This window comes from Enterobacter cloacae complex sp. IR5450, assembly GCF_049238665.1.
Classification (GTDB): domain Bacteria; phylum Pseudomonadota; class Gammaproteobacteria; order Enterobacterales; family Enterobacteriaceae; genus Enterobacter; species Enterobacter hormaechei_C.
This window is the reverse complement of record NZ_JBMKIC010000008.1, coordinates 113,604-156,256: the sequence shown is the minus strand read 5'-3', so window position 1 is coordinate 156,256 and position 42,653 is coordinate 113,604. Positions and strand designations below refer to the sequence as shown.

The window sequence follows — 42,653 nt, the reverse complement described above, 5'->3', positions numbered from 1 at the left end:
TACTGGGGATCCCTCAGCCCTTGAGGGAGAGGGATGGGGTGAGGGAGAACTGCGCGCATGAACCCCTATACACATATTTTACATCTCAGGCGCATCCTCCGCGCCTGCCTTATGCTATGATTCGCAACTTTGGAGCACCTGCCAACGGCGGGAATGCAATTCACCCGCTGTCCACTTTCAGCGGAATAACAACATCTTGTGGTGACAGATGAACAGTGGTTATCTGCATTTTCCGGAATTCGATCCGGTTATTTTCTCAATAGGACCTGTAGCGCTGCACTGGTACGGTCTGATGTACCTGGTGGGCTTCGTTTTTGCCATGTGGCTTGCTGGCCGTCGCGCCAGTCGTCCGGGCAGTGGATGGACGAAGAACGAAGTGGAAAACCTGCTTTATGCCGGCTTCCTCGGCGTATTCCTGGGAGGTCGCATCGGTTATGTCCTGTTCTATAATTTCCCGGTATTCCTGAACGACCCGCTCTATCTGTTCCGCGTCTGGGACGGCGGTATGTCCTTCCACGGCGGACTGATTGGTGTGATCCTCGTGATGGTGATCTTCGCCAGACGCACCAAACGCAACTTCTTCCAGGTGGCTGATTTTATTGCGCCGTTAATCCCGTTTGGGTTGGGCGCAGGGCGTCTGGGCAATTTCATCAACGGTGAGCTGTGGGGGCGTGTCGATCCGAGCGTGCCGTTTACCATGCTGTTCCCGGGCTCCCGCGCAGAGGATATCGCGCTGCTGCCTTCGCATACTGAGTGGCAGTCCATTTTCGATACCTACGGCGTCCTGCCGCGCCATATGTCACAGCTCTATGAGCTGGCGCTGGAAGGCGTGGTGCTGTTCATCATCCTGAATCTTTATATCCGCAAACCGCGTCCAATGGGGGCTGTCTCCGGTCTGTTCCTGATTGGCTACGGCGCGTTTCGTATCATCGTCGAGTTCTTCCGCCAGCCGGATGCGCAGTTTACCGGTGAATGGGTACAGTACATCAGCATGGGGCAGATCCTCTCCATCCCGATGATTGTCGCGGGTGCCATTATGATGATTTGGGCGTATCGTCGTCGTCCACAGCAACAACTTTCCTGAGGAATCATGAAACAGTATCTTGAATTGATGAAAAACGTGCTCGACGAGGGCACGCCGAAAAACGACCGCACCGGCACCGGTACGCTCTCCATTTTTGGCCACCAGATGCGCTTCAATCTGCGAGAAGGCTTTCCTCTGGTGACAACGAAGCGCTGCCATTTGCGCTCGATCATTCATGAACTGCTCTGGTTCCTGCAAGGCGATACCAACGTTGCTTATCTACATGAAAACAATGTCTCCATCTGGGACGAGTGGGCAGATGAGAACGGCGACCTGGGTCCGGTCTACGGCAAGCAATGGCGCGCGTGGCCTACCCCGGACGGCCGCCATATCGACCAGATCACGACCGTCATAAACCAGCTGAAAAATGATCCGGACTCGCGCCGTATCATTGTCTCTGCCTGGAACGTGGGTGAACTGGATAAAATGGCGCTGGCGCCTTGCCACGCGTTTTTCCAGTTTTACGTGGCGGACGGCAAGCTCTCCTGCCAGCTCTATCAACGCTCCTGCGACGTGTTCCTCGGCCTGCCGTTTAACATCGCCAGCTACGCGCTGTTGGTGCATATGATGGCGCAGCAGTGCGATCTTGAAGTGGGCGATTTTGTCTGGACGGGCGGTGATACCCACCTCTACAGCAATCATATGGAACAGACGCATCTCCAGCTGACGCGCGAACCGCGTGCATTGCCGAAGCTGGTGATCAAACGTAAACCGGACTCGATCTTCGATTACCGTTTTGATGATTTCGAGATTGAGGGTTACGACCCGCATCCCGGCATTAAAGCTCCTGTCGCCATCTGATACGGCAAATCCTGACACAACCGGTGCTCTTTAGCGCCGGTTTTTTTTCACGCCCGTTTTGTTTTTCGAACCTGTTTCCAGAGATGATGCAACGCGTTGCAACGGGTGAAAATCTCCTGAAAGCGGCTCGTAAAGTTCTGGTTTGACGCTCGCACCGTTTCTGCTATTCCTCCACACTCCCGCCATGAAAAACGAACAAGGCTTTACGCTTATCGAAACCCTTATCGCCGTTTCGCTGGCAGTGATCCTCAGCGCCACAGGACTCTATGGCTGGGACAGCTGGCAGCAGCGGCAGCGGCTTTGGCAAACCGCCTGCCAGGTGCGGGATTACCTGGTGTTTTTGCGCAATGACGCCAACCGCCACAACAGCGAGCACAGGATCGCGCTGTATAACGACGGTGAAAAGAACTGTCTGACCAGTTCAGCGGTGACCGGTTGTGACAGCGGCGGACCGTTCGTGATGAAGCCGATGTGGCCAGGGGTCACGATAAGCGACATAACACCTGCGCTGGGATTTTACGGTTTAAGAGATACCGCGTGGGCCGGACATATCCGGGTGCAGAGCCGCGCTGGTGGGTGGTGGGTTATTGTCTCAAATGGCGGACGTATCAGGCTGTGTAATGCCGCAGGAGAAGGTGCATGCCAGTAAATCGAAAAGGGTTTTCCCTGCTGGAAGTGCTGATTGCGATGACGATAAGCAGCATTCTGTTACTCAGCACGTCACGTTTTTTACCGGGGCTACAGCGGGGGGTTTTACTGCAATCCGGGCAGCAGGAGCTGGAGGATGAGGTCTGGCAACGTCTGTTCGCGGTCGGTAAACAGTTTCAGAGAGCAGGATACTGTGCAGGGCATTGCCAGGGACAGGGGATGATCATCGGCAGGCAAGGACGATGTGCGATTGTGCAATGGGATGCGAACAGCAACGGCCAGTGGGATAGCACCGCGTCGGAAAACGACAGTACGGGATTCCGGCTTGAGTCCGGATCGCTTGAAACGCTGCGGGGCGCCACATCCTGTGACGGTAAGGGATGGGATAAGCTCACCGACCCGGATCGGGTCCTGATAGAGCAATTTATGGTCACTAAAACCGATCGTGCTGGCTTTGCGCCGGTCATCAGTATCGAGCTGCGTGCCCGCCGTAAAGGTGAACTGACCGCCCCCTTTTCGGCTCGCCATACCGTAACGGGGTTTAATCTGTGAATCGTCAGCGGGGCATGTCATCGCTGGCGCTGGTCCTGCTATTGCTGGTGCTCGGCACGCTGATCCTCACCGGATTAAATCAGCAGTTGCAAACCTTTAGCACGCTGGTAAGTGGCGAGAGTTTGTCTGTTCGCCAGCAGGCTGCCGTGCAATCTGCACTGGAGTGGGGGCGCGTTCAGGAATGGGCTTTACAGCCAGAGGTTCAGTGCAAACAGACACAGCGTTTGCGGGTCTGTGTAAGGTTGTTTGGGGAGCGTGTTTTGCTTATTGCCGGCAATGACGATCTGTTGCTATGGCAAGGCGGGGACATCGCGGAAGGGCAGATACGCTTTTCCGCCCACGGCTGGAGTGATTTCTGCCCCCTTAAGGAAAGTACGCTATGTCAGTTACCCTGAGCAGACAAAAAGGATTTAGCATGGTTGAGGTTTTGCTGGCAATGATGTTGCTGGTTGTGGTTGTGACGGCGTTATCCGGATATCATCGCGCGCTGGCAGCCCGGTATGCGGCGCTTAGCCAGTATCGTCAGCTATGGCATCATGCGTGGAATCAATCGCAGATCTCAACATTAACGCTCCCGCCGGGCTGGCAAGTCAGTCGGGGGCAGACAACACAGTCCGGATGTGTCAGCATCACGGTCACACTTATTTCTCCTATGGGGCGGCAGGGCGCGTTAACGCGTCTGCACTGCCCGGTTAGCCGCTAGTCGGGAGCGTTTATGCTAAGGGTTTACCACTCAAATCGTCTGGATGTGCTGGAAGCACTGATGGAGTATATCGTTGAGCAAGAGCGTCTTGACGATCCGTTTGAGCCAGAAATGGTGCTGGTGCAGAGCACCGGTATGGCGCAGTGGCTGCAAATGTCCCTTTCGCAGAAATTTGGCATTGCGGCGAACATCGATTTTCCGCTGCCCGCGAGCTTTATCTGGGAGATGTTTGTTCGCGTCCTGCCGGACATCCCTGAGCAGAGCGCCTTCAACAAACAAAGCATGGCCTGGAAACTGATGACGCTGCTGCCGGACATGCTGGCGCGTGATGAGTTTGCCATGCTGCGGCACTACCTGAATGACGACACCGACAAGCGTAAACTTTTCCAGCTGGCCTCACGTACTGCCGACCTCTATGACCAGTATCTGGTTTACCGTGCAGACTGGCTGATTCGCTGGGAAGCAGGAGAATTAGTCGATGGGTTACCGGAAGCGCAAATCTGGCAGGCGCCGCTCTGGAAAGCGCTGGTCGAGCATACCGGGAAACTCGGTCAGCCTAAGTGGCACCGTGCTAACCTGTACGATCGCTTTATCTCGATACTTGAGAACAGCGCAGAACGGCCAGCCCGTTTGCCGTCACGCGTGTTCATTTGCGGTATCTCCGCGTTGCCCCCTGTCTACCTGAACGCGCTAAAAGCGCTCGGTAAGCACACTGATATCCATATCCTCTTTACCAACCCGTGTCGGCACTATTGGGGGGATATTCAGGATCCGCGCTGGCTTTCACGGCTGGTCACCCGTCAGAGAAAACGTCTCTTTGAAGAACGCGCGGTGCCGCTGTTTAAAGACAGTGAAAACGCGGCGCAGCTTTTTGATGAAGAGGGGATTCAGAACCTGCCGAACCCGCTGCTTGCCTCGTGGGGCAAGCTCGGACGTGACTATATTTATCTGCTTTCAGATATCACCTCCTCGGGAGAAGGGGATGTGGATGCGTTTGCCGATATTACGCCGGATAGCCTGCTGCACAATATTCAGCTTGATATTCTGGATTTAGAGAACCGTGCCGTTGCCGGGATCACTGCCGAGGAGTTTGCGCGAAGCGATAAGAAGCGAAAACTGGATCCTGACGATCGTAGTATCGCGATCCACGTTTGTCACAGCCCACAGCGTGAAGTTGAAATTCTTCATGACCGCCTGCTGGCCATGTTGCAGGACGACCCAACCCTGACACCGCGCGATATCGTGGTGATGGTGGCGGATATCGACAGCTACAGCCCGTTTATTCAGGCGGTATTTGGCAGCGCAACGGGCGACCGCTATCTGCCCTACGCAATCTCTGACCGTCGCGCTCGTCAGTCACACCCGGCGCTACAGGCCTTTATCAGCCTGCTTTCGCTGCCTGATAGCCGGTTTATCTCTGAGGATGTGCTGGCACTGCTGGATGTGCCAGTTTTGGCCGCACGTTTCAACATTAACGAAGAGGGGTTGCGCTATCTGCGCCAGTGGGTCAACGAATCCGGTGTCCGCTGGGGTATCGACGATGATAACGTCCAGGAGTTCGAACTGCCAGCAACCGGCCAGCATACCTGGCAGTTTGGGCTGACGCGCATGCTGCTGGGGTATGCAATGGAGAGCATCCACGGCGAATGGAATGACGTGCTGCCGTACGATGAATCCAGTGGGTTGATCGCGGAACTGGTTGGTCACTTAGCCTCGCTGCTTATGCAGCTCAACCGCTGGCGCCGTGCATTGATGCAGCCCCGCCCGCTCGAAGAGTGGCTGCCAGTTTGCCGCGAAATGCTGAATGATTTCTTCCTGCCGGACAGCGAAACTGAAGCCGCCATGGCGCTTATCGAGAAGCAGTGGCAGGCCATCGTTGATGAAGGGGTTAATTCGCACTATCACGAGGCGGTTCCCCTTTCGCTTCTGCGTGATGAGCTGACGCAACGTCTCGATCAGGAGCGCATCAGCCAGCGCTTCCTTGCGGGGCCGGTGAATATTTGTACCCTGATGCCAATGCGTTCAATCCCGTTCAAAGTGGTCTGTCTGCTTGGCATGAACGACGGTATTTATCCGCGTGCGCTGCCGCCTCTGGGCTTTGATCTTATGAGCGCACAACCGAAGCGGGGTGACCGCAGCCGCCGCGATGATGACCGTTATCTCTTCCTTGAGGCGCTGATGTCTGCGCAAAGCAGGCTGTATATCAGCTATATCGGACGTTCAATTCAGGATAACAGCGAGCGTTTCCCGTCTGTGCTGGTGCAGGAGCTAGTGGACTACATTGGACAGAGCCACTATCTGCCGGGCGATGAAGCCTGCAACTGCGACGAAAGCGAACGTCGGGTGATAGCGCATATCACTTGCCACCATAGCCGTATGCCGTTCGATCCTGTCAACTACGTTCCTGATGAACTGCAAAGCTATGCCCGCGAGTGGCTTCCCGCCGCGAAGAAAGCGGGGACGCCGCAAACCGATTTTATTCAGGCGCTCGAACCGCGCGCTATAGACACCCTCACGTTTGAGCAGCTACAGCGCTTTTGGGCACACCCGGTTCGGGCGTTTTTCCAGCAACGCTTGCAGGTGAATTTCCGCTCTGAAGAGAGCGAAATCCCCGATGCGGAACCGTTTATTCTTGATGGGCTGGAGCGTTTTAAGCTTAATTCCCAGCTTCTGAATGCGCTGGTTGACGAAGAAGACGCCAGTAAACTGTTTCGACGTTACAGGGCGTCGGGATTACTTCCGTATGGTGCATTCGGCGAAATCGTCTGGGATGCCCAGTGCGAGGAGATGCGAGCGCTAGCTGACCGCGTTATCGCGTGTCGGCAGCCGGCGAGCAGCATTGAAATCGATCTCGATTGTAACGGTATGCACCTTAGCGGCTGGCTCACGCACGTGCAGTCTGACGGGCTGCTGCGTTGGCGCCCATCCATGCTCAGCGTTTCACATGGCCTGCAACTCTGGCTCGAACATCTTGTCTACAGTGCGAGTGGTCACGAAGGTGAAAGCCGGTTGTTTGTACGTAAGGACGGCGAATGGCGCTTCCCGCGGATGGAGCCTGAGCAGGCGTTGACGTACCTGTCGCTTTATATTGAAGGTTACCGTCAGGGCATGAACAAACCCCTGCTTTTGCTGCCTGAAAGTGGGGGGGCATGGATAAAAGCCTGTTATGACGCGCAGAATGATGCCATGTTAACGGATGAGGCTTCGCTCCAGAAAGCGCGCAGCAAGTTTTTGCAGGCCTACGAAGGGAACATGATGGTACGTGGCGAAGGTGACGATGTCTGGTATCAACGTTTATGGCGAACGCTGGAGCCAGAATATTTCGACATTATCACCCAGGAGGCGCAACGCTACCTGTTACCGTTATACAAATTTAATCAGTCCTGAGTGCTGTATAAAAATTGCGCAGTATGAGGTGTTCATTTATGATGCACCTCTTATCACGGACTGATGTACCCAAAGAAAGAGATGCTGGCGTGTCCAGCACGCACGTTGTTAATGATGTAGCCGTGATAAAGAGGTCGTAATGCCAGGCAGCACCTTGTTCAAAGCGTTTGTTTTGTTTATCGCCCTTTGGGCTCCCGTCACACAGGCCGATTCCGGTTGGCAACCTGTCAAGGAAACAATCCGTAAGAGCGATAAGGACACCCGTCAGTATCAGGCGATTCGTCTTGATAACGGGATGACCGTACTGCTGGTTTCCGATCCTCAGGCGGTGAAATCGCTCTCCGCGCTGGTTGTGCCGGTGGGTTCGCTGGAAGATCCTGACGCCCATCCGGGACTGGCGCACTACCTTGAGCACATGACGCTGATGGGATCTAAAAAATACCCACAGCCTGACAGCCTGTCCGAATTTCTGAAAATGCATGGCGGCAGCCACAACGCTAGTACCGCGCCGTATCGCACCGCGTTTTACCTGGAAGTGGAAAATGATGCGCTTGATGGGGCGGTGGATCGTCTGGCGGATGCCATCGCCGCACCGCTGCTGGATAAAAAATACGCTGACCGTGAACGTAATGCCGTGAACGCCGAACTGACGATGGCGCGCACGCGAGACGGTATGCGCATGGCGCAGGTTAGTGCTGAAACCATCAATCCGGCGCACCCGGGTTCGCGCTTCTCAGGCGGCAACCTTGAAACGCTGAGCGACAAGCCAGGTAGCCCGGTGCTCGATGCGCTGCATGCGTTTCGTGAAAAATACTATTCCGCCAATCTGATGAAAGCGGTTATCTACAGCAATAAACCGTTGCCGACGCTGGCAAACATGGCCGCGCAGACCTACGGCAGGGTGCCAAATAAAAATATCGATCTGCCGCAGATTAACGTGCCAGTTGTCACGGACGCGCAAAAAGGCATTGTTATTCACTATGTGCCGGCCTTGCCGCGCAAGGTGTTACGCGTTGAATTCCGTATTGATAACAACACGGCGCAGTTCCGCAGCAAAACCGACGAGCTGGTGACGTATCTTATCGGCAACCGCAGCCCGGGTACGCTCTCCGACTGGCTGCAAAAGCAGGGGCTGGTGGAAGGTATTCGCGCTGACTCCGATCCCGTTGTAAATGGGAATAGCGGCGTGCTGGCCATCTCCGCGACGCTGACCGATAAAGGGCTGGCTCACCGGAACGACGTCGTTGCGGCCATTTTCAGTTATCTCTCTCTGCTGCGCGACAAAGGCGTCGATAAACGCTACTTTGACGAGCTGGCGCATGTGCTGGATCTCGATTTCCGCTATCCCTCTATCACGCGTGATATGGACTACGTTGAGTGGCTGGCAGATACCATGATCCGCGTGCCGGTGGAACATACGCTGGATGCGGTAAATATTGCCGACCAGTTTGACGCCGGAGCGCTCAAAGCGCGTCTGGCGATGATGACTCCGCAGAATGCCCGCGTCTGGTATATCAGCCCGAACGAACCGCATAACAAAATGGCCTACTTCGTTGATGCCCCGTATCAGGTTGAAAAAATCAGCGAACAGACCTTCGCGGGCTGGCAGAAAAAGGCGGGGGAAATTGCGCTGAAGTTACCGGAGCTTAACCCCTACATCCCGGACGATTTCTCGCTGATCAAACCCGCAAAGGCGTATCCGCACCCGGAGCTGATTGTTGATGAGCCGACGCTGCGCGTGGTCTACACCCCAAGCCGCTATTTCGCCGACGAGCCAAAAGCGGATGTCAGCGTGGTGCTGCGTAACCCCAAAGCAATGGACAGCGCCAGAAACCAGGTGCTGTTTGCGCTTAATGATTATCTGGCCGGTATTGCCCTCGATCAGCTCAGCAACCAGGCTGCCGTTGGTGGTATCAGTTTCTCCACCAACGCCAATAACGGCCTGATGGTGAATGCCAACGGCTATACCCAGCGTTTGCCGCAGCTGTTCCAGGCGCTGCTGGACGGTTATTTCAGCTATACGCCTACGGAAGAACAGCTCGAGCAGGCTAAGTCCTGGTATGCCCAGATGATGGATTCTGCCGAGAAGGGTAAAGCCTACGATCAGGCGATTATGCCAGCACAGATGCTGTCGCAAATTCCGTACTTCCAGCGCGAAGATCGCCGCGCGATATTGCCCTCAGTCACCTTAAAAGAGGTGCTGGCTTACCGTGATGCGCTGAAAACCAATACCCGTCCGGAGTTCCTGGTTGTAGGGAATATGAGCGAAGATCAGGCTAAAACGCTGGCGCAAAACGTCCGTGCGCAACTGGGTTCAAAAGGCGATGAGTGGTGCCGTAACCAGGATGTGCTGGTAGAGAAAAAGCAGAACGTGATCTTCGAAAAAGCGGGAAGCAGCACGGATTCCGCGCTGGCCGCGGTGTTTGTCCCTGTCGGTTATGACGAATTTACCAGCTCTGCCCAGAGTGCTGTGCTTGGTCAAATTATTCAGCCGTGGTTTTACAACCAGCTGCGCACCGAAGAGCAGCTGGGCTATGCGGTGTTCGCTTTCTCCATGAATGTGGGCCGTCAGTGGGGGCTGGGCTTCCTTCTGCAAAGCAGTGACAAGCAACCCGCTTACCTGTGGCAGCGTTATCAGGCGTTCTTCCCGCAGGCGGAAGCAAAACTGCGCGCCATGAAGCCGGAAGAGTTTGCCCAAATCCAGCAGGCAGTTATCGCCCAGGTGATGCAGCCGCCGCAGACGCTGGGTGAAGAGGCCTCGCAGCTGAGCAAAGATTTTGATCGCGGTAATATGAAATTTGATTCGCGTGATAAAATAGTGGCCGAAATAAAACAGCTGACGCCACAAAAGGTTGCCGATTTCTTCCATCAGGCGGTAGTAAAACCGCAGGGTATGGCCATCCTGTCTCAGGTTTCTGGCAGCCAGAACGGGAAAACGGACTACGTAAAATCAAAAGAGTGGACCGTCTGGAAGAGCGTCAGCGCGCTGCAACAAACAATGCCCTGGAGTAAGAAAGAATGACCCATACCGCTGAGCCGCTTGATCCCCTAAGTTTACCTCTACAGGGTGAACGACTGATTGAAGCCTCAGCGGGAACGGGAAAAACCTATACCATCGCCGCGCTATATCTGCGTCTGCTGTTGGGGCTCGGCGGCAACGCCGCTTTTTCGCGCCCGTTAAGCGTGGAAGAGCTGCTGGTGGTAACCTTCACCGAAGCGGCCACTGCCGAGCTGCGTGGCCGTATTCGCAGCAACATTCATGAGCTGCGCATTGCCTGTCTGCGTCAGACGACGGATAACCCCCTCTACGCGAGCCTGCTGGACGAGATTGCGGATAAGCAACAGGCTGCGCAATGGCTGCTGCTGGCCGAACGGCAAATGGATGAAGCGTCCGTCTTCACCATTCACGGTTTTTGTCAGCGCATGCTGAGCCTGAATGCGTTTGAATCCGGCATGCTCTTTGAGCAGCAGCTTATTGAAGATGAATCCGAGCTTCGCTATCAGGCCTGTGCGGATTTCTGGCGTCGACACTGTTATCCGTTGCAGCGCGACATTGCCGAAGCGGTTCACGCCCTGTGGAAAGGTCCGGAAGAGCTTCTTCGCGCCATCGACCGTTACCTGCAAGGCGAGGCGCCGGTCATTAAATCTCCTCCGCCTGCCGATGAAACGCTGGCCTCGCGCCATGAAAAGATCGTCGCCAAAATTACCGCGCTTAAGCAGAAGTGGAATGAGTCGGTTGGTGAAATTGATGCAATCATCGAAAACTCAGGCATCGACAGACGCAAGTTCAACCGTGGGAACCAGGGGAAGTGGATCGAAAAGATCAGCGCCTGGGCCCAGGAGGAGACGCGGGGCTACCAGCTTCCGGACGCACTGGAAAAATTTTCGCAGCGCTTTTTGACCGAGCGAACCAAAGCCGACGGTATTGTGCCTGAGCATCCCCTGTTTGTGGCGATTGAAGCGCTGCTTGCGGAGCCATTAACGCTCAATGACCTGATGATCACCCGCGCCATGACGGAGATCCGCCAGGCCGTCGCGCGCGAAAAACGTCGCCGGGGCGAGCTGGGGTTTGATGACATGCTGAGCCGCCTGGACGAAGCCCTGTCCAGCGAGAATGGTGAAGCGCTCGCCAGCGCGATCCGTACCCGTTTTCCGGTGGCGATGATTGACGAATTTCAGGACACCGACCCCCAGCAGTACCGCATTTTTCGCCGCATCTGGCGACAGCAGCCCGACACTGCCCTGTTGTTGATTGGCGACCCTAAACAGGCGATTTACGCCTTCCGTGGGGCAGATATCTTCACCTATATGAAAGCCCGTAGTGAAGTTGTCGCGCATTACACGTTAGACACCAACTGGCGTTCCGCTCCGGGGATGGTTGAGAGCGTCAATGCGCTGTTCAGCCGTATGGAGACGGCGTTCATGTTCAATGAAATCCCTTTCCTGCCGGTGAAATCCGCCCCAAAAAACGCATCCCTGCGCTTCGAAGTCAGTGGCGCGGAGCAGCCCGCCATGACCTTCTGGCTGCTTGAAGGGGAAGGCTATGGCGTTGCTGACTATCAGGCGGCGATGGCCCAGCACTGCGCCGCGCAAATCCGTGACTGGCTGAGCGCAGGCAACCGCGGCGAGGCGCTGCTGTGGAAGGGGGAACAGGCAAATCCTGTTAAAGCCTCTGATATTACCGTGCTGGTGCGCAGTCGTCAGGAAGCGGCGTTAATCCGCGATGCGCTAACGTTGCTGGATATTCCGTCAGTGTATCTCTCTAACCGTGACAGCGTGTTCGACACGCTGGAAGCCCAGGAAATGCTCTGGCTGCTTCAGGCGGTACTGGCGCCGGAGCGCGAAAATACGCTTCGAAGCGCGCTGGCCAGCTCTATGCTGGGTTTGAACGCGCGCGATATTGATGAGCTCAACCATGACGAAAACGCATGGGATGCGGTGGTGGAAGAGTTTGTCCATTACCGTGAACGCTGGCAAAAACGCGGCGTCATGGCGATGCTGCGCGAATTGATGACGCGGCGTCAGATTGCCGAAAATATGCTGGCGTCATCCGGCGGTGAAAGGCGTCTTACCGATATTTTACACATCAGCGAACTGTTGCAGGAAGCCGGCACCCAGCTTGAAAGTGAACATGCCCTCGTGCGCTGGCTGGCGCAGCAAATCGCGGATCCAAACAGTAACGCCTCAAGCCAGCAGATGCGTCTTGAGAGCGATAAGCATCTGGTGCAAATCGTCACCATTCACAAATCGAAAGGTCTCGAGTATCCGCTGGTCTGGCTGCCCTTTATCGCCAACTACCGCGTTCAGGATCAGGCCTATTATCATGACCGCGAGACTTTCGATGCGGTGCTCGATCTCAGCAAGGCGGAAACCAGCGTTGAGCTGGCGGAAGCGGAGCGTCTGGCGGAGGATTTGCGCCTGCTTTACGTGGCGCTGACCCGTTCTGTCTGGCATTGCAGCCTGGGCGTCGCGCCGGTTTTCCGCCGTCGCGGGGAAAAAACAGGGGAGAGCGATTTCCATTTAAGCGCCTTAGGGCGGCTTATTCAGCGTGGTGAGCCAAAAGATGCGGCGGGGTTGCGCCTCTGTATTGAGTCGCTTTGCGGAGACGATATCGCCCTGCATATCCCTTCTCTGCCAGACAACAGCCGCTGGGAAATGGCGCAAGAGCCCGTGACCGATCTTAACGCGCGCCAGATCACACGGGTGCTTGCCGACGACTGGCGCGTCACCAGCTATTCTGGCCTGCAACAGCAAGGGCAAAGTATTGCGCAGGATCTCATGCCGAAGCTGGACGTGGATGCCGCAGGGGTAGGCGATGTTCCGGTTGAACCGACGTTAACTCCGCATCAGTTCCCACGCGGCGCGTCGCCGGGCACCTTTTTGCACAGCCTTTTTGAAGAGCTTGATTTCACCCAGCCTGTCAGTGAGGAGTGGGTGCTGAAGATGTTGCAGAGCGGAGGCTATGACGCGCACTGGCAGCCCGTTCTCACTGACTGGATCAACGCCATTTTGCAAGCGCCGCTGACGGCGCAGGGCTTCTCTCTTCGCCAGTTAACGGCCAAAAATAAGCAGGTTGAGATGGAGTTTTATCTGCCCGTCGCAGGCCCGCTTAAGGCCGACGCGCTCGATGCGCTTATCCGTCAGTACGATCCGCTGTCAGCTGGTTGCCCGCCGCTGAACTTCCGTCAGGTGCAGGGCATGCTGAAAGGGTTTATCGACCTGGTCTTCCGTCACGAAGGACGGTACTACCTGCTGGATTACAAATCAAACTGGCTGGGCGAGAACAGCGCAGCCTATACCCAGCAGGCGATGGCGGCCGCCATGCAAATGCATCGCTACGATCTGCAATATCAGCTCTATACCCTGGCGCTGCACCGCTATTTGCGCCACCGTATTGCGGATTACCGCTACGACGATCATTTTGGCGGCGTCATCTACCTGTTCCTGCGCGGGGTTGACGCTGCCGATCCGCGCTCCGGGATCTTCAGCACTCGTCCGGATGCGGAATTGATTAATAAAATGGATAACCTGTTTGCAGCAAACACGGAGGAGATGGCATGACGATGCAGGACTTATTGCTGGATGCGGTAGAGCAACGCGTGCTGCGTCAGCTGGACGTGCAGTTTGCCATGATGATTGCCGCTGACCAGCCCGCCGTGATGCTTGCCGCTGCCCTGTTGAGTAAAGATGCCGGAGAGGGGCATGTGTGTCTGCCGCTCTCGCGTCTGGTGGTTGACGAGAAAATGCCGCCTGTCCTCCAGTCCTGCTTTGCGCTGCTGGGAGATAAGGTGGACTGGCAGAAAATCTTGCGGGAATCGTCAGCCGTTGGGCCGGGAGACAACCAGGCACCGCTGATCCTGACGGGGGAGCGCTTATACCTGAACCGCCTGTGGCGAAATGAACTGACGGTAGCGCGTTTCTTTAGTGAGACCAATGCGCCGCTTCCCTGCGACGAAGCACAGCTTCGCCAGACGCTGGACAGGCTGTTTGACTCCGGTGAGGACACAGACTGGCAGAAAGTGGCGGCGGCCGTCGCCCTGACGCGGCGGATCTCGGTGATATCCGGCGGCCCGGGAACGGGGAAAACAACGACCGTCGCAAAGCTGCTGGCAGCCCTGATACAGCTTTCAGGAGAGCAGCGATGCCGTATTCGTCTGGCGGCGCCCACCGGGAAGGCTGCGGCGCGTCTGACCGAATCACTGGGCGGCGCGATGCAACAGCTGCCGCTCACTCAGGAGCAGCTTGCGCTTTTCCCGGGTGAAGCAAGTACTCTGCACCGTCTGCTCGGCGCGCAGCCGGGTAGCCAGCGGCTGCGCTACCATGCGGGTAATCCGCTGCATCTGGACGTGCTGGTGGTGGATGAAGCCTCCATGATCGACCTGACCATGATGTCGCGCCTGATTGATGCTCTGCCACCCCATGCGCGGGTGGTTTTCCTGGGCGATCGCGACCAGCTCGCCTCTGTAGAAGCCGGGGCGGTGCTGGGAGATATCTGTACCTACGCCAGTTACGGTTATACCGCCGCGCGGGCGCAGGAGCTCGCCCGTCTGACCGGCTGCTCGCTTGAACCCGATCACACGCCGATCGCGGGCGCACTGCGTGACAGCCTGTGCCTGCTGCAAAAAAGCTACCGTTTCGGTAGCGACTCCGGCATCGGCCAGCTGGCTGCGGCGGTCAACCGTGGCGACAGGCACGCCACGCGCACGGTGTTTGACGGTACCTTCACTGACATTGAAAAGAAATCGCTGCAAAGCGGGGAAGAATATCAGGCTATGCTTGAGGAGGCTCTCCAGGGATACCAGCATTTTCTGAGCTGCGTGCAGCAGCGCAGTCAGCCCGGACAGGTCATCGCCGCATTTGGCGAATACCAGCTTCTGTGCGCATTGCGGGAAGGGCCGTTTGGCGTCACGGGCCTGAACGACAGGCTGGAGCAGTTGCTGGTGCAGAAACGCAAAATTAACCGTCAGCTGCATTCGCGATGGTATGAAGGCCGGCCAGTGATGATCTCCCGCAACGATAGTGCGCTGGGGCTGTTCAACGGGGATATCGGCATTGCGCTCGATCGCGGTAACGGTCTGCGCGTCTGGTTCCAGCTACCGGACGGTAGCGTGAAGTCCGTCCAGCCCAGCCGCCTGCCAGAGCATGAAACGGCATGGGCGATGACGGTACATAAATCTCAGGGCTCCGAGTTCAACCATGCGGCGCTGATCCTGCCGACACAGCTGTCGCCGGTAGTGACCCGCGAACTGGTCTACACCGCCATTACCCGTGCGCGCCAGCGCCTGTCGCTGTATGCGGATGAGCGCGTGTTGAGTCAGGCGATTGCCTCCCGTACCGAGCGCAGAAGCGGATTAAGCGCGATATTTGAATCTGTCTGAGTGAACACCCTCTCCAACAGGAGAGGGTGACTGTTATCCCAGGTCCGCCATTAACACCTTCGAGCGGCGCTGGTAGTTGTACATCTCTTTCTTACTTTCCGGCAGGGAATCAATATCCACCGGCGTGAAGCCGCGCTCCTGGAACCAGTGAATGCTGCGCGTGGTAAGCACGAACAGCTTGCTCAGACCCATCTGGCGCGCCTGTGCCGCCACGCGTTCAAGCAGCAGCTCCCCCCGTGAGGAGCTTCGGTAATCAGGATGCACGGCGACGCACGCCATTTCACCAATCTGCTCTTCCGGGAACGGATAAAGCGCCGCACAGGCAATGGTCAGGTTATCGCGCTGAATGATGGTGAACTTGTCGATCTCCATCTCCAGCTGCTCGCGGGATCGGCGAACCAGAATGCCCTGTTGTTCCAGCGGACGGATCAGCTCCAGAATGCCGCCGATATCGTTGATGGTGGCACGGCGGATCTGCTCGGCGCTCTCCATGACGATCTGCGTACCGATCCCGTCCCGGGAGAACAGTTCCTGCAACAGCGCACCGTCTTCCTGATAGCTGATCAGGTGGCTGCGGCGCACCCCGCTGCGGCACGCTTTAACGGCGCCGCGCAGAAAACGCACGGTACCGGAATAGTAATCGCCTTCTGCTTCCAGCGCTTCCACGCGCGCCTGGGCTTCATTCGGAAAAAGTTCTGGCACAATCACGCCCTCATCGTTCACGACACCCTGCGAGGAGCAAAAGCCGATCATTTTTTCCGCTTTCAGCTTAATGGCCAGCTGGGTGGCAATCTCTTCTGAGGTCAGATTAAAACTTTCACCCGTTACGGAGACGGCAACGGGCCCCATCAGGACGATCGCGCCATTGTCTAACTGGCGGTGAATGGCGTCTTCATCAATACGGCGGATGCGGCCGCTGTGGCAGTAATCCACGCCATCGTCCACGCCGAGCGGCTGAGCGATGATAAAGTTGCCGCTCACCACGTTAATGTGCGCGCCCTGCAACGGCGTATTATTCAGGCTCATCGACAGGCGGGCGGTGATATCGAGCTGCAACAGACCCGCCGCCTGTTTGACCAGCTCGAGGGTTTTCGCGTCCGTCACGCGCGTGTGTTTGTGGTAGATCGGCTCATGGTGATGGGCGGCCAGGTTGGCTTCGATTTGCGGACGTGCGCCATACACCACCACCAGACGGATGCCGAGGCTGTGCAGCAGGCCGATATCATTGACGATGCTAGAAAAGTTTTCATGCTCAATGGCTTCGCCGCCAAGCATGATGACAAACGTTTTTCCCCGATGGGTGTTGATATAGGGAACAGAATGGCGGAATCCCTGGACCAGTTCGGTTCTGCGTTCCTTAACCATGACACAACCCTTAGTGAATGTTTATTCGTAATTTATGTATTTTTATTCGATCGTGGCCGCGTGTGCAAGCCTAAATTTTCTGCGACCCACAGAAAATAATAAGTAATCCGTGCGTTAACGTATGATTGTTTACCCTTTTATAGATGACAGTTTATGCGTCATTCGTTAAAGTTTTCGGTCAATTTGGGCGTTTTGTTCATCAATCAGATTTCTTGCTCGGGAGAAGCATGTCGGGATCCAATTCAGCAATAAGCCGCCGCCGCCTGTTAAAAGGGGCCGGGGCGATGTGGTTGCTTAGCGTCAGCCAGGTGGGTCTTGCCGCCACAAGCCAGGTAGTCGCGGTGCGCGTCTGGCCGTCGTCGACCTATACGCGCGTGACGGTCGAGTCCAATCGCGTGCTGAAATACAAGCAATTTGCCCTCAGCAATCCTGAACGTGTGGTGGTTGATCTCGAAGGTGTGAACCTCAACTCCGTGCTTAAAGGCATGGCAGCACAAATCCGTGGCGACGATCCGTTTATCAAATCGGCGCGCGTCGGGCAGTTCGATCCGCAAACCGTGCGCATGGTGTTTGAGCTGAAGCAGAACGTGAAACCGCAGCTCTTTGCCCTTGCGCCTGTTGCCGCCTTTAAGGAGCGTCTGGTGATGGATCTCTATCCGGCGAATGCGACGGATATTCAGGATCCGCTCCTGGCATTACTTGAGGATTACAACAAAGGCGATCTCGACAGCCAGGTTCCGCCAGCGCAAAGTGGTCCAAAGCCTGGCAAGGCGGGGCGCGATCGCCCGATTGTGATCATGCTCGATCCTGGCCACGGCGGAGAAGATTCCGGCGCCGTCGGGAAATATCGCACCCGCGAAAAAGATGTGGTGCTGCAAATTGCCCGTCGTCTGAAGGCGTTGATCGACAAAGAGGGCAATATGCGCGCCTATATGACGCGCAACGAAGATGTCTTTATTCCGCTGAAGGTCCGCGTGGCAAAAGCGCAAAAGCAGCGCGCGGATCTGTTTGTCTCTATTCATGCGGATGCCTTCACCAGCCGCCAGCCGAGCGGATCCTCAGTGTTTGCCCTGTCAACAAAAGGGGCGACCAGCACCGCGGCGAGATACCTGGCGGACACGCAGAACGCCTCGGATTTAATCGGTGGTGTGAGCAAAAGTGGCGACCGTTACGTCGACCATACGATGTTTGATATGGTGCAGTCGCTGACTATTACCGACAGCCTGAAGTTTGGTAAAGCGGTGCTGGGCAAACTGGGCCGGGTCAACAAGCTGCACAAAAACAGCGTCGAGCAGGCCGGATTTGCGGTACTGAAAGCGCCGGATATTCCTTCCATTCTGGTCGAAACCGCGTTTATCAGTAACGTGGAAGAGGAACGTAAGCTCAAGACGGCTAAATTCCAGCAGGAAGTGGCGGAGTCGATTCTGGCGGGGATCCGGGCCTACTTCTCAGACGGGGAAACGCTGGCGCGGCGGGGGTAGGGCATTAAGCCGGGTATCATGCCCGGCATTTTCACAAACGCCAGATACAAAAAAACACCCTTCAGGGTGTTTATTGTTTTAAGAAGTGTTGGTTGCGGGGGCCGGATTTGAACCGACGACCTTCGGGTTATGAGCCCGACGAGCTACCAGGCTGCTCCACCCCGCGTCCGTCTTTCTACACTTGTAGAAACTTACTTCTTCAAATTTGATTGGTTGCGGGGGCCGGATTTGAACCGACGACCTTCGGGTTATGAGCCCGACGAGCTACCAGGCTGCTCCACCCCGCGTCCGTCTTTCTACACTTGTAGAAACTTACTTCTTCAAATTTGATTGGTTGCGGGGGCCGGATTTGAACCGACGACCTTCGGGTTATGAGCCCGACGAGCTACCAGGCTGCTCCACCCCGCGTCCGTCTTTTTGCTTCGTATTTCAAACCACATCTGCGTTGACTTTCCTCGTTCACCTCAGTCACTTACTGGAGTAAGCTCCTAAGGATTCACTGCGTCGTCGCCTTGCTGTGATTCGAACTACTTCGCAAAAACTTCTACACTCGTAGAAGATACTTCCTCAAATTTTAATTGGTTGCGGGGGCCGGATTTGAACCGACGACCTTCGGGTTATGAGCCCGACGAGCTACCAGGCTGCTCCACCCCGCGTCCGTGGAAGCGCACTATACTCGGATAGGTTTGTGATGCAACCCCTTTTTCACATAATTCATTATTTTGTATGCAAAATGAACGGCAAAAGCCACTTTGGACTATTTTTTGTGCAGAATTTGCCAAAGGGAAGGCGATTGCATTTCATTAACACGGTGGGTTTGTTATCTTCATCTCGCGGAATTGGGCAACTAAAAGACGAGATATAATGAAAGGACGTTGGGCGAAGTATCTGATGACAGGCGCAATGGTGGCGATTCTTGCGGCCTGCTCTTCCAAACCGACCGATCGCGGTCAACAGTATAAAGACGGGAAATTATCCCAGCCTTTCTCTTTAGTTAACCAGCCCGATGCCGTGGGTGCTCCAATCAATGCCGGGGATTTCTCCGAGCAGGTGTACCAGATCCGCAAAGCGTCGCCGCGCCTGTATGGCGCACAGAACAACGTTTATAGTGCCGTGCAGGACTGGCTGCGTGCAGGCGGTGATACCCGCAATATGCGCCAGTTTGGTATCGATGCCTGGCAGATGGAGGGGGCGGATAACTACGGTAACGTCCAGTTTACCGGTTACTACACCCCGGTTGTCCAGGCGCGACACACGCGCCAGGGCGAGTTCCAGTATCCCATTTACCGTATGCCGCCGAAACGCGGTCGTCTGCCGTCCCGCGCCGAGATCTACGCCGGCGCGCTGAGCGAAAATTATGTTCTGGCCTACAGCAACTCGCTGATGGACAACTTCATTATGGACGTGCAGGGCAGCGGCTATATTGATTTTGGCGACGGCTCGCCGCTGAACTTCTTTAGCTATGCCGGTAAAAATGGCCATGCCTATCGCAGCATCGGTAAGGTGCTGATCGACCGTGGCGAAGTGAAACGAGAAGATATGTCGATGCAGGCTATCCGCGAATGGGGCGAAAAGCACAGCGAAGCGGAAGTGCGTGAGCTGCTTGAGCAGAACCCATCGTTTGTTTTCTTCAAACCGCAGAACTTTGCGCCGGTGAAAGGGGCGAGCGCCGTCCCGCTGATTGGCCGCGCTTCTGTGGCATCGGATCGTTCGATTATTCCGGCGGGTACCACTCTGCTGGCGGAAGTTCCACTCCTCGACAACAACGGCAAATTCAACGGCAAGTATGAATTACGCCTGATGGTGGCGCTGGACGTGGGTGGGGCGATCAAAGGCCAGCACTTCGACATTTATCAGGGCATCGGCCCGGATGCCGGCCATCGTGCAGGCTGGTATAACCACTACGGACGCGTGTGGGTGCTGAAGACAGCGCCGGGTACCGGAAACGTATTCAGCGGCTGATTGTGGTATTCTGAGCGCAAGACGGATTACGGTTCAGGGTGAGGAATACCTCACCCTTTTTACATCTGAGGTTTTATGTCTGTGGTAATCAGCGATGCCTGGCGCCAGCGTTTCGGCGGCACGGCACGGTTATATGGTGAAAAAGCCCTGCAACTGTTCGCGGATGCGCATGTCTGCGTGGTGGGCATTGGTGGCGTGGGTTCGTGGGCGGCAGAAGCGCTGGCGAGAACCGGCATTGGCGCAATTACGTTGATTGATATGGATGATGTCTGCGTGACTAACACTAACCGTCAGATCCACGCCCTGCGTGATAACGTCGGTCTGGCGAAGTCCGAGGTGATGGCGGAGCGTATTCGTCTCATCAACCCGGAGTGCCGGGTGACGGTGATCGACGACTTTGTGACGGCAGATAACGTCGCGGAGTACATGAGCAAAGGCTACAGCTATGTGATTGACGCCATCGACAGCGTGCGGCCAAAAGCGGCGCTGATCGCTTACTGTCGTCGTTACAAGGTGCCGCTGGTCACGACCGGCGGCGCGGGCGGGCAAATCGATCCGACGCAGATCCAGGTGGCGGATCTGGCGAAAACCATTCAGGATCCGCTGGCTGCCAAGCTGCGTGAACGCCTGAAGAGCGACTTCAATGTGGTGAAGGACAGCAAGGGCAAGCTGGGCGTCGACTGCGTGTTCTCCACCGAAGCGCTGGTCTACCCGCAGGCGGATGGTTCAGTTTGTGCGATGAAAAGCACGGCGGAAGGGCCAAAGCGGATGGATTGTGCCTCAGGGTTTGGAGCAGCCACCATGGTGACCGCCTCCTTCGGCTTTGTGGCGGTCTCTCACGCCCTGAAGAAGATGATGGCGAAGGCGGAACGTCAGGCCTGAGCCTGACGGGCGGCATCCAGCACCGCGTCGTTTAGCGCAATCAGTCCCTGACCGCGCGAGGCGCTAAGCTGTGCGCGAAGTCCCAGCTCATCAAACAGCGCCAGCGGAGAATGCGCCAGCAGCTCTGCGGCGCTTTTCCCTTCGATTGCGGTCAACAGCACCGCCAGCAGACCGCGAACAATGCGTCCCTCGCTGTCGCCGAAGAAATGCAGTTTCTCACCGGATACGCTAAACCCAAGCCAGACGCGGTTCTCGCAGCCTGCGATCTCCTTCGCCTGTAATTTCAGCTCGTCTGACAGTGCAGGCAACTGTTTGCCCAGCAGGATCAGCTGACGATATTTATCTTCCCACTGCGTGAGCGGGACAAAGGTCTGTTTTAACGTCTCTTCAGTAATAACGGTGCCGAACGGGTGTCCGGCTAAAGCTGAACTTGTCATTAATCCACCAGTAATTCCAGGGCGCGGTCGACGGCGGAAACCAGCGCATCGACGTCACTTTTTGTATTGTACGGTGCAAACGAGGCGCGCAGGGTACCGCTCACGCCAATAGCCGCCAGCAGCGGCTGGGCGCAGTGCTGTCCGGCACGCAGGGCAATGCCGTATCCGGCAAGTAGCGTTACCATGTCGCTATGGTGCACGCCCGCGAAATCAAAGGCGAGCAGGCTGGAGTCCTGCACGCGGAACGAGCGAAAACCCGGACGTTTTTTCAGTTCTTCTTCCGCCAGCGTCGCCAGACCCCGGCTCCAGCTTTCAGCCTGAACCACGTCCGTTTCTGCCAGCCATTCGAGCGCCGCGCTCAGGCCAATAACCCCGGCCACGTTTGGGGTACCGGCTTCCAGGCGGTAGGGCACATCCTGCGTTTTAAAACCGTCGAAGGTGACTTCGGTAATCATCTTGCCGCCGCCGAGCCACGGCGTCATCCGGGCCAGCAGTTCAGGTTTGCCGTACAGCGCGCCGATACCGGTTGGCCCGTACAATTTGTGCCCTGAGAAGGCATAGAAGTCGATATCCAGCGCCTGCACATCAGCCGGAAAATGCACCACACCCTGCGCACCGTCGACCATCACCACCACGCCGCTGGCATGGGCAATCTCAATGGCACGCGCCAGATCCGGACAGCCGCCGGTGACGTTGGACATCTGCCCCAGCGCCAGAATACGGCTGCGCGGCGTAATCAGCTCAGGCAGACGCGCCACGTCAGGCAGGAAGTCCGCACCCAACGGGAGCTTTACAACCTGTGCCCCGGTTTGTTCGGCCACCATCAGCCAGGGCACCAGGTTGGCGTGGTGTTCCGCCTCGCTGACGATGATCTCATCCCCGGGCTGCAACAGCGGACGCGCGTAACATTGCGCAACCATGTTAATGGCCTCGGTGGTGCCCCGCGTCCAGACGATGTTCTTACCGCTGTCAGCATTGATCAGGCGCGCGACCTGATCCCGTGCGGCTTCGTATTGCGCCGTTAAGCGCTGCGCGTCGGCATACTGGCTGCGGTGCACGTTCCCGGCGCTCAGGCTGTAAAACTGGCGGGTTGCCTCAATCACCGCCTGCGGTTTAAGGGCCGTGGCAGCGCTATCAAGATAAATGCCGGCATCGGCCAGCGCGGGAAACTGTGCGCGAAACTGCGCAGGACTGAAAGCGTTCATGGAATTCCTCATATCGATTCTACGATCGTCGCGCAAATTCATCGGCAGGGCAAGGAAGTTGATATCTATCAGATTTGTCTGCTTATCCTGGCGAGTCTGAAAAAGCAGGTTATGCTAAATAGTGTTAGGCGGATGTTTTAGCCTGTTATAAATCGAGGTTTGAATAGCATTAATTGCTAAAGGAGATAATCATGAAAAAGACAGCTGCAATCATTTCTGCCTGTGCGTTGACCTTTGCCCTGAGCGCCTGTTCTGGAAATAACTACGTAATGCATACCAACGATGGTCGATCTATCGTCTCTGAAGGGAAACCGACAACCGATAATGATACCGGGATGATTTCATACAAAGATGCTAACGGGAACAAACAGCAGATCAATCGCACTGACGTGAAAGAGATGAAGGAAATCGAGCATTAACAGTTAGATAAGCGAAAAAAAAGCACCGCAAGTTGGCGGTGCTACATTAATCACTATGGACAGACAGGGTAAATGTACAGGAAGTGAAAAATTGGTAGCGTTGCTACCGTGGTCTGAATCGCAGACCAATTGCAAACACAACAACACAACATCACAACCGTAAGCCAAAAGCCCTTCAGAACACGCATTCCAAAAAAAGCTTTTCGTTCCGGCTCAGGAAGTGCCGCCACTATAGGTATTTGCTGGTAGTTCCTCAACGGACAAATTATAATGGCTCAGATAAAAAAAACTAATAGGTTAAACGTTGTTTCCTATATGTTAAATCTCGTTAACATCTAAGCCAGATAACCATGTCCAAGCGATTGCCACCCCTTAATGCATTACGTGTTTTTGATGCAGCAGCACGCCACCTCAGCTTCACCCGCGCAGCCGATGAGCTTTTTGTGACACAGGCCGCAGTAAGTCATCAAATCAAGTCTCTGGAGGATTTTCTGGGGCTTAAGCTGTTCCGTCGACGCAACCGTTCGTTGCTGTTGACCGAAGAGGGGCAGAGCTATTTTCAGGATATTAAAGAGATTTTTTCCCAGCTGACGGAAGCCACTCGCAAGCTTCAGGCCCGGAGCGCAAAAGGCGCCCTGACTGTGAGTTTATTGCCCAGTTTTGCCATTCAGTGGCTGGTGCCGCGACTCTCAAGCTTTAACTCAACTTATCCGGGAATCGATGTCCGAATCCAGGCGGTGGACCGTCAGGAAGACAAGCTTGCAGATGATGTGGACGTGGCGATTTTTTACGGTCGCGGTAACTGGCCGGGCTTGCGTGTGGAAAAATTATACGCAGAATATCTGTTGCCGGTCTGTTCACCGCTGCTGCTGACGGGGGATAAAGCGCTCAAAACGCCCGCCGATCTGGCGCAACATACGCTTTTGCACGATGCGTCGCGTCGCGACTGGCAAACTTATACCCGCCAGTTAGGTCTTAATCATATAAACGTGCAGCAGGGGCCCATTTTTAGCCACAGCGCGATGGTGCTACAGGCTGCCATTCACGGGCAGGGCGTGGCGTTGGCAAACAACGTTATGGCGCAGTCCGAAATTGAGGCAGGCCGTCTGGTTTGCCCATTTAACGATGTACTGGTCAGCAAGAATGCATTTTATCTGGTTTGTCATGACAGTCAGGCAGAACTGGGTAAAATAGCCGCTTTCCGGCAGTGGATACTGGCGAAAGCGGCAAGCGAGCAAGAAAAATTCCGCTTCAGGTATGAACAATAACGTTTGTGTGCCGGGCACGCATCAATTCAGGACTTAAACATGACCAGCCGATTCATGCTGATTTTCGCCGCGGTGAGTGGCTTTATTTTTGTAGCTCTGGGCGCGTTTGGCGCGCATGTCTTAAGCAAATCTCTGGGCGTTGTGGAGATGGGGTGGATCCAGACCGGCCTTGAATATCAGGCGTTCCACACGCTGGCAATTTTTGGGCTGGCGGTGGCGATGCAGCGCCGCATCAGCATCTGGTTTTACTGGAGCAGCGTCTTTCTGGCGCTGGGTACCGTACTGTTCAGCGGCAGTCTTTACTGTCTGGCGCTGTCGCATTTACGCCTGTGGGCGTTTGTTACACCTGTCGGCGGCGTCAGCTTCCTGGCGGGTTGGGTGTTAATGTTTATCGGAGCTATCCGTCTGAAACGCAAGGGCGTTGTTCATGAATAAGGTTGTTTTATATTGTCGCCCGGGGTTTGAGAAAGAGTGCGCCGCGGAAATCACCGATAAAGCGGCGAAGCGTGAAGTCTTTGGATTCGCTCGCGTCAAAGAGAACGCGGGCTATGTGGTATTTGAATGCTATCAGCCTGATGATGCCGACAAGCTGGCGCGCGAACTGCCGTTCAGCTCATTGATTTTCGCCCGTCAGATGTTTGTCGCGGGTGAACTGCTGAAAGATCTTCCGCCGGAAGATCGCATCACGCCGATTGTTGGCCTGTTGCAGGGCGTGGTGGAGAAGGGCGGCGATTTGCGCGTGGAAGTGGCCGACACCAACGAAAGCAAAGAGCTGATGAAGTTCTGCCGTAAGTTCACCGTGCCGCTGCGCGCGGCGCTGCGTGATGCGGGTGTGCTGACAAACTACGAAACGCCAAAGCGCCCAGTCGTGCATATCTTCTTTATTGCGCCAGGATGTTGTTACGCAGGCTACTCGTATACCACCAATAACTCGCCGTTCTTTATGGGGATCCCGCGTCTGCGCTTCCCGGCAGATGCGCCGAGCCGTTCAACCCTCAAGCTGGAGGAGGCGTTTCACGTCTTTATCCCGGCGGACGAGTGGGACGAACGGCTGGCAAACGGCATGTATGCCGTCGACCTTGGCGCGTGCCCGGGCGGCTGGACCTATCAGCTGGTGAAACGCAACATGTGGGTATCGTCCGTTGATAACGGCCCAATGGCGCAAAGCCTGATGGACACCGGACAGGTCACCTGGCTGCGTGAAGACGGTTTCCGCTATCGCCCGAACCGCAACAACATCTCCTGGATGGTGTGCGACATGGTAGAAAAACCGGCGAAAGTGGCCGCGCTGATGGCCTCCTGGCTGGTGAACGGCTGGTGTCGTGAGACGATTTTCAACCTCAAGCTGCCGATGAAAAAGCGCTACGAAGAGGTGTCGCAGAACCTGGCTTATATTCAGCAGCAGCTGGATGAACACGGGATTAACGCGGAAATCCAGGCGCGTCAGCTTTATCACGACCGCGAAGAAGTGACTGTGCATATCCGTCGCTGGTGGGCGGCCGTGGGGGGGCGTCGCGACGAGCGATAACGTTTGTAACGCCCGGTGGCGCTGCGCTTACCGGGCCTACAAAATCGTGTAGTTGTTTTAACGTTCTAACCTTAACTGCTGTAAATTCCCGTCCAGCTGTAAATCAGTCTGTAGCGTCGCCACCTCCCGGCAGATAAGCGCCATTTCTTTATGCGCCTCCAGCTTTTTGCGCCATTTTTCCGGCACCTCGTTCAGCCGGGCGTACATCCCTTCCAGACTCTGAAACTCCGTCAGCAGATGTGCGGCGCTTTTGGGTCCAATACCGGCGACACCCGGCACTTTAGAGCTGCTGATCCCCGCCAGCCCCCAGTAATCCGGCAGTTGCTCAGGCGATACGCCAAACTCGCTGGCAATGAACGGCGCGTCCAGCCAGCGTTTTTGAAAATAGTCGCGAATACGGATAGTGGGGGAGAGCAGCTGGCAGTAGCCTTTGTCGGTTGAAACGATAGTCGCCTGATGTCCGGCGCTCGCGACTTTAACCGCCAGCGTTGCGGCTAAATCGTCAGCCTCATTACCGTGGGCGCCCCAGCACGGAACGCCGCGCTGCTCAAAGGCCGCGCGGATAGCGGGCATTTCTGCGTGCAGATCGTCCGGCATCGGCGCACGCCCGGCTTTGTAGTCCGGCAGGCGCTGGTGCCGCCAGCCCGTGTTGCGGGCTTCGTCATCAAAAACCGCGACCGCATGGGTGGGTTCACTGTGGCGGATAAGCTGCTCCAGCGCGTGTAAACAGGTGTCCTTGCAGGGTGTGCCCTGTACCGCATGAATACGGCGAATCAGGTTAAGAGCATCGACGATAAGCAAATGAACGGCCACAGATAATCTCCCTTATGTCTAATGGGTGAAGGGTAACACTGAGCGCAGCATGAAACTATGAATGGTGGGGAAAACAGGAAGAAGCCTCGCAAAACGAGGCTTCCTGAGAGGCTTAATCGCAGGTGACGATCTTCATCGCCAGGCCACCGCGGGAGGTTTCGCGGTATTTGGCGTTCATATCTTTGCCGGTTTCGTACATGGTTTCGATAACCTTGTCGAGGCAGACGCGCGGTTCGCTGGTACGACGCAGCGCCATACGGGCCGCGTTCACTGCTTTCACCGAGGCGATGGCGTTACGTTCGATGCATGGCACCTGGACCTGTCCGCCGACCGGATCGCAGGTCAGCCCCAGGTTATGTTCCATGCCGATTTCCGCCGCGATACAAACCTGCGCAGGGCTTGCGCCCAGCAATTCGGCCAGACCCGCCGCCGCCATAGAGCAGGCTACGCCCACTTCACCCTGACAGCCTACTTCCGCGCCAGAAATTGAGGCGTTCATCTTGTACAGTGAGCCAATCGCACTGGCGACCAGCAGGTAGCGTGCAAGTGAGTTTGCGTTCACTTCACGGATAAACTTGTCGTAATACGCCAGGACCGCCGGAACAATGCCGCACGCCCCGTTGGTTGGTGCGGTGACGACGCGGCCGCCCGCGGCGTTCTCTTCGTTCACCGCCAGCGCGAACATGTTGATCCAGTCGACGACGGCCATCGGATCGGTGGTGGTTTTGTCGGCGCTGACCAGCATGCGGCGCAGCGCAGCCGCACGACGCGGAACACGCAGTTTACCCGGCAGCACGCCTTCGGTGGTGATCCCGCGCTCAATGCCGCTGCGCATCACTTCCCAGACGTTAGCGAAGTGCTGTTCCAGTTCCTCTTTGCTGTGCAGGGCCAGCTCGTTTTTCATCATCAGGCCGGAGAGAGAAAGCCCTGTCTCCTGGCAGTGACGCTGTAAGTCGGCCGCGTTTTTGTAAGGGTACGGCACATCAACAGCAGAATTGGTGCTTTGACCAAAATGGTCCTCGTCGACGATAAACCCGCCGCCGATGGAGTAATACGTCTGGCTGTAAACCGCTTTGTCGCCGGCCAGCGCGGTAATGCGCATGCCATTCTCGTGCAACGACAGGTTATCCGCATGGAAATTCATGCAGTGATCAACCGGGAATTCAACCTCATGCTCGCCGTTCGCCAGCAGCAAACGACCGTGGGTGTTCACGTCCTGGATAAAGCCAGGTATTGCATCAATATCAACGGTATCCGGCAGATTACCCGCCAGCCCCATGATAATGGCAATATCGGTATGGTGGCCTTTACCGGTCAGGGAAAGGGAACCATATACATCGACAACCACGCGGGTGATGTCGTGCAAAATGCCGCGTGCAATCAAGTCATCCGTGAATTGTTTACCGGCTTTCATTGGTCCGACGGTGTGAGAGCTGGAAGGACCAATACCGATTTTGAAGATATCGAATACGCTAATCATGATGCGTCCATTGCTTCAGTCAGAGGGGAGAAGTGCGCCGTCCGCAGACGGCGCAGGAGGTATTAGCTGAACAGCGAGTAGAAAATAGCGGAGATGGCAATCAGGCCCATCACAACAACGAACACGTTGCTGATATGGCCGCTGTATTTGCGCATCGCAGGCACTTTCTGAATCGCGTACATCGGCATCAGGAACAGGATCATCGCGATAATCGGGCCGCCCAGGGTTTCAATCATGCCCAGAATGCTTGGGTTCAGGGTGGCTACCGCCCAGGTGGTCACCAGCATGAACAGTGCAGTGATTTTGTTCAGACGGTTGATTTCAATGGTCTTGCCCTTACCACGCAGAGATTTAATCACCATGCCGTTGAAGCCTTCACGTGCGCCCAGGTAGTGGCCCAGGAAGGATTTGGTGATGGCGATAATCGCGATGATCGGCGCCATCCACGCAATCAGCGGTGCGTTAAAGTGGTTTGCCAGGTAAGACAGAATAGAGATGTTCTGCTCTTTCGCCGCCGCCAGATCCGCCGGGGAGAGGCTCAGCACGCAGCTGAACACGAAGAACATGACGGTCAGTACCATCATGATGTGCGCGCGAGCCAGGATGCTGGAGCACTTCTTCTCAGCGCCATTGCCGTACTCTTCACGCTTCGCTACCGCGAAGGAAGAGATGATTGGCGAGTGGTTGAAAGAGAACACCATCACCGGGATCGCCAGCCACAGGGTCAGCAGCAGACCGTTGCCGGTCGTGGATGCGCTGCTCAGAGACAGGGTTTCCAGCGCAGCGCCGTTCCACTGTGGGATCAGGTACAGAGCCAGCACCATCAGAGCCGCAACAAACGGGAACACCAGCACGCTCATCGCTTTCACAATCATCTGCTCGCCGAAGCGCACGATGGTCATCATACCGACGATCAGGATCAGGGACAGAATCGCACGCGGCGGCGGGGTCATCTGAAGCTGGTGCATCATAAAGCTTTCAACGGTGTTGGTGATAGCAACGCTGTACACCAGCAGAATCGGGTAAATCGCGAAGAAGTAGAGCAGGGTAATCAGCTTACCTGCGCCGACGCCGAAGTGTTCTTCAACGACTTCAGTGATGTCTTCGCCCGGATTTTTACCGGACAGCACGAAGCGGGTCAGGCCGCGGTGTGCAAAGAAGGTCATCGGGAAAGCGATGAGGGCCATGATGATCAGCGGGATCATACCGCCGACACCTGCGTTGATAGGAAGGAACAGTACACCAGCGCCGATTGCTGTGCCGTACAGGCCAAGCATCCACATGGTATCCGTTTTGCGCCAACCGCTTCGGGATTCAATCGAAGCAACGGTGCTGGTTTGAGTGGTTTCCATCTGTATCTCCTGGAGGAAGCAAATTGTCAGGTTTTTAGTCAAATCCGATGAAAAAGTGCCTGACGGTAATATGAAATTCGTTCAGTGACGGTTTTTTAATAATTTTTGCCCGTAACTATTGGCGGGCGGAAAGATACATTCTAGTTATGAATCTATCAGTGATCGCGATCCCAAATGCAATAATCCACTTGTGATGTGGGTATCTTTAGACCATTTATCTGTTAAAAAAACATCAAAGAGAATTTACGGGCGCGAAGGCTACCATTAACGACATGTTTTCGAAAAGGTCGACCCGCGAGATAGGTGTCTTTCGCTGTAAAGAAATGGGATTTTAGGATTTTCTGGCGGGTAATTTCGATTAAGGCTGATTATTTACGGTTTCAAAAACGAGGTAATCGTTTGCGCAGGCGTCAGATTTGTTAATAACATTGAAGATCGCTATGAATTGCATCACTAATAAAAAAGCCGGATGACGATCCGGCTTGAGAGGAGAGATATGTCGCTTTACTTGATGATTTCGTAACACGGAATATAGGCAGTACCTGGAAGCTTCATGCGGTGCTGAGCGACAAAGCCCTGCAACATGTCATCCATGCGGCGCATCATCTCCGGGTCACCGTGGATCTTATACGGCCCGAACTCTTCAATTGCGCGGATCCCTACCTCTTTCACGTTCCCCGCCACGATGCCAGAGAAGGCGCGACGCAGGTCGGCAGCCAGCACTTCCACCGGCTGATCCGGATAGAGTTTGAGGTTCGCCATGTTCTCATGCGACGGCTCGAAGGGTATCTGAAGATCCGGTGCGATACGGATGGACCAGTTAAAACTGTAGGCATCCCCGGTATCACGACGATTCTCTTTCACCAGCGGCATCGCTTTTTTCATCTGACGGGCCACTTCTGCGGCATCGTCAATAATAATGCGGTAGTGACGGCGCGCGTCTTCGCCCAGCGTATGCACGATAAACTCGTCCAGCACGCGGAAGTAGTCGGCGCTCTCTTTCGGGCCGGTCAGGATCAGCGGCAGAACTTGATCTTTGTTGGCCGGATTCATCAGGATCCCCAGCAGATAAAGCAGCTCTTCCGCCGTGCCTACGCCGCCCGGGAAGATGATGATGCCGTGCGCGATACGGACAAACGCCTCAAGACGTTTTTCGATATCCGGCATAATAATCAGTTCGTTAACCAGCGGGTTAGGCGGCTCAGCGGCGATGATCGATGGCTCGGTCATGCCGATAAAACGGCCTTCTTTATAGCGTTGCTGTGCGTGTCCTACTGCCGCGCCTTTCATCGGCGCTTCCATCGCGCCAGGACCGCAACCGGTACAGATATTCAGTTCGCGCAGGCCGAGCTGCGTCCCTACGCGGCGGGCATACAGGTATTCGGTTTCGTTAATGGAGTGACCGCCCCAGCAGACGACCATGTTCGGCGCTTCGCCCACGTGCAGGGCACGGGCGTTACGCAGAATGGAGAAGACCAGGTTGGTGATATGAACGGAACTTTCCAGGTCAAGATGCTGGAAACGTCCGGCATTGCTGATCTGTCCGTTAACAAACAGAATGTCGCGCAGCACGGCAAACAGGTTGGCCTGAAGTGAGCGAATAATACGCCCGTCGACAAAAGCGTCTTCCGGCGGGTTGATCACTTCGAGCTTCACCCCGCGCTCGCGGCGCAGCACGTTGATATCAAAACTTTCGAAGCGGGACAGCAGCTCTTTACTGTTGTCGGTCAGGCTTCCGGAGTTCAGTACGGCAAGTGAACAGTTACGAAACAGTTGATAAAGGTCGCTACTGGCGGTGCGTTTAAGCATGTCCACTTCCAGTTGCGACAACATATCCATAGAGCCAAGCGGGCTAATATGTGTAATCAAGTGAGCTCCTTATGGGACGATTATCGTCTTTCCCTGTTGATTACAATAGCCCTGGCTTATGACGTTTCACAACACTTCGGGCGGAATACCGCCCGCATATTGTGAAAATATTTATCTTACTGGCGCACAAGTCGTCCGGTGGCAGGCACAAAATCGGTATTGGTGCGCCACGGGTTGATATCCAGACCGCCGCGACGGGTGTAGCGGGCGTAAACGCTCAACTTTTCGGGCTGGCAGAAACGCTGGATGTCGTTGAAGATGCGCTCCACGCACTGCTCGTGGAATTCGTTGTGATGACGGAATGACACCAGGTAACGCAGCAGCTTTTCACGGTCAATCTGCGGGCCGCGGTACTGGATCTGTACCGAGCCCCAGTCCGGCTGATGGGTGATAAGGCAGTTGGATTTCAGCAGATGGCTAACCAGCGTCTCGTTGACCACTTTTCCGCCCGCCGCGTTTTCCAGGTAGTCGCTGCTAAATTCATAGCTTTCCACCTCAATGTCCTGATCGTCGATGCAGGTGCCGTGGAAATGGGCGATGGGCTGACCTTCCAGCTCATGCAGACGGTATAACGAGACGGTTACGTTCCCCTGCGCGCACGCGCTTAAATCACGTTCAAGCGTCTGTTGCACCTCGTCCCAGCTGTTAAATTTGGTCTGGTTAAAGCTGTTGAGATAGAGCTTAAAGCTCTTGGATTCGACCAGGTTTACGCTGGCGTAATCCAGCTCGACGTGGCCCACGGCCACCTGCGGCAGACCGCGCGCATTCAGCCAGGAGAGTTCGTACAGCGTCCAGATGTCGCCGCCGACAAACGGCAGCGCGTCAGCGTGCAGCCCGAGCGGATCGCGGTTCAGACTGCGCGGCACGCCCTGCAACAGGCTTGCATCGTAGGTGTCGCGGTAATCGGTCGATTTTCCCAGCGTTAAGCCCGTTAACGCCTGATGATTTTCGTAAGACATGTTTCATAGCCACTTTACAGGTACACTTATGGGCTGAGTTTATCCTGTCTTACAAGAAGAGAGAAATCGGTGGATATCGAAACTGCAAATGCCCTGACGTCCTTCACGACCCGCTATTGCGATGCCTGGCATGAAAAGCGGGGGACGTGGCCGCAAAGTACTGACTTATATGGCGTGCCGTCACCGTGCATTATCGCTTCGCAGGATGATTACGTTATCTGGCAACCGAAACCGTTCATGGGCGAGCAGAATGTAAATGCGGTTGAACGCGCGATGGACCTTGTGATACAACCTGCGCTTCATGCATTTTATACCACGCAGTTTGCCGGGGATATGACTGCATGTTTTGCAGGACAGCCGCTGACGCTGCTGCAAACCTGGAGCGAAGACGATCTGCAACGCGTTCAGGAAAACCTCATTGGTCACCTGGTCACGCAAAAACGGCTTAAGCTCTCTCCGACTCTCTTTATTGCGACGCTCGACAGTGAACTGGACGTCATTTCTGTCTGCAACCTGTCTGGCGAGGTCATTAAAGAGACGCTCGGCACCCGCAATCGCGACGTTCTCGCGCCTTCACTTGCGGATTTCCTTACCCGAATTGAGCCGCTTCTGTAATCCATGATGCTAGTGGGCGTGTGAGAGATCTCTTACACGCGCTGTGAGACATCGCCGAAACAATTAGCATTGTCTTAGGAATTTCAGATTAATATTAACTTCTCTTTCAATAAGTTAGTGGTTTTCTGAAAGGAAATCCCCCGTTTCGCCTGGCTTACATTGCTCACAAGGTGGGTTGTAAGACGAAGCAGAATAGCGGATTCTATCTGTGTCGACAGGATGCCGACACGAGAAACGAACATCAGGATGATGGCGTTTCTTACCAGGGACACGTCAGGATGACGCCGCAGGAAGGCTTCAGGATGAAGCAAAGTGGATCACGCAGGATGCGTAAGGGACACCTCCAGGAAGGAGAACGAGAGCCGGTCAGGATGGTCGGTGGGTCAGGATGGCCAGGACGTTTCAGGATGAAACCTACACATCAGGACGATGTGAGCAGGAAGCAAAAGGTAAAGGGATGACCAGGCCTTCGGGCATCAGGAAAAGTTGTCACGGATGAGCAGGGAGCACGTATTGTAGCTGGAATGCTGCGAAACGAACCGGGAGCACTGTTTTTACAGTGCTCCCTTTTTTATTTCTGTCTTCCGCAATGCTATGCTTCGCGCCATTCCGTTTTTCAGTTGAGGTATATATGTCGCATCATGACAGCGTTCGTGCGCAGTTGCACGCCATCGAAGCCCTTATGCGCCAGCATCAGCTGTGGCAGGATAACGCGCCGCAGCCAGACGCGTTCGCCAGCACCCAACCGTTTTGTCTGGATACGCTGGACCCGTTCGAGTGGCTCCAGTGGGTCTTAATTCCGCGTATGCACGCGCTGCTGGAAGGTGGCCACGCGTTGCCCGCGTCTTTTGCCGTCTCTCCCTATTACGAAATGGCGCTGGAAGCGACCCACCCGGCGCGTGCCATGATGCTGGTGGAGCTGGAGAAGCTGGATGCGCTTTTCGCCGGTGACGATGCATGACGCTTGAGATCCTTTATCAGGATGAGTGGTTAGTGGCGGTGAATAAACCGTCCGGCTGGCTGGTGCACCGTAGCTGGCTCGATCGCGATGAGAAAGTGGTGGTCATGCAAACCGTGCGCGATCAAATCGGTCAGCACGTTTTTACTGCCCATCGTCTCGATCGGCCAACCTCTGGTGTTCTGCTGATGGGGCTTTCCAGTGAGGCCGGGCGCCTGCTGGCGCAGCAGTTTGAACAGCACCAGATCCAGAAACGCTACCACGCCATCGTGCGTGGCTGGCTGATGGATTCCGCCACGCTTGATTATCCCCTGGTGGAGGAACTGGATAAAATCGCCGATAAATTTGCCCGCGAAGATAAAGGCCCGCAGCCAGCGGTGACCGACTATCGTGGTATGGCGACCACAGAACTGCCGGTGGCGACCAGCAAATTTCCGACCACGCGATACAGTCTGGTGGAGCTTTTGCCCAAAACCGGGCGCAAGCACCAGCTTCGCCGTCACCTTGCACATCTGCGCCACCCCATTATCGGCGACAGCAAGCACGGCGATCTGCGCCAGAACCGCAGCGCGGCCGAGCACTTTGGCTGTAACCGGCTGATGCTGCACGCCAGCGAGCTACGCCTGACGCACCCGTTTACCGGCGAACCGCTGACTATTCGCGCGGGGCTGGACAAGGTCTGGATGCAGGCGCTGTCACAGTTTGGCTGGCTGGGACAACTCCCCGAAAATGAAAGGGTTGAGTTTGCCGCAGGCAACGTTCAGGATGAACAGCAAGCGCAATAATTACGGGAGCAAAGCATGGCTGAAGTAGGCATTTTTGTCGGGACAATGTACGGCAACTCGCTGCTGGTGGCGGAGGAAGCGGAAGCAATCCTCGTAAACCAGGGCCATAAAGCAACGGTCTATGAAGATCCGGAGCTGGCGGACTGGGAAAAGTATAAAGATAAATACATCCTGGTGGTGACCTCCACCACCGGGCAGGGCGATCTACCGGACAGCATCGTCCCGCTTTTCCAGGGCATTAAAGACCAGCTTGGTTATCAGCCAGATGTTCACTATGGCATCATTGCCCTCGGCGATAGCTCTTACGCCAATTTCTGCGGCGGCGGTAAGCAGTTCGACGCGCTGTTGCAGGAACAGAGCGCTCAGCGCGTCGGAGAGATGTTGCTGATTGATGCAGGTGAACACCCTGAGCCAGAAAGCGAGTCAAATCCCTGGGTTGAACACTGGGCCACGCTCCTGAACTAACCCTGTACTAAACGAACGCCAGGCCGGGTAAGGCGAAGCCGCCACCCGGCAACGAAGCCGCACCCTATCCTCAATTCCGTGAAGTATCTTCCACCACTTTGGGCTTATGCCCCAAACCACGTTCCCCACGCCCGTCAATGTTGTGTTCCTGCACGGTGAGAGAACCGGTCACTCCTTCATATACTTTTCCCGTCACTATAAAACGGCTTCTGGCCGTACCAAAACCAAACACAAATCTCTCATTCTGATTACCCTACAGGTGCTGTACAGAATGAACCAGGCGAAAGCTATGTTTCAGGAGTGCAACAATGAGTACATTAAGCCACGCGGCGAGCAGCGCTGAGAAGCGCACCAACGCCCGCTACTGGATAGTGGTGATGCTGTTTATCGTCACCTCTTTCAACTACGGCGACCGTGCCACGTTATCCATTGCCGGCTCTGAGATGGCAAAGGACATCGGACTTGATCCGGTGGGTATGGGTTATGTTTTCTCCGCATTTTCATGGGCCTACGTAATCGGCCAAATCCCTGGCGGCTGGCTGCTGGACCGCTTTGGCTCAAAACGGGTCTATTTCTGGTCCATTTTCATCTGGTCAATGTTTACCCTGTTACAGGGCTTCGTGGATATCTTTAGCGGCTTCGGCATTATCATTGCGCTCTTTACCCTCCGCTTCCTGGTGGGCTTAGCGGAAGCGCCATCGTTCCCTGGCAACAGCCGTATTGTGGCCGCCTGGTTCCCGGCGCAGGAGAGGGGAACGGCGGTAGCGATCTTTAACTCGGCGCAATACTTTGCGACGGTTATTTTCGCGCCAATCATGGGCTGGCTGACGCATGAGGTGGGCTGGTCACACGTCTTCTTCTTCATGGGCGGGCTGGGGATCGTCATCAGCTTCATCTGGCTGAAAGTGATCCACGAACCAAACCAGCATCCGGGCGTGAACAAGAAAGAGCTGGACTACATTGCTGAAGGCGGGGCGCTGATCAACATGGATCAGAAAACCCAGAAAGCTAAGGTCCCGTTCAGCCAGAAATGGGGGCAGATCAAACAGCTCGTCGGCTCACGAATGATGATCGGTATCTATCTCGGCCAGTATTGCATTAACGCCTTAACCTACTTCTTCATCACCTGGTTCCCGGTTTACCTGGTCCAGGCGCGCGGCATGTCGATTCTGAAGGCGGGGTTTGTCGCCTCCGTGCCGGCCATCTGCGGCTTCGTGGGTGGGGTGCTTGGCGGGGTCATCTCCGACTGGTTGATGCGTCGTACCGGTTCGCTGAATATTGCGCGTAAAACGCCAATCGTGCTCGGCATGCTGCTCTCCATGACCATGGTGTTCTGTAACTACGTCAGCGCGGAGTGGATGATTATCGGCTTTATGGCGATGGCCTTCTTCGGTAAAGGCATTGGCGCACTGGGCTGGGCGGTGATGGCAGATACCGCGCCGAAAGAGATCAGCGGCCTGAGCGGCGGTCTGTTCAACATGTTTGGCAACATTTCCGGCATTGTCACCCCAATCGCTATCGGTTACATCGTCGGCACCACCGGCTCCTTCAATGGTGCGCTGATTTATGTAGGCGTCCATGCGCTGGTGGCGGTACTCAGTTACCTGGTGCTGGTGGGTGACATCAAACGAATCGAACTGAAACCTGTTGGGGAGCGCGAATGATGACAACGCAATCAAGCCCGATCGTGACGGAGATGAAGGTCATCCCGGTGGCGGGGCAGGACAGCATGCTGCTCAACATTGGTGGCGCGCATAACGCCTGGTTCACCCGCAACATTGTGGTGCTGACCGACAGCGCAGGGAACACCGGCGTCGGGGAAGCGCCTGGCGGAGAGGTGATTTACCAGACGCTGGTCGACGCCATCCCGCAGGTGGTTGGGCAGGAGGTCGCCCGTCTCAACAAGGTGGTTCAGCGGGTGCATAAGGGCAACCAGTCGGCGGATTTTGATACCTTCGGCAAAGGTGCCTGGACGTTTGAACTGCGCGTTAACGCGGTGGCGGCGCTGGAGGCGGCTCTCCTCGATTTACTGGGCAAGGCGCTGAACGTGCCGGTCTGCGAACTGCTGGGGCCAGGCAAACAGCGTGATGCGGTAACGGTGCTGGGCTATCTGTTCTACGTTGGCGACCGGACTAAAACCGATCTGCCGTATCTGGAACGCTCGCCGGGTAGCCACGAGTGGTATCACCTGCGTCATCAGGAGGCGCTCTCTGGCGAGGCGGTGGTACGCCTGGCAGAGGCGGCGCAGGATCGCTACGGCTTTAAAGACTTCAAGCTGAAAGGTGGCGTTCTGCCGGGCGAGCAGGAGATTGACAGCGTGCGCGCGTTGAAAAAACGCTTCCCGGAGGCACGTATCACCGTCGATCCGAATGGCGCCTGGCTGCTGGATGAAGCTATCGCGCTGTGCAAAGGGCTGGGCGACGTGCTGACCTACGCGGAAGATCCGTGCGGCGCCGAGCAGGGATTTTCTGGCCGCGAGGTGATGGCCGAATTCCGCCGCGCTACCGGGCTGCCGGTTGCGACCAACATGATCGCCACCAACTGGCGCGAAATGGGCCATGCGGTGATGCTGAATGCGGTGGACATACCGCTGGCGGACCCGCACTTCTGGACCCTTTCCGGCGCGGTGCGCGTGGCGCAGCTGTGCGATGACTGGGGCCTCACCTGGGGCTGCCACTCCAATAATCATTTCGACATTTCGCTGGCGATGTTTACCCACGTTGGCGCGGCGGCGCCGGGCAACCCGACCGCCATCGATACGCACTGGATCTGGCAGGAAGGCGAAGCGCGCCTGACCAAAAATCCACTTGAAATCAAAAACGGCACAATTGCTGTGCCGGATGCGCCGGGGCTGGGCGTGGAGCTTGACTGGGATCAGATCCACAAGGCGCATGAAGCGTATAAAAAACTGCCGGGCGGCGCGCGCAACGACGCAGGCCCGATGCAGTACCTTATCCCCGGCTGGACATTTGACCGTAAGCGCCCTGTATTTGGACGTCACTGATAAAAGGATCGAACGATGAGCACATTTTCTACCCCTGTAGTTACCTCCATGCAGATCATTCCTGTCGCGGGACATGACAGCATGCTGATGAACCTGAGCGGCGCCCATGCGCCGTTCTTCACCCGTAATATTGTGGTGATCAAGGACAACTCAGGGCATACCGGTGTCGGTGAAATCCCGGGCGGGGAGAAGATCCGTAAAACGCTGGAGGACGCCATTCCGCTGGTGGTGGGTAAAACGCTGGGCGAGTACAAAAATGTGCTGACTCGCGTGCGCACGACCTTTGCCGATCGTGATGCGGGTGGCCGTGGTCTGCAAACGTTTGATCTGCGCACCACTATCCATGTGGTCACGGGCATTGAAGCCGCGATGCTGGATCTGCTGGGCCAGCATCTGGGCGTCAATGTCGCCTCCCTGCTGGGCGACGGCCAACAGCGCAGCGAAGTGGAAATGCTCGGCTACCTGTTCTTTATCGGCAATCGCAAACTCACCCCGCTGCCGTACCAGAGCCAGCCGGACGAAAAATGCGACTGGTATCGTGTGCGTCACGATGAAGCGATGACCCCGGACGCGGTGGTGCGCCTGGCGGAAGCCGCGTATGAAAAATATGGCTTTAATGACTTCAAGCTGAAAGGCGGCGTACTGGCGGGTGAAGAAGAAGCAGAGGCGATCGCCGCGCTGGCGAAGCGCTTCCCGCAGGCGCGCGTCACGCTGGATCCGAACGGTGCCTGGTCGCTTGATGAGGCGATCAAAATCGGTAAGCAGCTTAAAGGCGTGCTGGCCTACGCGGAAGATCCGTGCGGCGCCGAGCAGGGGTTCTCCGGACGTGAAGTAATGGCGGAGTTCCGTCGCGCCACCGGGCTGCCAACCGCCACCAACATGATCGCGACCGACTGGCGTCAGATGGGGCACACGCTCTCGCTGCAATCGGTGGACATTCCGCTGGCAGACCCGCACTTCTGGACGATGCAGGGCTCGGTTCGCGTGGCGCAGATGTGCCATGAGTTCGGCCTGACCTGGGGCTCCCACTCCAACAACCACTTCGACATCTCGCTGGCGATGTTCACCCACGTGGCGGCCGCTGCGCCGGGCAACATTACCGCCATCGACACCCACTGGATCTGGCAGGAGGGCAACCAGCGCCTGACCAAACAGCCGTTTGAAATCAAAGGCGGCATGGTGCAAGTTCCTGCTACGCCGGGGCTGGGCGTTGAGCTGGATATGGACCAGGTCATGAAAGCGCATGAGCTTTACCAGAAACACGGCCTGGGCGCGCGTGATGACGCGCTGGCGATGCAATACCTGATCCCAGAGTGGAGATTCGACAATAAACGTCCGTGCATGGTACGATAAGCTCATTGGGACCGCTCCCATGAGTGGTCCCTTACGTGGTGTATGCTTAACGTAACTAACATGCGTAAGGATGGCTTATGAAAATTGTTATCGCTCCGGACTCGTATAAGGAAAGCTTGAGCGCGCTGGAGGTGGCGACAGCGATAGAGGTCGGTTTTCGCGAAATTTTCCCGTCAGCGGACTATGTCAAATTACCGGTTGCCGATGGTGGCGAAGGGACGGTGGAAGCGATGGTGGCAGCCACGCATGGGCGTCTTGTCCATGTTCCTGTTACCGGGCCTTTGGGTGAACGCGTGGAAGGGTTTTTCGGGTTATCCGGAGACGGGAAAAGCGCCTTTATCGAGATGGCGGCAGCGAGCGGTCTGGAGCTTGTTGCTCCTGCAAAGCGTAACCCGTTAATCACCACCTCCTGGGGAACCGGGGAACTGATCCGTCATGCGCTGGATGCGGGCGTTAAGCATATCATTATTGGCATTGGAGGCAGCGCGACCAATGACGGTGGCGCAGGCATGGTGCAGGCGCTGGGCGTAAAACTGCTGGATGCGAAAGCGCAGCCCGTTGGGCCGGGCGGCGGCGAACTGGCAAGCCTTGCGCATATCGATCTTAGCGGGCTGGACAAGCGGCTGGCAGCCTGTCGAATTGAAGTGGCCTGCGATGTGACCAACCCCCTGATCGGCGAGACAGGTGCTTCTGCGGTATTTGGTCCGCAGAAAGGGGCGACGCCGGAGATGGTCAGGACGCTGGACAACGCGCTTGCGCATTACGCAAAAATTATCGCCCGGGATATGGATATTGACGTCTTAAACCTGGCGGGCGGTGGTGCGGCCGGCGGAATGGGGGCGGCGCTGTATGCATTTTGCGGCGCACAGCTCCGTCAGGGGATTGAGATTGTCACCGATGCCCTGCATCTCGATGAACAGGTCGCGGACGCCGATCTGGTGATCACGGGCGAAGGGCGTATCGACAGCCAGACGATCCACGGAAAAGTGCCCGTTGGCGTGGCGAGAGTCGCGAAACGCTATAACAAGCCGGTTATTGGCATTGCCGGCAGCCTGACGGCGGATGTTGGCGTGGTGCATGAGCACGGACTGGATGCCGTATTCAGCGTGATTTACACCATCTGCTCGCTGGAGGATGCGCTGGAAAATGCGCAACAGAATGTACAGATGGCCGCAAGGAATATTGCGGCGGTGATAAAGATGGGGCAGGGGATGTCGCGTTAACGTTCGTGCTCCTGTAGGCCCGGTAAGCGAAGCGCCACCGGGCTTTGGTCTTAGCTCCCCAACACCTTCATTGCTTCCCGCGTCACGTTGTCCATCTCGTCCAGCAGCTCCAGGAACTCCGGTTCGAGATCGGATTCTGGCGTACCCGCGCGGAGCTGCTGTTCAAGCAACTGGCAGAGATTTTTCAACCGCGGTACGCCGCTGTAGCCGCAGCTGCCATGCAGTTTATGAATGGCTTCCAGCAGTCCTTCGGGGTTTTCACCCACCAGCTGTTCTTCAACCTTGTTACGGATCTCAGGCAGGAAGTCCACCAGCATTTGCAGCATATCGCGGGCCAGATCGGGTTTGCCTGCCGCCTGGCGCAGCGCCAGTTGCCAGTCAAACGTGGCATTCTGGTTAACGCTGATCTCCGGCGATTCAGCTGTAATGGTGTATGTCCCGCCAATGTGCCCCGGCTTGTAGCGCAGCAGCAGGCTGTGCAGCTTCTCTTCGTCGATCGGTTTCGCCAGATAATCGTTCATACCCGCACCCAGCAGTTTCTCCTTTTGCCCCGCCATCGCGTGCGCCGTCACGGCAATCACCGGCGTCTGCTGCTGGTGCGGAAGCTGGCGAATCAACTCGCAGGCGCGGATGCCATCCATGCCCGGCATCTGAATATCCATCAGGATCAGGTCGAACTGCATCTGTTTGGCTTGTTCCACGGCTTCGGCGCCGCTGGTACACAGCTCAACGTGCTGAACCTGATCCTCAAGCAGCACGCCAATCAGCTTCAGGTTCGCCGGGTTATCGTCCACGGCCATCACCGTCATCGGCAGCTTATGTTCGTCGTTTTCCAGCGGCAGGGACTGATGCGTCAGACGGCAATATTCGGTCAACGCAGGTAACAGCCGTGTGGCGGTGAGGGGTTTCAGCAGACACGCCGCCGCTCCGTCGTTTTTCAGCTCTTCGGCGTTGATTTGGGCGTGGCACGGCAGCGCCAGCAGCAGGTAGTCCGTCATTGAGGCCGCCTTCGCCAGGCGTTCCTGCTGCATGGTCAGTTCTCCGGTAAACGTCACCGGAATCCCCAACAACAGGATATCGTAATGATCATTCGCCAGCGCGGAGAAGGTCGGGCTGTAGATGACCTCCAGCGGCGTGCTGCTTAATACATCCAGCGTACACTGCGCCGCCGCGGCGTTCGGTTCCACATAGGCCAGACGCATCCCTTTGAGGCAGCCGGTGACCGGGCCGTCGGTCTGCACGTTCGGGTTAAGATCAAGGTTGATATGGAACCAGAAGGTTGAGCCCCGGTTAGGCTGGCTGTGGAAGGAGATATCGCCTCCCATCTCTTTCACCAGCTTTTGGGTGATCACCAGCCCCAGGCCCGTTCCGCCGTGACGACGGGAAATGCTCGCATCGGCCTGGCGGAAAGCCTGGAACAGACGCGTCTGATCGCGCTCCGGAATACCAATGCCGGTATCCCGGATCTGCACTTCAATCTGGACTTTGTTATTACTGAGCGCCCTTTTTTCGACCAGAATGTCGATGTTGCCGCTCTCGGTGAACTTAATCGCGTTGCCCACCAGATTGGTAATGACCTGTTGCAGGCGCAGCGGGTCGCCAATGACGTTATCCGGCACATCATTTTTAATATTGAGCGTCAGTTCCAGACCCTTATCATGCGATGAGTGGGCAAGA

The 42,653-nt window shown here is 56.1% G+C and carries 34 protein-coding genes and 4 tRNA genes (1 of these 38 only partly in view); 25 read left to right on the top strand and 13 right to left on the bottom strand.

Annotation, left to right across the window (positions count from 1 at the left end):
* The first annotated feature begins 208 nt into the window (after nt 1-208).
* The 10 genes from lgt to recD all read left to right on the top strand — a co-directional run bounded on the left by lgt (nt 209) and on the right by recD (nt 15,553).
* Nucleotides 209-1,084, top strand: coding sequence for a prolipoprotein diacylglyceryl transferase (gene lgt, locus ACOTYB_RS09455; protein ID WP_220153316.1), 876 nt, complete (start codon nt 209-211; stop codon nt 1,082-1,084).
* A gap of 6 nt (nt 1,085-1,090) precedes the next feature.
* Nucleotides 1,091-1,885 (top strand): thymidylate synthase, encoded by a 795-nt coding sequence (gene thyA, locus ACOTYB_RS09450; protein WP_220153315.1) that lies wholly within the window; start codon nt 1,091-1,093, stop codon nt 1,883-1,885.
* A 184-nt stretch (nt 1,886-2,069) separates the two neighbouring features.
* Nucleotides 2,070-2,534, top strand: a complete 465-nt coding sequence (locus ACOTYB_RS09445; RefSeq protein WP_023314768.1) for a prepilin peptidase-dependent protein — start codon at nt 2,070-2,072, stop codon at nt 2,532-2,534.
* The gene (locus tag ACOTYB_RS09440) at nt 2,525-3,085 is read left to right on the top strand and encodes a prepilin peptidase-dependent protein (protein WP_003862779.1); all 561 of its coding nucleotides are present in this window, start codon (nt 2,525-2,527) and stop codon (nt 3,083-3,085) included. Before ACOTYB_RS09445 ends, ACOTYB_RS09440 begins: the two co-directional genes overlap by 10 nt.
* Complete coding sequence (locus ACOTYB_RS09435) at nt 3,082-3,480, top strand: DUF2509 family protein (RefSeq protein ID WP_003862778.1); 399 nt, start codon at nt 3,082-3,084, stop codon at nt 3,478-3,480. Before ACOTYB_RS09440 ends, ACOTYB_RS09435 begins: the two co-directional genes overlap by 4 nt.
* Nucleotides 3,465-3,788: a prepilin-type N-terminal cleavage/methylation domain-containing protein gene (locus ACOTYB_RS09430; RefSeq protein WP_003862776.1), complete on the top strand. Its 324-nt coding sequence runs from the start codon at nt 3,465-3,467 to the stop codon at nt 3,786-3,788. The genes ACOTYB_RS09435 and ACOTYB_RS09430 overlap by 16 nt, the downstream gene beginning before the upstream one ends.
* A gap of 12 nt (nt 3,789-3,800) precedes the next feature.
* Nucleotides 3,801-7,175 carry an exodeoxyribonuclease V subunit gamma gene (gene recC, locus ACOTYB_RS09425; RefSeq protein WP_003862774.1) on the top strand — a complete coding sequence of 1,125 codons (3,375 nt, stop codon included), beginning with the start codon at nt 3,801-3,803 and terminating at the stop codon, nt 7,173-7,175.
* Between the two features lie 139 nt (nt 7,176-7,314).
* On the top strand, nt 7,315-10,197 hold the full coding sequence (gene ptrA, locus ACOTYB_RS09420; protein WP_032610060.1) for a pitrilysin: 2,883 nt from the start codon (nt 7,315-7,317) through the stop codon (nt 10,195-10,197).
* The gene (recB, locus tag ACOTYB_RS09415) at nt 10,194-13,736 is read left to right on the top strand and encodes an exodeoxyribonuclease V subunit beta (RefSeq protein ID WP_220153314.1); all 3,543 of its coding nucleotides are present in this window, start codon (nt 10,194-10,196) and stop codon (nt 13,734-13,736) included. Before ptrA ends, recB begins: the two co-directional genes overlap by 4 nt.
* The gene (gene recD, locus ACOTYB_RS09410) at nt 13,733-15,553 is read left to right on the top strand and encodes an exodeoxyribonuclease V subunit alpha (RefSeq protein ID WP_126524519.1); all 1,821 of its coding nucleotides are present in this window, start codon (nt 13,733-13,735) and stop codon (nt 15,551-15,553) included. Before recB ends, recD begins: the two co-directional genes overlap by 4 nt.
* Nucleotides 15,554-15,586: 33 nt before the next feature.
* Here recD and argA read toward each other — a convergent pair whose 3' ends face one another.
* The gene (argA, locus tag ACOTYB_RS09405) at nt 15,587-16,918 is read right to left on the bottom strand and encodes an amino-acid N-acetyltransferase (RefSeq protein ID WP_003862767.1); all 1,332 of its coding nucleotides are present in this window, start codon (nt 16,916-16,918) and stop codon (nt 15,587-15,589) included.
* A 227-nt stretch (nt 16,919-17,145) separates the two neighbouring features.
* Between argA and amiC the strand changes: the two genes are divergently transcribed.
* Entirely contained in the window at nt 17,146-18,399 is a 1,254-nt protein-coding gene (gene amiC / locus ACOTYB_RS09400; protein ID WP_003862766.1) for an N-acetylmuramoyl-L-alanine amidase AmiC, read from the top strand.
* Nucleotides 18,400-18,488: 89 nt separating this feature from the next.
* Here the strand turns inward: amiC and ACOTYB_RS09395 are convergent.
* The 4 genes from ACOTYB_RS09395 to ACOTYB_RS09380 form a co-directional block, all read right to left on the bottom strand.
* A tRNA-Met gene (locus tag ACOTYB_RS09395) sits at nt 18,489-18,565 on the bottom strand.
* A 44-nt stretch (nt 18,566-18,609) separates the two neighbouring features.
* Nucleotides 18,610-18,686, bottom strand: a tRNA-Met gene (locus ACOTYB_RS09390).
* A gap of 44 nt (nt 18,687-18,730) precedes the next feature.
* A tRNA-Met gene (locus tag ACOTYB_RS09385) sits at nt 18,731-18,807 on the bottom strand.
* Nucleotides 18,808-18,978: 171 nt separating this feature from the next.
* Nucleotides 18,979-19,055: transfer RNA gene (locus tag ACOTYB_RS09380), tRNA-Met, on the bottom strand.
* Nucleotides 19,056-19,263: 208 nt separating this feature from the next.
* Between ACOTYB_RS09380 and mltA the strand changes: the two genes are divergently transcribed.
* Nucleotides 19,264-20,361: a murein transglycosylase A gene (gene mltA, locus ACOTYB_RS09375; protein WP_003862765.1), complete on the top strand. Its 1,098-nt coding sequence runs from the start codon at nt 19,264-19,266 to the stop codon at nt 20,359-20,361.
* Nucleotides 20,362-20,436: 75 nt separating this feature from the next.
* Nucleotides 20,437-21,243, top strand: coding sequence for a tRNA cyclic N6-threonylcarbamoyladenosine(37) synthase TcdA (gene tcdA / locus ACOTYB_RS09370; RefSeq protein ID WP_126524517.1), 807 nt, complete (start codon nt 20,437-20,439; stop codon nt 21,241-21,243).
* On the opposite strand, the gene csdE is transcribed toward tcdA, so the two are convergent.
* Both csdE and csdA read right to left on the bottom strand, forming a co-directional pair.
* Nucleotides 21,234-21,680, bottom strand: coding sequence for a cysteine desulfurase sulfur acceptor subunit CsdE (csdE, locus tag ACOTYB_RS09365; protein ID WP_003862762.1), 447 nt, complete (start codon nt 21,678-21,680; stop codon nt 21,234-21,236). The genes tcdA and csdE overlap by 10 nt on opposite strands.
* Nucleotides 21,680-22,885, bottom strand: a complete 1,206-nt coding sequence (gene csdA, locus ACOTYB_RS09360) for a cysteine desulfurase CsdA (RefSeq protein WP_022651789.1) — start codon at nt 22,883-22,885, stop codon at nt 21,680-21,682. The genes csdE and csdA overlap by 1 nt, the downstream gene beginning before the upstream one ends.
* A 191-nt stretch (nt 22,886-23,076) precedes the next feature.
* Here csdA and ACOTYB_RS09355 point away from each other — a divergent pair, with 191 nt between their 5' ends.
* From ACOTYB_RS09355 to rlmM, 4 genes are all read left to right on the top strand, one after another.
* Complete coding sequence (locus ACOTYB_RS09355) at nt 23,077-23,304, top strand: YgdI/YgdR family lipoprotein (protein ID WP_003862759.1); 228 nt, start codon at nt 23,077-23,079, stop codon at nt 23,302-23,304.
* A gap of 350 nt (nt 23,305-23,654) precedes the next feature.
* Nucleotides 23,655-24,572 (top strand): glycine cleavage system transcriptional regulator GcvA, encoded by a 918-nt coding sequence (gcvA, locus tag ACOTYB_RS09350; protein WP_003862758.1) that lies wholly within the window; start codon nt 23,655-23,657, stop codon nt 24,570-24,572.
* Nucleotides 24,573-24,611: 39 nt separating this feature from the next.
* Entirely contained in the window at nt 24,612-25,007 is a 396-nt protein-coding gene (locus ACOTYB_RS09345) for a DUF423 domain-containing protein (RefSeq protein WP_003862756.1), read from the top strand.
* Nucleotides 25,000-26,100, top strand: coding sequence for a 23S rRNA (cytidine(2498)-2'-O)-methyltransferase RlmM (gene rlmM / locus ACOTYB_RS09340; protein WP_003862754.1), 1,101 nt, complete (start codon nt 25,000-25,002; stop codon nt 26,098-26,100). Before ACOTYB_RS09345 ends, rlmM begins: the two co-directional genes overlap by 8 nt.
* A 57-nt stretch (nt 26,101-26,157) precedes the next feature.
* Here the strand turns inward: rlmM and xni are convergent, their stop codons facing one another.
* The 5 genes from xni to queF all read right to left on the bottom strand — a co-directional run bounded on the left by xni (nt 26,158) and on the right by queF (nt 32,573).
* A complete protein-coding gene (gene xni, locus ACOTYB_RS09335; RefSeq protein ID WP_063979317.1) occupies nt 26,158-26,913 on the bottom strand; it encodes a flap endonuclease Xni in 756 nt (251 codons plus the stop codon).
* Nucleotides 26,914-27,025: 112 nt separating this feature from the next.
* Nucleotides 27,026-28,393: an L-serine ammonia-lyase gene (locus ACOTYB_RS09330; RefSeq protein ID WP_003862751.1), complete on the bottom strand. Its 1,368-nt coding sequence runs from the start codon at nt 28,391-28,393 to the stop codon at nt 27,026-27,028.
* 62 nt (nt 28,394-28,455) lie between these two features.
* Complete coding sequence (locus tag ACOTYB_RS09325) at nt 28,456-29,745, bottom strand: HAAAP family serine/threonine permease (RefSeq protein ID WP_003862749.1); 1,290 nt, start codon at nt 29,743-29,745, stop codon at nt 28,456-28,458.
* Nucleotides 29,746-30,249: 504 nt separating this feature from the next.
* The gene (gene ppnN, locus ACOTYB_RS09320; RefSeq protein ID WP_126524513.1) at nt 30,250-31,614 is read right to left on the bottom strand and encodes a nucleotide 5'-monophosphate nucleosidase PpnN; all 1,365 of its coding nucleotides are present in this window, start codon (nt 31,612-31,614) and stop codon (nt 30,250-30,252) included.
* Nucleotides 31,615-31,730: 116 nt separating this feature from the next.
* Nucleotides 31,731-32,573 carry an NADPH-dependent 7-cyano-7-deazaguanine reductase QueF gene (gene queF, locus ACOTYB_RS09315; protein WP_023323687.1) on the bottom strand — a complete coding sequence of 281 codons (843 nt, stop codon included), beginning with the start codon at nt 32,571-32,573 and terminating at the stop codon, nt 31,731-31,733.
* Between the two features lie 69 nt (nt 32,574-32,642).
* Here queF and syd point away from each other — a divergent pair, with 69 nt between their 5' ends.
* The 8 genes from syd to ACOTYB_RS09275 all read left to right on the top strand — a co-directional run bounded on the left by syd (nt 32,643) and on the right by ACOTYB_RS09275 (nt 40,976).
* Nucleotides 32,643-33,188 (top strand): SecY-interacting protein, encoded by a 546-nt coding sequence (gene syd / locus ACOTYB_RS09310; protein ID WP_003862744.1) that lies wholly within the window; start codon nt 32,643-32,645, stop codon nt 33,186-33,188.
* A 631-nt stretch (nt 33,189-33,819) separates the two neighbouring features.
* Nucleotides 33,820-34,149, top strand: a complete 330-nt coding sequence (locus ACOTYB_RS09305) for a YqcC family protein (RefSeq protein ID WP_003862740.1) — start codon at nt 33,820-33,822, stop codon at nt 34,147-34,149.
* The gene (gene truC, locus ACOTYB_RS09300; protein ID WP_045337384.1) at nt 34,146-34,931 is read left to right on the top strand and encodes a tRNA pseudouridine(65) synthase TruC; all 786 of its coding nucleotides are present in this window, start codon (nt 34,146-34,148) and stop codon (nt 34,929-34,931) included. The genes ACOTYB_RS09305 and truC overlap by 4 nt, the downstream gene beginning before the upstream one ends.
* Before the next feature lie 15 nt (nt 34,932-34,946).
* Nucleotides 34,947-35,396 carry a flavodoxin gene (locus ACOTYB_RS09295; protein ID WP_023295346.1) on the top strand — a complete coding sequence of 150 codons (450 nt, stop codon included), beginning with the start codon at nt 34,947-34,949 and terminating at the stop codon, nt 35,394-35,396.
* A 308-nt stretch (nt 35,397-35,704) separates the two neighbouring features.
* Nucleotides 35,705-37,060: a galactarate/glucarate/glycerate transporter GudP gene (gene gudP, locus ACOTYB_RS09290; RefSeq protein WP_047054387.1), complete on the top strand. Its 1,356-nt coding sequence runs from the start codon at nt 35,705-35,707 to the stop codon at nt 37,058-37,060.
* Nucleotides 37,060-38,400 carry an enolase C-terminal domain-like protein gene (locus tag ACOTYB_RS09285; RefSeq protein ID WP_003862733.1) on the top strand — a complete coding sequence of 447 codons (1,341 nt, stop codon included), beginning with the start codon at nt 37,060-37,062 and terminating at the stop codon, nt 38,398-38,400. The genes gudP and ACOTYB_RS09285 overlap by 1 nt, the downstream gene beginning before the upstream one ends.
* Nucleotides 38,401-38,415: 15 nt before the next feature.
* Entirely contained in the window at nt 38,416-39,753 is a 1,338-nt protein-coding gene (gene gudD, locus ACOTYB_RS09280) for a glucarate dehydratase (RefSeq protein ID WP_003862731.1), read from the top strand.
* 77 nt (nt 39,754-39,830) lie between these two features.
* On the top strand, nt 39,831-40,976 hold the full coding sequence (locus ACOTYB_RS09275) for a glycerate kinase (RefSeq protein WP_023314755.1): 1,146 nt from the start codon (nt 39,831-39,833) through the stop codon (nt 40,974-40,976).
* Nucleotides 40,977-41,026: 50 nt separating this feature from the next.
* Here the strand turns inward: ACOTYB_RS09275 and barA are convergent, their stop codons facing one another.
* Nucleotides 41,027-42,653, bottom strand: the 3' portion of a protein-coding gene (gene barA, locus ACOTYB_RS09270) for a two-component sensor histidine kinase BarA (protein ID WP_003862726.1). The gene runs 1,133 nt beyond the window's last position; only the last 1,627 of its 2,760 coding nucleotides appear in the window; the start codon falls outside the window, past its right edge; it ends in the stop codon at nt 41,027-41,029.

Bases quoted from the DNA above. Each gene is read 5' to 3' on its own strand.
- lgt (WP_220153316.1), top strand. From the start codon at position 209: ATGAACAGTGGTTATCTGCATTTTCCGGAATTCGATCCGGTTATTTTC.
- thyA (WP_220153315.1), top strand. From the start codon at position 1,091: ATGAAACAGTATCTTGAATTGATGAAAAACGTGCTCGACGAGGGCACG.
- ACOTYB_RS09445 (WP_023314768.1), top strand. From the start codon at position 2,070: ATGAAAAACGAACAAGGCTTTACGCTTATCGAAACCCTTATCGCCGTT.
- ACOTYB_RS09440 (WP_003862779.1), top strand. From the start codon at position 2,525: ATGCCAGTAAATCGAAAAGGGTTTTCCCTGCTGGAAGTGCTGATTGCG.
- ACOTYB_RS09430 (WP_003862776.1), top strand. From the start codon at position 3,465: ATGTCAGTTACCCTGAGCAGACAAAAAGGATTTAGCATGGTTGAGGTT.
- recC (WP_003862774.1), top strand. From the start codon at position 3,801: ATGCTAAGGGTTTACCACTCAAATCGTCTGGATGTGCTGGAAGCACTG.
- ptrA (WP_032610060.1), top strand. From the start codon at position 7,315: ATGCCAGGCAGCACCTTGTTCAAAGCGTTTGTTTTGTTTATCGCCCTT.
- recB (WP_220153314.1), top strand. From the start codon at position 10,194: ATGACCCATACCGCTGAGCCGCTTGATCCCCTAAGTTTACCTCTACAG.
- recD (WP_126524519.1), top strand. From the start codon at position 13,733: ATGACGATGCAGGACTTATTGCTGGATGCGGTAGAGCAACGCGTGCTG.
- argA (WP_003862767.1), bottom strand. From the start codon at position 16,918: ATGGTTAAGGAACGCAGAACCGAACTGGTCCAGGGATTCCGCCATTCT.
- amiC (WP_003862766.1), top strand. From the start codon at position 17,146: ATGTCGGGATCCAATTCAGCAATAAGCCGCCGCCGCCTGTTAAAAGGG.
- mltA (WP_003862765.1), top strand. From the start codon at position 19,264: ATGAAAGGACGTTGGGCGAAGTATCTGATGACAGGCGCAATGGTGGCG.
- tcdA (WP_126524517.1), top strand. From the start codon at position 20,437: ATGTCTGTGGTAATCAGCGATGCCTGGCGCCAGCGTTTCGGCGGCACG.
- csdE (WP_003862762.1), bottom strand. From the start codon at position 21,680: ATGACAAGTTCAGCTTTAGCCGGACACCCGTTCGGCACCGTTATTACT.
- csdA (WP_022651789.1), bottom strand. From the start codon at position 22,885: ATGAACGCTTTCAGTCCTGCGCAGTTTCGCGCACAGTTTCCCGCGCTG.
- ACOTYB_RS09355 (WP_003862759.1), top strand. From the start codon at position 23,077: ATGAAAAAGACAGCTGCAATCATTTCTGCCTGTGCGTTGACCTTTGCC.
- gcvA (WP_003862758.1), top strand. From the start codon at position 23,655: ATGTCCAAGCGATTGCCACCCCTTAATGCATTACGTGTTTTTGATGCA.
- ACOTYB_RS09345 (WP_003862756.1), top strand. From the start codon at position 24,612: ATGACCAGCCGATTCATGCTGATTTTCGCCGCGGTGAGTGGCTTTATT.
- rlmM (WP_003862754.1), top strand. From the start codon at position 25,000: ATGAATAAGGTTGTTTTATATTGTCGCCCGGGGTTTGAGAAAGAGTGC.
- ACOTYB_RS09330 (WP_003862751.1), bottom strand. From the start codon at position 28,393: ATGATTAGCGTATTCGATATCTTCAAAATCGGTATTGGTCCTTCCAGC.
- ACOTYB_RS09325 (WP_003862749.1), bottom strand. From the start codon at position 29,745: ATGGAAACCACTCAAACCAGCACCGTTGCTTCGATTGAATCCCGAAGC.
- queF (WP_023323687.1), bottom strand. From the start codon at position 32,573: ATGTCTTACGAAAATCATCAGGCGTTAACGGGCTTAACGCTGGGAAAA.
- ACOTYB_RS09305 (WP_003862740.1), top strand. From the start codon at position 33,820: ATGTCGCATCATGACAGCGTTCGTGCGCAGTTGCACGCCATCGAAGCC.
- truC (WP_045337384.1), top strand. From the start codon at position 34,146: ATGACGCTTGAGATCCTTTATCAGGATGAGTGGTTAGTGGCGGTGAAT.
- ACOTYB_RS09295 (WP_023295346.1), top strand. From the start codon at position 34,947: ATGGCTGAAGTAGGCATTTTTGTCGGGACAATGTACGGCAACTCGCTG.
- gudP (WP_047054387.1), top strand. From the start codon at position 35,705: ATGAGTACATTAAGCCACGCGGCGAGCAGCGCTGAGAAGCGCACCAAC.
- ACOTYB_RS09285 (WP_003862733.1), top strand. From the start codon at position 37,060: ATGACAACGCAATCAAGCCCGATCGTGACGGAGATGAAGGTCATCCCG.
- gudD (WP_003862731.1), top strand. From the start codon at position 38,416: ATGAGCACATTTTCTACCCCTGTAGTTACCTCCATGCAGATCATTCCT.
- ACOTYB_RS09275 (WP_023314755.1), top strand. From the start codon at position 39,831: ATGAAAATTGTTATCGCTCCGGACTCGTATAAGGAAAGCTTGAGCGCG.